46 protein-coding genes and 3 pseudogenes are annotated in these 49,632 nt (G+C 70.2%); 22 read left to right on the plus strand and 27 right to left on the minus strand.

The annotated features are described in order from the left end of the window. Window positions 1–147: 147 nt before the first annotated feature. Complete coding sequence (locus ABZ016_RS25050) at window positions 148–426, minus strand: hypothetical protein (RefSeq protein ID WP_356918915.1); 279 nt, start codon at window positions 424–426, stop codon at window positions 148–150. Window positions 427–544: 118 nt separating this feature from the next. Here ABZ016_RS25050 and ABZ016_RS25055 point away from each other — a divergent pair, with 118 nt between their 5' ends. Further along, complete coding sequence (locus ABZ016_RS25055) at window positions 545–1,156, plus strand: MarR family transcriptional regulator (protein ID WP_356918916.1); 612 nt, start codon at window positions 545–547, stop codon at window positions 1,154–1,156. A gap of 81 nt (window positions 1,157–1,237) precedes the next feature. On the opposite strand, the gene ABZ016_RS25060 is transcribed toward ABZ016_RS25055, so the two are convergent. Continuing rightward, entirely contained in the window at window positions 1,238–1,393 is a 156-nt protein-coding gene (locus tag ABZ016_RS25060; RefSeq protein WP_356918965.1) for a hypothetical protein, read from the minus strand. 97 nt (window positions 1,394–1,490) lie between these two features. Further along, window positions 1,491–1,895 carry an STAS domain-containing protein gene (locus ABZ016_RS25065; protein WP_356918917.1) on the minus strand — a complete coding sequence of 135 codons (405 nt, stop codon included), beginning with the start codon at window positions 1,893–1,895 and terminating at the stop codon, window positions 1,491–1,493. 107 nt (window positions 1,896–2,002) lie between these two features. On the opposite strand from ABZ016_RS25065, the pseudogene ABZ016_RS25070 reads away from it, so the two are divergent. Then, window positions 2,003–2,308, plus strand: a pseudogene (locus ABZ016_RS25070) (helix-turn-helix domain-containing protein); the annotation flags it as partial. A gap of 444 nt (window positions 2,309–2,752) precedes the next feature. After that, entirely contained in the window at window positions 2,753–3,229 is a 477-nt protein-coding gene (locus ABZ016_RS25075) for a hypothetical protein (protein ID WP_356918918.1), read from the plus strand. 97 nt (window positions 3,230–3,326) lie between these two features. Here the strand turns inward: ABZ016_RS25075 and ABZ016_RS25080 are convergent, their stop codons facing one another. Next, the gene (locus tag ABZ016_RS25080) at window positions 3,327–6,521 is read right to left on the minus strand and encodes an alpha-L-rhamnosidase (protein ID WP_356918920.1); all 3,195 of its coding nucleotides are present in this window, start codon (window positions 6,519–6,521) and stop codon (window positions 3,327–3,329) included. Window positions 6,522–6,775: 254 nt separating this feature from the next. On the opposite strand from ABZ016_RS25080, the gene ABZ016_RS25085 reads away from it, so the two are divergent. The 6 genes from ABZ016_RS25085 to ABZ016_RS25110 are packed head-to-tail and all read left to right on the plus strand — an operon-like array spanning window position 6,776 to window position 15,706. Beyond that, window positions 6,776–9,322 (plus strand): Pls/PosA family non-ribosomal peptide synthetase, encoded by a 2,547-nt coding sequence (locus ABZ016_RS25085; protein WP_356918921.1) that lies wholly within the window; start codon window positions 6,776–6,778, stop codon window positions 9,320–9,322. Further along, complete coding sequence (locus ABZ016_RS25090) at window positions 9,322–11,805, plus strand: amino acid adenylation domain-containing protein (RefSeq protein ID WP_356918923.1); 2,484 nt, start codon at window positions 9,322–9,324, stop codon at window positions 11,803–11,805. The genes ABZ016_RS25085 and ABZ016_RS25090 overlap by 1 nt, the downstream gene beginning before the upstream one ends. 30 nt (window positions 11,806–11,835) lie before the next feature. Then, window positions 11,836–12,852 carry a TauD/TfdA family dioxygenase gene (locus ABZ016_RS25095; RefSeq protein ID WP_356918924.1) on the plus strand — a complete coding sequence of 339 codons (1,017 nt, stop codon included), beginning with the start codon at window positions 11,836–11,838 and terminating at the stop codon, window positions 12,850–12,852. After that, window positions 12,849–13,916, plus strand: coding sequence for a 2,3-diaminopropionate biosynthesis protein SbnB (gene sbnB / locus ABZ016_RS25100; RefSeq protein WP_356918925.1), 1,068 nt, complete (start codon window positions 12,849–12,851; stop codon window positions 13,914–13,916). Before ABZ016_RS25095 ends, sbnB begins: the two co-directional genes overlap by 4 nt. A 44-nt stretch (window positions 13,917–13,960) precedes the next feature. After that, window positions 13,961–14,968, plus strand: coding sequence for a 2,3-diaminopropionate biosynthesis protein SbnA (gene sbnA / locus ABZ016_RS25105; protein WP_356918926.1), 1,008 nt, complete (start codon window positions 13,961–13,963; stop codon window positions 14,966–14,968). Between the two features lie 30 nt (window positions 14,969–14,998). Beyond that, window positions 14,999–15,706 (plus strand): 4'-phosphopantetheinyl transferase superfamily protein, encoded by a 708-nt coding sequence (locus ABZ016_RS25110; RefSeq protein WP_356918927.1) that lies wholly within the window; start codon window positions 14,999–15,001, stop codon window positions 15,704–15,706. A gap of 146 nt (window positions 15,707–15,852) precedes the next feature. Here the strand turns inward: ABZ016_RS25110 and ABZ016_RS25115 are convergent, their stop codons facing one another. The 6 genes from ABZ016_RS25115 to ABZ016_RS25140 form a co-directional block, all read right to left on the minus strand. Then, window positions 15,853–16,596, minus strand: coding sequence for an anti-sigma factor (locus tag ABZ016_RS25115; protein WP_356918928.1), 744 nt, complete (start codon window positions 16,594–16,596; stop codon window positions 15,853–15,855). Continuing rightward, window positions 16,593–17,204, minus strand: coding sequence for an ECF RNA polymerase sigma factor SigK (gene sigK / locus ABZ016_RS25120; protein ID WP_356918929.1), 612 nt, complete (start codon window positions 17,202–17,204; stop codon window positions 16,593–16,595). The genes ABZ016_RS25115 and sigK overlap by 4 nt, the downstream gene beginning before the upstream one ends. Before the next feature lie 227 nt (window positions 17,205–17,431). After that, the gene (locus ABZ016_RS25125; RefSeq protein WP_356918963.1) at window positions 17,432–18,826 is read right to left on the minus strand and encodes a serine/threonine-protein kinase; all 1,395 of its coding nucleotides are present in this window, start codon (window positions 18,824–18,826) and stop codon (window positions 17,432–17,434) included. 157 nt (window positions 18,827–18,983) lie between these two features. Then, window positions 18,984–19,202 carry a hypothetical protein gene (locus ABZ016_RS25130; RefSeq protein WP_356918930.1) on the minus strand — a complete coding sequence of 73 codons (219 nt, stop codon included), beginning with the start codon at window positions 19,200–19,202 and terminating at the stop codon, window positions 18,984–18,986. Between the two features lie 426 nt (window positions 19,203–19,628). Then, window positions 19,629–21,035 carry an MFS transporter gene (locus tag ABZ016_RS25135; RefSeq protein WP_356918931.1) on the minus strand — a complete coding sequence of 469 codons (1,407 nt, stop codon included), beginning with the start codon at window positions 21,033–21,035 and terminating at the stop codon, window positions 19,629–19,631. Window positions 21,036–21,347: 312 nt separating this feature from the next. Continuing rightward, on the minus strand, window positions 21,348–21,437 hold the full coding sequence (locus tag ABZ016_RS25140) for a putative leader peptide (RefSeq protein ID WP_356918932.1): 90 nt from the start codon (window positions 21,435–21,437) through the stop codon (window positions 21,348–21,350). A gap of 372 nt (window positions 21,438–21,809) precedes the next feature. Between ABZ016_RS25140 and ABZ016_RS25145 the strand changes: the two genes are divergently transcribed. From ABZ016_RS25145 to ABZ016_RS25165, 5 genes are all read left to right on the plus strand, one after another. Further along, window positions 21,810–22,673: an ABC transporter permease gene (locus ABZ016_RS25145; RefSeq protein ID WP_356918933.1), complete on the plus strand. Its 864-nt coding sequence runs from the start codon at window positions 21,810–21,812 to the stop codon at window positions 22,671–22,673. Window positions 22,674–22,728: 55 nt separating this feature from the next. After that, window positions 22,729–23,781: an ABC transporter substrate-binding protein gene (locus ABZ016_RS25150; protein ID WP_356918934.1), complete on the plus strand. Its 1,053-nt coding sequence runs from the start codon at window positions 22,729–22,731 to the stop codon at window positions 23,779–23,781. Continuing rightward, window positions 23,768–24,586 carry an ABC transporter ATP-binding protein gene (locus ABZ016_RS25155; protein ID WP_356918935.1) on the plus strand — a complete coding sequence of 273 codons (819 nt, stop codon included), beginning with the start codon at window positions 23,768–23,770 and terminating at the stop codon, window positions 24,584–24,586. The genes ABZ016_RS25150 and ABZ016_RS25155 overlap by 14 nt, the downstream gene beginning before the upstream one ends. A gap of 26 nt (window positions 24,587–24,612) precedes the next feature. Further along, a complete protein-coding gene (locus tag ABZ016_RS25160; protein WP_356918936.1) occupies window positions 24,613–25,491 on the plus strand; it encodes a TauD/TfdA family dioxygenase in 879 nt (292 codons plus the stop codon). 128 nt (window positions 25,492–25,619) lie between these two features. Next, window positions 25,620–27,686, plus strand: coding sequence for a DUF4157 domain-containing protein (locus ABZ016_RS25165; RefSeq protein ID WP_356918937.1), 2,067 nt, complete (start codon window positions 25,620–25,622; stop codon window positions 27,684–27,686). 23 nt (window positions 27,687–27,709) lie between these two features. Here the strand turns inward: ABZ016_RS25165 and ABZ016_RS25170 are convergent, their stop codons facing one another. Further along, window positions 27,710–28,549, minus strand: coding sequence for an endonuclease/exonuclease/phosphatase family protein (locus ABZ016_RS25170; RefSeq protein WP_356918938.1), 840 nt, complete (start codon window positions 28,547–28,549; stop codon window positions 27,710–27,712). A 291-nt stretch (window positions 28,550–28,840) separates the two neighbouring features. Here ABZ016_RS25170 and ABZ016_RS25175 point away from each other — a divergent pair, with 291 nt between their 5' ends. After that, window positions 28,841–29,662, plus strand: coding sequence for a lipase family protein (locus ABZ016_RS25175; RefSeq protein WP_356918939.1), 822 nt, complete (start codon window positions 28,841–28,843; stop codon window positions 29,660–29,662). A 59-nt stretch (window positions 29,663–29,721) separates the two neighbouring features. On the opposite strand, the gene ABZ016_RS25180 is transcribed toward ABZ016_RS25175, so the two are convergent. Continuing rightward, complete coding sequence (locus ABZ016_RS25180; RefSeq protein WP_356918964.1) at window positions 29,722–30,834, minus strand: ABC transporter substrate-binding protein; 1,113 nt, start codon at window positions 30,832–30,834, stop codon at window positions 29,722–29,724. Window positions 30,835–31,092: 258 nt separating this feature from the next. On the opposite strand from ABZ016_RS25180, the gene ABZ016_RS25185 reads away from it, so the two are divergent. After that, a complete protein-coding gene (locus ABZ016_RS25185) occupies window positions 31,093–31,446 on the plus strand; it encodes a hypothetical protein (protein WP_356918940.1) in 354 nt (117 codons plus the stop codon). A gap of 127 nt (window positions 31,447–31,573) precedes the next feature. Here ABZ016_RS25185 and ABZ016_RS25190 read toward each other — a convergent pair whose 3' ends face one another. Then, window positions 31,574–32,065, minus strand: coding sequence for a hemerythrin domain-containing protein (locus ABZ016_RS25190; protein WP_356918941.1), 492 nt, complete (start codon window positions 32,063–32,065; stop codon window positions 31,574–31,576). A 93-nt stretch (window positions 32,066–32,158) separates the two neighbouring features. Continuing rightward, window positions 32,159–33,004, minus strand: coding sequence for an RNA polymerase sigma factor SigF (locus ABZ016_RS25195; protein ID WP_356918942.1), 846 nt, complete (start codon window positions 33,002–33,004; stop codon window positions 32,159–32,161). A gap of 210 nt (window positions 33,005–33,214) precedes the next feature. On the opposite strand from ABZ016_RS25195, the gene ABZ016_RS25200 reads away from it, so the two are divergent. Next, window positions 33,215–33,934 carry a restriction endonuclease gene (locus ABZ016_RS25200; RefSeq protein ID WP_356918943.1) on the plus strand — a complete coding sequence of 240 codons (720 nt, stop codon included), beginning with the start codon at window positions 33,215–33,217 and terminating at the stop codon, window positions 33,932–33,934. Window positions 33,935–33,978: 44 nt separating this feature from the next. Here ABZ016_RS25200 and ABZ016_RS25205 read toward each other — a convergent pair whose 3' ends face one another. From ABZ016_RS25205 to ABZ016_RS25240, 8 genes are all read right to left on the minus strand, one after another. Continuing rightward, window positions 33,979–34,428: a DUF3592 domain-containing protein gene (locus ABZ016_RS25205; RefSeq protein ID WP_356918944.1), complete on the minus strand. Its 450-nt coding sequence runs from the start codon at window positions 34,426–34,428 to the stop codon at window positions 33,979–33,981. A gap of 81 nt (window positions 34,429–34,509) precedes the next feature. After that, on the minus strand, window positions 34,510–36,516 hold the full coding sequence (locus tag ABZ016_RS25210; protein WP_356918945.1) for a glycosyltransferase family 2 protein: 2,007 nt from the start codon (window positions 36,514–36,516) through the stop codon (window positions 34,510–34,512). Between the two features lie 165 nt (window positions 36,517–36,681). Then, on the minus strand, window positions 36,682–37,296 hold the full coding sequence (locus ABZ016_RS25215; protein WP_356918946.1) for a dihydrofolate reductase family protein: 615 nt from the start codon (window positions 37,294–37,296) through the stop codon (window positions 36,682–36,684). Between the two features lie 444 nt (window positions 37,297–37,740). Further along, window positions 37,741–38,823, minus strand: coding sequence for an LLM class flavin-dependent oxidoreductase (locus tag ABZ016_RS25220; protein WP_356918947.1), 1,083 nt, complete (start codon window positions 38,821–38,823; stop codon window positions 37,741–37,743). Next, a complete protein-coding gene (locus ABZ016_RS25225; protein WP_356918948.1) occupies window positions 38,820–40,196 on the minus strand; it encodes an NtaA/DmoA family FMN-dependent monooxygenase in 1,377 nt (458 codons plus the stop codon). Before ABZ016_RS25225 ends, ABZ016_RS25220 begins: the two co-directional genes overlap by 4 nt. A 22-nt stretch (window positions 40,197–40,218) precedes the next feature. Continuing rightward, window positions 40,219–41,421: an LLM class flavin-dependent oxidoreductase gene (locus ABZ016_RS25230; protein ID WP_356918949.1), complete on the minus strand. Its 1,203-nt coding sequence runs from the start codon at window positions 41,419–41,421 to the stop codon at window positions 40,219–40,221. Between the two features lie 77 nt (window positions 41,422–41,498). Beyond that, window positions 41,499–41,648 carry a putative leader peptide gene (locus tag ABZ016_RS25235; protein ID WP_356918950.1) on the minus strand — a complete coding sequence of 50 codons (150 nt, stop codon included), beginning with the start codon at window positions 41,646–41,648 and terminating at the stop codon, window positions 41,499–41,501. Beyond that, on the minus strand, window positions 41,645–42,391 hold the full coding sequence (locus tag ABZ016_RS25240; RefSeq protein ID WP_356918951.1) for a GNAT family N-acetyltransferase: 747 nt from the start codon (window positions 42,389–42,391) through the stop codon (window positions 41,645–41,647). The genes ABZ016_RS25235 and ABZ016_RS25240 overlap by 4 nt, the downstream gene beginning before the upstream one ends. A gap of 240 nt (window positions 42,392–42,631) precedes the next feature. Between ABZ016_RS25240 and ABZ016_RS25245 the strand changes: the two genes are divergently transcribed. Next, window positions 42,632–43,057 (plus strand): DUF6003 family protein, encoded by a 426-nt coding sequence (locus tag ABZ016_RS25245; protein ID WP_356918952.1) that lies wholly within the window; start codon window positions 42,632–42,634, stop codon window positions 43,055–43,057. Window positions 43,058–43,092: 35 nt separating this feature from the next. Here ABZ016_RS25245 and ABZ016_RS25250 read toward each other — a convergent pair whose 3' ends face one another. Beyond that, window positions 43,093–44,058 carry a YihY/virulence factor BrkB family protein gene (locus tag ABZ016_RS25250; RefSeq protein WP_356918953.1) on the minus strand — a complete coding sequence of 322 codons (966 nt, stop codon included), beginning with the start codon at window positions 44,056–44,058 and terminating at the stop codon, window positions 43,093–43,095. A gap of 177 nt (window positions 44,059–44,235) precedes the next feature. Between ABZ016_RS25250 and ABZ016_RS25255 the strand changes: the two genes are divergently transcribed. Then, window positions 44,236–45,336: an AI-2E family transporter gene (locus ABZ016_RS25255; protein WP_356918954.1), complete on the plus strand. Its 1,101-nt coding sequence runs from the start codon at window positions 44,236–44,238 to the stop codon at window positions 45,334–45,336. A 90-nt stretch (window positions 45,337–45,426) separates the two neighbouring features. On the opposite strand, the gene ABZ016_RS25260 is transcribed toward ABZ016_RS25255, so the two are convergent. Beyond that, window positions 45,427–46,098: a DUF4097 family beta strand repeat-containing protein gene (locus ABZ016_RS25260; RefSeq protein ID WP_356918955.1), complete on the minus strand. Its 672-nt coding sequence runs from the start codon at window positions 46,096–46,098 to the stop codon at window positions 45,427–45,429. A gap of 232 nt (window positions 46,099–46,330) precedes the next feature. On the opposite strand from ABZ016_RS25260, the gene ABZ016_RS25265 reads away from it, so the two are divergent. Beyond that, complete coding sequence (locus tag ABZ016_RS25265) at window positions 46,331–47,050, plus strand: helix-turn-helix domain-containing protein (RefSeq protein WP_356918956.1); 720 nt, start codon at window positions 46,331–46,333, stop codon at window positions 47,048–47,050. A gap of 16 nt (window positions 47,051–47,066) precedes the next feature. Then, window positions 47,067–47,768 (plus strand): GNAT family N-acetyltransferase, encoded by a 702-nt coding sequence (locus ABZ016_RS25270; RefSeq protein ID WP_356918957.1) that lies wholly within the window; start codon window positions 47,067–47,069, stop codon window positions 47,766–47,768. 20 nt (window positions 47,769–47,788) lie between these two features. On the opposite strand, the gene ABZ016_RS25275 is transcribed toward ABZ016_RS25270, so the two are convergent. From ABZ016_RS25275 to ABZ016_RS25285, 3 genes and pseudogenes are all read right to left on the minus strand, one after another. Continuing rightward, window positions 47,789–47,998 carry a hypothetical protein gene (locus ABZ016_RS25275; protein WP_356918958.1) on the minus strand — a complete coding sequence of 70 codons (210 nt, stop codon included), beginning with the start codon at window positions 47,996–47,998 and terminating at the stop codon, window positions 47,789–47,791. Window positions 47,999–48,256: 258 nt separating this feature from the next. Then, window positions 48,257–48,982, minus strand: coding sequence for a dienelactone hydrolase family protein (locus tag ABZ016_RS25280; protein WP_356918959.1), 726 nt, complete (start codon window positions 48,980–48,982; stop codon window positions 48,257–48,259). A gap of 224 nt (window positions 48,983–49,206) precedes the next feature. Continuing rightward, a pseudogene (locus tag ABZ016_RS25285) lies at window positions 49,207–49,380 on the minus strand (aminoglycoside phosphotransferase family protein); the annotation flags it as partial. Window position 49,381: 1 nt separating this feature from the next. Between ABZ016_RS25285 and ABZ016_RS25290 the strand changes: the two are divergent. After that, window positions 49,382–49,632: pseudogene (locus tag ABZ016_RS25290) on the plus strand (transcriptional regulator); the annotation flags it as partial.

A 49,632-nucleotide genomic window follows, 5' to 3' on the forward strand; every position in this document is an offset into this window, starting at 1 on the left:
GCGGGCGCCGCACGCGGCAGCGAGGGGCGGGCGACGCTGCCCGCGAAGGGGGACGGAGTGGGCGGATCAGTGCCAGGGATGAATGCGGCCGTCGCTCTCGCGCGCGGGTGGATGCGCGTCGTCACGCATCCGCACAGAGCCGCGGCGTCAGTCGGACCAGGGACGGGCGGATCGCACCCGGCCGGGCCGCAGGATCCGGATGCGGTGTCCGAGGCACACCCGGCACTTGTTCTCGGTCAGCGGTGAAGGGACCTTGGAGCCCTTCCGGTAGTAGTCCGCGTGCGGGCGGCCCTGACGGTCGAGGGAGTGGCGGATCTCGTAGGAGCCCTCCCAGGCATGTCCACAGCGCAGGCACACGAACGAATAAGCTTCGTATATCGGTTCGGTCTTCAATGTCATCACGCCCTTGTCGCCGGAAACCGGCATGCCCGCGCGGTTCCGGCTTCGTCGCATTCACCCTAACATTGCACTGTGCAATGGTTGCAGGGGTGAAGGCGACGTACCGGATCGCAAGATCATCGGATGGAGAGGTGGACCGCACACCATGACGCGGCAGGATCCCGATCGGCCCCAGCCCCCCGGTGAACCGCCCTCCCGCGCGGATCTCGACCGGGAGGCGGAGGAGGTCACCCTCGCCGTCATGACGGCGTCCAGGCTGCTCGTCGCCGTGTCCGCCCGCGCCCTCGCGTCCACCGACGGCACTCTGACCTTGCCCCAGTTGCGCGCTTTGGTGGTGCTTGACACCTGCGGGCCCGTCAAGCTCGCCGCCATGGCCGCGACCCTGGGTGTCAATCCCTCCACCGCACTGCGGATGGTCGAACGCCTGGAGTCCGCCGGCCTCATCGACCGCAGGACCAACCCCGCCAACCGGCGCGAGGTGATCCTGAGCCTCACGCCCGCCGGAAGGGACCTGGTGGAGCGCGTCCTCGCACACCGGCGCACCGAGATCCGCGCTCTCGTGCAGCGGCTGCCCGCCGAAGCGCGTGCCGGGCTCGTGCCCGCCCTGAAGGCGCTCACCGAGGCGGCACACGAGATGGCAGTGGACCCGTTCGACGAGACGCGTCGCGTCGGCGGCCTCTTCGACGACCCGCTCAGCCCGGCCCCACCGGACGCCCCGCAGGGAGGGCGTCGTCGGCCGGCGGACAGAGCCTCCTGAACCTGGCGCGTGAAGTGCGCGCCCCCTGCGTGGACGGCCCGCCGCCCTCCCATCTCGGGCTCGAGGACCTGCTTGGGGCCCTCATGCCGTGGTCAGGGGCTGTGCGTGGGCGATGAGCAGGGCGACGTCGTCATGGTCAGCGGGCTTCCGGAGGCGCCACAGGAGCCGGTCGCAGGTCTCCTCCGCTGAGCGGAAGGGCTGCGAGAGCAGGTGCAGGAGATCGTCCAGGCGTTGCACGGACGCTCGCGGCCTCTTGCCGACGGCTACCCGTACCGCGAGCAGTACGTGCGCTCATCGGCGACATCGTCGCGGCCGTTCGCACCGCATGGCGGCGTCAGGAGACGGCAGCCTCGTCGACCGTGTCCCGAATCTCCAGGAGGTTGTCGACTCCGGTGATCTCGCAGAGCCGCTGAAGCTGTGGTGACGGTGCGACCACGCGCAGGGTCCCCGTTTGGTGGGTCAGGATCAGCAGGTTCAGCAGCGTCGAGTCGGCGAACGTGACGCCGGAGGCGTCCAGAATCACCTTCGGGTGCTTCTTCGCCGCGGTACCCAGTGCCTCGGCCAACGGCGTGATCGACTGCATGTCGTAGGAGCCGTGGGCCGCGACGACCCAGGACCCGCGCCATGCGTACTGATGCGGCGCAGGCACCGCCGAAACACGTTCAGCGGCCTGTTCCGGCACCAGCTTCCCGGCCGTGTCGCTCGTGAGCGTCGGCATGACGACCTCGTCCGAGGGCACCCTTGCACTCCTTCTGTGGCTCTCCCGCGAGGGAGCATGTCATTCGTTACCGGAAAAGTATGTCATGTATCTGCGTTCCTGCAACGCCGCCCCTTAAAATGCCTGCCATGGTTGGAGTGCCCGAATCTCACACCGGATGGACGTTCATCACCAGCCACGCGCGCGTACTGGCGGCCATCGCCGACAACCCGAACGTCCGAGTCCGTGACATCGCTGCCCGCTGCCGGCTCACGGAGCGCGCCGTCGCGCGGATCATCTCCGACCTCGAGCAGGACGGTTACCTCTCGCACACCCGGGACGGGCGCACGAACACCTACCGCATCGAACCGGACAAGGTGCTGCGTCACCCGGCCGAAGCCGGCCTGCCCGTGGCCTCCCTGCTGTCGCTGCTCGTCCAGGACGAGACCGAACGCGACAAGAAGGACGAGACGCCGAACGTGGCACCTCCCCCCCTCGGCCCACTTCTGACCCGCGTCGGCAGTGCGTTGCCGCGCCGGCCGGCAGCGCCGGCGGTCAGGCCGCTGAACAGGACAAACAGGAGCCTGGGCGGTCCACTAGCCGCTGCGCGGGACATTTTCAATGCACGACACGCCAGCGGCAGTGTGAAAGGGCGTCAGCCCGGTCCCCCGGGCGGCTTAATTGTGTGATCAAGTGACTTTCACTGAAGCATTTCTGATGGGTCGTCATGAGCGCGACGCACGGCTTTCGAACACCCGGTCGGCCCACTTCTGTCGCCCCTTCAGGAATTCCTGAGGTGGCGACAGAAATGGACATGAGTATGTTCGATCTTGGTCGGCGAATCAGCTGACATCCCTGAGAGATGGAGAAGTGGAATGCCTGAGAAAAGGAAAAGCGGAATGCGCGGGCGTACCGTTGTCGCGATCGCTCTGTCCGTGGGCATCGCAGTCCTGGCTGCAACCGGTGTGAACTACGCCTCGGCTTCCAGCTCCGTCCCGGAGTCCGCCCCGTCGGTGCAGAACGCCGACGCCTCCGCTCCCCTCGGAGGCGACGGCGGCGGCCAGACGAACTTCGACCACCGCAGGAACAACAATGACGATGGGCGGGTCTTCGTCAACGAGCGAACGTATTCGGCGGACCCGGGTGTGTGCACCGCTGTGATCAGCAGTCCCGCCACCAGCTTCAACGTACGGAACGAGAGCGACAAGACCATCGAATTCTTCACCGGGATCACCTGCGACAATGGCGCCGCCATCGCGACGATCGGGCCCCGGAACTCCAGCAGCGTCATCCCCGGCACGACGGTGTTCGACGGCGCCGTGGTGCCGTTCGCGCTGGTCGGCAGCTTCCGAGCAGTCGACAACAAGCACCACTGACCCCCTGCGGGGACCAAGGGCAGCGACCAGCCTGCCCATGTGGCACGTGGACCCCGGCCCGCCGCAAAACGGGCCGGGCCCGACCCCTCCGGGACGGTCAGTTGACGAACCGGTGGTGGCCCGGCGGCGCGAGGAACACCGCGCAGCCGTCCTCGGTTCGCTGCAACTGAGCGGCCCCGTGCGTGACTTCGTCGGCGTCACGGCGAAGGGGGATCCACACCTCGGCGGTCGTGTTGGCGGGAACGCCGAGGGAGAGACTGAACTTCTCGCCGTCCAGCGTCCAGCGCGTCGAGATCGGCCCGCGCACCGAGTTCAGGCGCCCCTGGGCCCGTTTGAGGCTACCGCCTGGCCGTGGGCGGACGAGGACCTTACGGTAGCCGGGCTCGCCCGGTGCGATGCCCGCGATGCTGGCGTACATCCACTCCCCCACACATCCGTAGGCGTAGTGGTTGAACGAGTTCATGCCCGCGTCCTGGAACGAGCCGTCGGGGCGGATGGAGTCCCAGCGTTCCCACATCGTCGTGGAGCCGCGGTCGATCGGGTAGCCCCAGCTGGGGAAGGAGCGTTGTTCGAGGAGCCGGTACGCGACGTCGACATGGCCGGTGTCGGTGAGGACCGGAAGCAGCCGGGGCGTGCCGAGGAATCCCGTCGACAGGTGCCAGTCCTTGCCGCGGATCAGGGAAACCAGCCGCTCGGCGGCCGGCTCTCGGTCCGTTTCGGCCAGCAGGTCCATGGACAGGGCGAGGACGTATGCGGTCTGCGTATCGCCCTTCACCCTCGCGGTCTTGTCCACGTAGGCGGCGCGGAAGGCGTCGCGTACGGCATGGAACAGCTCGGTGTACGGCTTGCTGTCCTTGCCCAGGGCCTGTGCCGTGCGTGCCACGAGGTCGGCCGCGTGGGCGAAGTAGGCGGTGGCGATGACGTCCTTGGGGGTCTCGTCCTGCACATTCAGCCAGTCGCCGTAGCCGGTGGCGGGACGCAGGTAGCCGGAGCTGTGGGCGCGCAGATGGTCGAGCCATCTCAGCATCGACGGCCACGACTCCTCGAGCACCCGCGTGTCTCCGTAGGCCTGGTAGAGGGCCCACGGCACGGTGACCCCGGCGTCTCCCCAGCCGGCCGTTCCTGACCCGGTGATCCGCGGGTTGGGCGCCACGTCCGGGAACGCCCCGTCGTCGGTCTGGGCCTCGCGCAGGTCCTGCAGCCACTTCGACAGGAAGCGCGCCGATTCCATGACGTACGTGGCGGTCGGTGCGAAGACGTTGATGTCGCCGGTCCAGCCGAGCCGTTCGTCCCGCGCGGGCGTGTCGGTCGGCACGGACAGGAAGTTGCCGCGCTGGCCCCAGGTGATGTTGCTGTGCAGCTGGTTGAGCATGGGCGCATCGGTGTCGAACTCCATGGTGAACGGGGCCGCCGTGTGCACGACGAGTCCCTTCACCGCGCTGCGGGGAGGTGCGCTGTCGCACCCGGTCACCTCGACGTAGCGGAACCCGTGGAAGGTGAAGCGGGGTTCGCAGGTTTCCGGGCCTGTGCCCTTGCAGACGTAGGTGTCGGTGGCGCGGGCCGTGCGCAGATTGGCCGTGTAGATCGTCCCGTCAGGGTTGAGCACCTCGGCGTGGCGGAGGCGGATGGTGGTCCCCGCCTCGCCGGACACGGTGAGCCGGACGGTGCCGACCATGTTCTGGCCGAAGTCGTACACGTACACGCCCGGTTTCGGCTCGGTCACCTCGCGGGCGGGCAAAATTCGTTCGACCCGGCAGGGCTCGTCGATCTGGGCGACCGGTTCGGCCGTGACGTCGTCGACGGCCTCGGCCGGTGCCCAGTGACCGTCGTCGAAGCCGGAGCGGGTCCAGCCCTCGGTCTCCAGGCGGGCGTCGTAGTCCTCGCCGGCCAGCAGGTCTGCTCTGGTGATGGGTCCGGTCGCGGCGCGCCAGCCGGTGCCGGAGGTCACGCGCTGCGTCGAGCCGTCCTGGTAGGTCACCTCCAACTGGGCCAGGAGGGCCGGGCGTTCGCCGTAGTGGTGCGGTCCCGCCCAGGCGATGTTGCCCGAGTACCAGCCCGCGGCCAGGGTGACACCGAGTGCGTTGGCGCCGGTCGAGAGCAGTTCGGTCACGTCGTACGTCTGGTACTGCACCCGCTTGGCGTAGTCCGTCCAGCCGGGTGCGAGCCGGTCCTCCCCGACGCGGCGACCGTTGATCCGGGGCTCGTACAGGCCGAGAGCCGTCGCGTAGAGGCGGGCTCGGGCGATCTTTCCGCGCTTGAGACGGAAGGTGTGGCGCAGTTGCGCCGCGGGGGCGTGGTCGGGGGTCACTTCGCCCCAGGGGCCGGCGCCCCATTCGGCCGCCTTCTTGGCGGCCGGCCAGGACGAGTGGTCGAAGGCGAGGGAGGTCCACTCTCCGGTCGGCTCCGTGTCCGTGGCCCTCCATCCGTCTCCTGTGGACACCAGGCGCCGTGATCCGTCGGTCAGGGTCAGTTCGAGCACGGCCAGCAGTCCTGCGGGCCCTTCCTCGGCGTTGGTCGCTTCGACGGCGAGAACGCCCGGACCCGTGCCGATGGACTCCGTGACGTCGATCAGGGCGGGGCGGCGCCACGCTTCGGAGTCGGAAGCCGCCTCGACGGAGGCGACCTGAGTGCCGTTCACGTGGGCCGTGTAGCCGTCGTCGGCGGTGAGGACCAGACGGGCACGGGTCACTCCGGCCGGAATGTCGACGAGGCCCCGGAACCAGCGCGTCGCCGCGGGCACGCTCTGCGTGGGGTCGCCCTCGGGGAACCAGATCCAGGACGCCCCGGTCAGGGCGGGTGCGTCGAGAAGCTCGCCGGGAGCGGTGATCCAGCGGGCCGACCAGTCCTCGAGGCCGGTCTCCCACCAGGACGGCTCGCTCCACGGGGAGGCCGTGCCCGAGGCGTCCCATACGCGGACCTGCCAGTGGTAGCGGGTGCGCGGCTCCAGAGCGGGTCCTGCATACGGCACGAGGGCCGACTCGGCGGAGGCGACCCGGCCGCTGTCCCAGACGTCGGGGTCCGCCAGTCGCGCCGCGGTCGTGGCCACTCGCACCTGGTAGGCACTCTGGGTTCTCGCGCCGGACAGGGGCCAGCTCAGCCGTGGTCGCGGCACGTCGATGCCGAGCGGATGTCTGGCGTACTCGACGGTGGGCGCGGTGACCCGCAGCCGCACCGTCCCGCCCGGCGCCTTCCCCGTCCCGCCCGCCGCGGCGGCACGGGCGCCCGCGGTGGTCAGGGCTGTGGCGACGGCGGCGACACCGGCCGTTCCCAGTACTTCTCTCCTGCTGATCACGTTCGTCTCCGTTTCTGCGGAGGTGAATCGTTTTAGGTGGAGGGGAACTTAGGGAGACCGCACCCTGACGTCAAGGGATGTGACACCGCGAGGGTGCTTGAATCCTTTCACCTCACGCGCGAGACGCCGCCACCTGGTGAGACATTCCGCTCAGGATCTGAGAAGAACGGCCGGACAGTCATACGTCGGCGGCCTGGCTACGAACCCCTTAGCGAGGCAGAGCATGCCAGCATTCGGCAGCGGAGGGGGTCCCCATGACGGGACAGCAGCTCCAGGAGGCGGGCAAGGGTCTGGTGGAGGAGGTCCGGCCCCGTGAAGCGCCGGCGGATCCCACCGACGTGTCCGGTGTCGCCGAGCGGCTGGCCGGGCTACTGGCTGAGGTCGCACACCTGGACGAGGTACCTCTCGACAGCCATTTCTTCGACGACCTCGGCGCCGACTCCCTGGTGATGGCGCACTTCTGCGCGCGGGTGAGGAAACGGCCGGACCTGCCGCCGGTGTCGATGCGCGACGTCTACCGGTATCCGACCGCCGGCCGGCTGGCGGCCGGACTGCTCGACGGCGCCCCGCGTCCATCCCGAATCGAAAAATCCGAAAGGCCTGCCCCGTCGGCGCACCCCATGGGGCGGGCACCGGCGCCGGAGCCGCCGACGGGCCGCCCCCGCCGTGTGCTCTGCGGCTCACTCCAGCTCCTGGCCTTCCTCGGCTATGCCTTTCTCCTCGGCGCCGTCGCCGCCCAGGGCTACGAATGGATCTCCGCACAGGCGAATCTGCTCGACGCCTACCTGCGCAGCGTCGTCTTCGGCGCCGTGCTGTTCGCCGTGCTGTGCGCCCTGCCCGTGGTCGCCAAATGGCTGCTCATCGGCCGGTTCACGCCACGGCGGTTCCGCGTCTGGAGCCTCACCTACTTCCGGTTCTGGCTGGTCAAGACACTGATCCGGTCGAGCCCGGTAGTTCTGTTCGTCGGATCGCCGCTCTACCCCCTCTTTCTCCGGGCCCTGGGCGCGCGCATCGGCAGAGGGGTGACGATCCTGGCGCGCGGTGTCCCCGTCTGCACCGACCTGCTGACGATCGGGGACGGCGCGCTCATCCGCAAGGACGCCCTGATCAGCTGCTACCGCGCGGCCGACGGTGTGATCGAGACAGGGCAGGTCACCGTGGGCCGCGACGCGGTCGTCAGCGAGGTGACGGTGCTGGACATCGGGACCCGGCTCGGCGATGGATCCCGGCTCGGGCACGCGTCCTCCCTGCACAGCGGCCAGGCGGTCCCCGACGGCGCGCACTGGCACGGCTCTCCGGCCCAGCCGGCGGACGCCGATTTCCCAGCGGTGGAGCCCGCCCGGTGCGGCACCGCACGACGAGCGGTCCACGGCGCCCTGCTCATGCTCACGATTCTCCTGGTGTACGTGCCGTTGGCCGTGGGCTGCCTGGACGTGCTGCTCTCCCGGATGCTGAAGGGATCCGCCGCGCTCGAGGGCGGTGGGGTGACGGTGCTCTACGTCGACCTGCTGGTGGTCACGGTCGTCGTCTTCTTCGGCGGCGTCATCGCCGCTCTCGCGATCCTGGCCACCGTCCCACGGCTGCTGGGCAGGTTCGTCCGGCCCGAACGTACCTACCCGCTCTTCGGCTTCCACCACACCGTGCACCGGACGATCGTCCTGATGACGAACAGGAAGTCCCTGACCCGTCTGTTCGGCGACAGCGCGTGCATCGTGCACTACCTGCGCTGGATCGGATACCGGCTCTCCCCCGTGGCGCAGACCGGCTCGAACTTCGGCACCCAGGTCAAGCACGAGAGCCCCTATCTGAGCAGGGTCGGCACCGGGACCATGGTCGCGGACGGGCTGTCCCTGATGAACGCCGAGTACTCCAGCACCTCCTTCCGGCTGTCGCCGACCGCGATCGGGGCGCACAACTTCCTCGGGAACCGGATCGCCTACCCGGCCGGCGGCAGGACCGGCGACAACTGCCTCCTCGCCACCAAGGTGGCGGTCCCTGTCAGCGGGCCGCTCCGGCACGACGTGGGGCTTCTCGGCTCTCCCTGCTTCGAGATCCCACGGTCGGTGGCACGGGACAGCACCTTCGACGAGCTGAAGGGCGGCGGCGGTCTGCGCCGCGGGCTCGCGGCCAAGAACCGGCACAACGCCGTCACCATGACGTGCCACCTGCTGACGGGCTGGCTGTACTTCTTCTGCGTCGTCCTGCTCTTCTCGCTCGCCGCGAGCCGGTATCCGGCCCACGGCACCGTGTCCCTCGCGCTCGCCAACGTCGTCGTCCTGCCGTTCACCTTGCTGTACTACGTCCTCGTCGAGCGGGCCGTCACGGCGGTGCACCCCCCGGAGCCGCTGTTCTGCTCGATCTACGACCGCCGGTTCTGGCGGCGCGAGCGGTACTGGAAGGTCCCGTCCGAGACATATCTGCACGTCCTGGACGGCACGCCGTTCAAGAGCCTCGTGTGGCGCCTGCTGGGGGTCCGGATCGGGGCGCGGGTCTTCGACGACGGATGCGCCCTGACGGAGCGCCGCATGGCCGCCATCGGGGACGACTGCACCCTCAACGCGGGCAGCGTCCTGCAGTGCCATTCCCAGGAGGACGGCACGTTCAAGTCGGACCGCAGCCGGCTCGGTGCCGGCTGCACTCTCGGCGTCGGGGCGTTCGTGCACTACGGCGTGACGGTCGGTGAGGGCGCCGTGCTGGCGGCGGACTCCTTCCTGATGAAGGGCGAGACGGTCCCCGAGCACACCCGCTGGGCGGGGAATCCGGCCCGCCCGGCACTCGACGAAAGCGGAGGTGCGCAGTGATGGCACCGACAGCGACGGGCGCCCGCGTCCCCGGACAGGACAGCCGGGCCGAGGGCCGGATCGACCGGGCCGAGGGCGGCTTCACGGTCCTGCCCCGCTGGGCGGCGGAGCCGGTGCCGGGCACCGGAGAGCAGGTCAGGAGCGTCCCCGGCGACGTGACGGCGGTTCTGCGTGTGCGGGCCCGTGAACTCGGCGTGCCGCTCAGCGCGATCCTTCTCGCGGCCCACGCGAAGGTGCTGGCCCTGCTCTCCGGCGATCCCGACGTGCGCAGCGGCTACCTGGCCCCGAACCGGACCGGGCCGCTGCCCTTCGCGTTGACGGTCGGCCCCGGCGACTGGCGCCGGCTGGTGCTGGACGCCCGGCGGGCCGAGGAGGCGGTGCTGTCGCACGGGACCGGCTCACCGTCCCCGACCGGGCCGGAAGCGGTGTTCGCACCCGTGGGGAACGAGGTCGACGTCCCGGCTGACGGCGGCGTGCTGCTCGGGGTCTCGGCGAGCGAGGTGAGCGGCAGGCTCGTGCTGCGCCTGCGCCACCGGACGGACCTGCTGGACGCGGACTGCGCCGCCCGCATCGGGGGTTACCACCTGGCGGCGCTGGAGGCGATCGCCACCAACCCCGACGCCCCTCATGACCGGCGCAGCCTGCTGTCCGAGGACGAACTCCGGTTCCAGCTCGACGGGATGGCGGGGCCGCGCCGCGAACTCCCGGACCGCCGTTTCCACGAACTGTTCGAGGAGCGAGTGCGACGGCATCCGGACGCCGTCGCCGTGGTCCACCGGAACCGGCGCTGGACGTACGCGGAGCTCAACACGCGGGCCAACCGGCTGGCGCGCGCCCTGCTGGCCGAGGGGCTCGGCCGCGAGGAGACGGTCGCCGTCGTGACCGAGCGCGACCTCCACTGGGCGGCCGGCGTGCTCGGCGTCCTCAAGGCCGGCGGCGTCTACCTGCCCGTCGACCCGGGGCATCCGCCAGGCCGCATCGCCACGATGCTCAGCCGCGCCGGCTGCTCGTACGTCCTCACCGAACCGGACAGCACCACACGGCTGGACCGGGCGCTCGAAGCGCTCCCGGGAACCCGGCGACTGCTCGTCCCGGACATCGCCGGCCGCGCCACCGACGGAACGGACCTCGGTCTGGACATACCGGCGGACCGGCTCGCGTACGTGTTCTTCACCTCGGGCTCCACCGGCGAGCCGAAGGGCGCGCTGTGCGAGCACGCCGGTCTGCTCAACCACCTCTACGCCAAGATCGACGACCTGGTCATCGGCGAGGGCACCGTGGTGGCGCAGACCGCCTCGCAGTGCTTCGACATCTCGCTGTGGCAGTTGCTGGCGGGGCTGCTGACGGGCGGGCGGACCCTGCTGGTCGAGCAGGAGGCCGTCCTGGACGCGGAGCGGTTCCTGGACAGGATCACCGAGGGCCGCGTCAACGTCCTCCAGGTGGTGCCGTCCTATCTCGACGTCATCCTGTCCGCGCTGGAGCGCGCCCCACGCGACCTGCCCGATCTGCGGTGCGTGTCCGTCACCGGCGAGGCGCTGCGCGGGGAGCTGGTCCAGCGGTGGTTCGCCACCGGTCCCGCCGTGCGGCTGGTCAACGCCTACGGGTTGACCGAGACGTCCGACGACACCAACCACGAGGTGATGGACCGGGCGCCCGCCACCGACCGGATCCCGCTCGGCCGGCCCATCGCCAACGTGTGCCAGTACGTCGTCGACGAGAACCTGCGCCCGGTTCCGCTCGGCGCCCCCGGCGCCATCGTCTTCTCCGGGGTGTGCGTCGGGCGCGGCTACGTCAACGACGCCGAACGCACCCGGCTCGCCTATCCGGCCGATCCCCACCGGCCCGGCAGGAGGCTGTTCCGTGGCGGCGACTTCGGCCGCTGGCGCCCCGACGGGAAGCTGGAGTTCCTCGGCCGCAAGGACGCGCAGGTGAAGATCCGCGGGTTCCGGGTCGAGATCGGCGAGGTCGAGAAGGCGCTGCTGCGGGTGCCCGGCGTCACCGACTGCGCGGTCGTGGTGACCGGCGCGGAGGCGTACGGCCGTCAGCTGGCCGCCTTCTGCACGGGCGAGGGCGCGGCGACCGCCGATCACCTGCGGGAGCGGCTCGCGGACCTGCTTCCCGCGTACATGGTTCCGGCGTTCTTCCACCGGCTGGACAGCCTGCCGCTCACCGCCAACGGCAAGACCGACCGCAAGGCGCTCACGGCCCTCGCCGAAGACCTCGGACCGGCCCGGGACTCCCGAGGCACCCCGCGGACACCGGCCGAACGGCGGCTCGCGGCGGAGTGGGCGACAGAACTCGGCATACCGCCCGGACGGATCCGCCGGGACGACAACTTCTTCGACCTAGGCGGCACCTCACTGACGGCGGTACGGCTCGCGGTCGCGCTGGACCGGGTGATCTCACCGCGTGACCTCGTCGGCCGCCCCGTACTGGCCGACCTGGCCCGCCTGATCGACGCCCGCAGCGGCGGAGGACCGTGACCATCACGAGGAGTACGAGAGGTAATCGACATGTTGTCGGCACTCTTCAGCAAGAACAGGGCCACCGCGGCGCCGGCCCCGGACGGGCTTCCGGTGCTCGACGCCAAGGGCACCTCGGACACCCTGGACGCGGCGGCCTGGGCGGCCGACCGACGGGACGGCTTGCGCGAACTCGTCGCCGAGCACGGGGCGCTCACCGTCCGCGGCCTCGGCCTGCGCACTCCGGCCGACGTCGAGTCGGTCCTCGGCCGGGTGGCCGAGCACCCCATGGCCGAACGCGAGGCGTTCGCTGCCCGCGACCGCCACGCGGAGGGCGTCTACTCGTCGTCGGCCTGGCCGCCCAACCAGCCCATGTGCATGCACCACGAACTCAGCTACGCCGTCCGGTGCCCCGGTCTGCTGATGTTCGCGTGCCTGGAGCCACCCGTCGAAGGCGGCGCCACCGCGGTGGCCGACGCGACCGCCGTGCTGCACGCGCTGCCCGCCGATCTCGTCGACCGTTTCGTCCGGGAGGGCTGGCTGCTCACCCGGGCCTACAACGACGGGATCGGCGCGAGCCTCGTTCAGTCCTTCGGTACCGCCGACCACGCAGGGGTCGAGGCCTACTGCCGTGCCCACGCGATCGACTGGTCCTGGCAGCCGGACGGTTCGCTGCGGACGCGCCAGCACCGGCACGCCGTCGTGCGGCACCCGGTCTCCGGCCGGTTCTGCTGGTTCAACCAGATCGCGTTCCTGAACGAGTGGACGATGGCGCCCGAGGTCAGGGAGTTCCTGGTCGAGGAGTACGGACCGGACGGACTGCCCTTCAACACTCGTTACGGCAACGGCGATCCGATGTCCCCGGACGTCGTCGAGCAGATCAACAAGACGTACGAGGCCCACACCGTACGCCGGTCCTGGCAGCGCGGGGACCTGATGCTCGTGGACAACGTCCGTTCCGCGCACAGCCGGGAGGCGTACCGGGGGCCGCGGAACGTCGTGGTGGCGATGGCCGACCCCGTACGTCCCGGCTTGCCCGGACCGCAGGTGGGGAGGGAAACGGCATGACCACCGTGCACACGCTCCCGCGGACCGCCCGGTCGGAGAGCCCGGCGGTGCCGCCCTTCGCGGTCATCCCCGGAAGCCAGGTCAAGCAGGTGCTCCAAGGCCGCGAGAAGGCCGTCGTGGAGGTCGTCGAGGCGACGTACCGTCTGCACGGCGCCGGCCGTACGGTCAACCCACCGTCCTTGTTCCTGCACTTCCCCGACCGGCCGAGGTCGCGGATCATCGCGCTGCCCGCCTCGCTCGGCGGCGAGGGCGGGGTCGACGGCCTGAAGTGGATCTCCAGCGTCCCCGCCAACGTGGCCTCGGGCATCCCCCGGGCTTCGGCCGTACTCATCCTCAACGACCCCATCACGGGCTACCCGTTCGCCTGCATGGAAAGCTCGATCATCAGCGCCGCCAGAACCGCGGCGTCCGCCGCTTCGGCGGCCGACCGGCTCAGCAGGGGACGGCCGCGCCCGGCCCGTCTGGGATTCGTCGGGGCGGGTCTGATCGCCCGCTACATCCACTCGTATCTGGAGGGCACCGGCTGGTCCTTCGACGCCATCGGTGTGCATGACCTGTCCGCCGACAGCGCGGCCGGCTTCCGCACCTACCTGGAGCAGTCCGGAGCCGTCGGACGCGTCACGGTGCACCGCAGCGCCGAGGACCTGATCCGCCTCAGCGACCTGATCGTCTTCGCCACGGTCGCCGACCGCCCGCACATCAGCGAGCCGTCATGGTTCCGGCACAACCCGGTGGTCCTGCACGTGTCGCTGCGCGACCTCTCGCCGCAGGTCCTGCTCGACGCCACCAACGTCGTCGACGACGTCGACCACTGTCTCAGGGCCGGGACCTCGCCGCACCTCACCGAACGCCTCACCGGCAGCCGCGACTTCCTGCTCGGCACCCTGGAGGACGTGATGGACGGCCGCGTCACGGTCCCCGCGGACCGTCCGGTGGTCTTCTCGCCGTTCGGCCTGGGCGTGCTCGACCTCGCGGTCGGCAGCTACGTGTACGACGAGGTGAGCCGATCCGGCGAACTGCACGTCATCGACCACTTCTTTCACGAACTGAGCCGGCACGGCTGAGGGCGGAGCCCGTCCCGCCTCCGGCTCTGTACGAGGAGAACATCGTGCCTGTCATATCCGTCCCCCACGCCTTCAACGAGGAGGACCTGTACGTCGACCTCGGGCCGATGACGGGACACCGGCTCTTCCTCAAGTGCGAGGGCTTCAACTTCGCCGGTTCGATCAAGCTGAAGGCCGCGACCGAGATGGTGGAGGCCGCCGAGCGGAGCGGGACCCTCAGGCGGGACTCGATCCTGGTCGAGTCCTCCTCCGGCAATCTCGGTGTGGCCCTGAGCATGATCGCGGCAAGCAAGGGCTACCGCTTCGTCTGCGTGACGGACTCCCGGTGCAACCTGGCCACCCGGCTGATGATGGAGGCCCTGGGCAGTCAGGTCCACGTCGTCTCCGACGAGCACGCCACCGGCGGGCTCCTCGGCGCACGGCTGGCGCACGTGCGCGGGCTGTGCGCGTCGGACGACCGCTATGTGTGGCTGAGTCAGTACACCAACCCCGACAACTGGAGGGCTCACTACTTCAGGACCGCCCCGGCCATCGCCCGCTGGTTCCCGCACCTGGACGTGCTGTTCATCGGCGTCGGCACGACCGGCACGCTGATGGGCTGCGCCCGCTGGTTCCGCTCCTGGCACCGGCCGGTGCGGATCGTCGCCGTCGACAGCGTCGGCTCCGCCATCTTCGGCGACCCGCCCGGTCGGCGAATGATCCCCGGGCTGGGCATGAGCGTCCGGCCTCCCCTGCTGGACGAGAGTTACGTCGACGAGGCGGTCCGTGTCGAGGAGGCCGATGCCATCCGTACCTGCCGGAGCCTGGCGAGGCAGGGCTTCCTGTTCGGCGGCTCGACCGGCACAGTCGTCAGCGGGGCGACGAGTTGGCTCGCCCGGCACGGGACACCGGGCATCACGCCCGTCGCGATCGCCCCGGACCTCGGTGAGCGCTATCTCGACACGATCTACCAGAGCAACTGGGTACAGGCCCTCTACGGCGGCGACGCGCTCGCCCCGTCGCAGGGTGAGGGGAGGGCGGATCCGCGTGCTGTGCCGGCGTCCTCCGACTGAGGGGGGGGCCGGGCCGTGTACCTCCTTCCGGTGAGAAACGCCCTGCGTCCCGAGCGGCTCACCCCCGGCGCCTGGGCCCGGCACCCTGAGCCACCTCGCCCCCGTCGGCCGCGGCTGTGGCTGGCGCGTGTGGAGGAGCTCAGCGGCGCCGTGGCCCCGCTCGCCGACGCGCTGCTGGACAGCGGGGAACGGGCACGGGCCGCGGCACTTCGCCGGGCGGCGGACCGGGACGGCTACCGGGTCGCCCATGTGTGCCTGCGTCTGCTCCTCGGTGCCTACCTAGGCGTCGCGCCGTCGGACGTGCCGCTGGTACGGCGGCCCTGCCCCGTGTGCCGGGCACCGCACGGCCGTCCCGACGTGCCCGGCGTGCCCCTGTGCTTCTCCGTCTCGCGCACCGCCGGGCTCTGCCTTCTCGCCTTCGCGGACACGGCGGTCGGCACGGACATCGAGCGGCTGCCCGGCCCCGACCTCGTCGCCGCCCTCACGCCGACGCTGCATCCCCGGGAGGCCGCCGAGCTGGCCGCGTGTCCGCCGGACCTGCGCCCCGCCGCCTTCGCCCGCGTGTGGACACGTAAGGAGGCCTATCTGAAAGGGCTCGGCACCGGACTCGGACGCGACCTCCGCTCCGACCACCTCGGCGCCACCCCGCACGGGCCTCGCCGGATGCCGGGCTGGGTGGTCGACGACGTGGCGGTGGGGATCGGGTGTGCGGCTGCCGTCGCGGTGGCCGAGAGGTGACGCGGAGGCAGCCGCACGGGAGCTCGGTGCGGTGCGGTGTGGGCGGGCCGGTGCGGCGACCACGTGCGATGCGGCGCCGTGAGCACGCCGATGCTGTGTGCGGGCCGCTGCGGTGAGCGGCCGTCTCGTCACGCGGACGGGTGTCCTTACGCGGGGACGGAGATGATGCCGATGGGTTCGGTGGTGGGGTACCGGGAGCCGCCGGCCGGTTCCACCGTGACACAGACGGCGGTGGCCCCCTTCATGCGCCCGTCCAGGACGCGCGCCTGACGCCCGCCCGCAGCGGACACCAGCCCGGCCGGCCAGTACCGCCCCGATTCGTCGTACCAGAGTTCGTAGACCTGGTCGTCGGTGAGCGGCGGCAGCCCGGAGGCGATGAACGCGGCCCGGCCCTCTGCCCGGGAGGCGACCACGCTGGCGGTCCCGCCCCCCGCGAGTTTCTCGGTGCTGATCGTGGCGTCGGAGGCGGCCAGGACACCGGCGACGTCCCGGTACCCGGCGCGGATCTCGGCTGACTGTTCACGCGCGGTGTCGGCCTCCGAGCTCTGCCACCAGGCGACACCTCCGAGGGCCACGACCCCCGCCACGGACGCGGCCAGCGCCAGCCTGAGACCACCTCGGAGGCGGCGCTGACGCCGGGACTCGACCACACCGGATCGGTCCTGACGCGCGGTGCGGATCTGGTCCATCACCCGGCGGCGCAGGTCCGCGGAGGGCGCGTTCGTCTCGGCCGCTCCCAGCGCCACGGCCGCCTCGGACAGCTGCTCGACCTCCCGACGGCACTGGGCACAACCGGCCAGGTGGTTCTCGAAGGCAGCTCTCTCACCGGCCGGCAGGGCGTGCAGCACGTACGCCCCGACATCGAGGTGGGAGTCGTCGGCGAGGTTCACGAGCCGGCCTCCAAACAGTCGTGCAGGCGCTGAAGTCCCTGACGCATGCGCGACTTGATGGTGCCCACCGGCGTCGAGAGAGCATCCGCGACCTCCGCGTACGTCAGTCCCTCGTAGTACGCCAGCACCAGGGGCAGCCTCAGCTCGCGGGCCAGCCGGGCCAGACAGCGGAAGACCACACGCTGCTCCTCCCGCACCTCGACCTCTTCGGCCACGGTGTCGAAGGACCGTTCCTGCTCCCGGACCGCAGCGCGCAGCTCACGGGCGCGGTCCGCGGAGACGGACCGTACCCGGTCCACCGCGCGGCGGTGCGCGAGGGTGAGCACCCAGGTTCGCGCGGCTCCGCGCGCCGGATGGAACCGGTCGGCGGTCCGCCACACCTCCACCATCACGTCCTGGGTCACCTCCTCCGCCTGGGCCTTGTCCCGCACCACGCGGCGGACCAGACCCATCACCGGGTCCGCCAGGGCGTCGTACACACCGGCAAAGGCTTGTTCGTCACCGTCGGCAGCACGGATGAGGAGCTGGTCCAGCCTGGGGTCGTCCGTGGAGCCGCTTCGCCGACCTCGCGCGTCACCTTCCCTCTGGGCTCCGTTTCCCCTGTCCATCGCGCCTCCTCGGCTCAGCTCGACACTGGCCCTCTTCGGCGGGAAGCGCATCCGGTCCGAAGCCGTGCGTCTGACAGATTCACCTGCCTGCCGCATCAGGCGGCCGCCGGAACAGCCGGGTGAGGCAATCTTTTCCCTATACCCGTGATTCGGAGCTGCGGCCGCGACGGATCGAGATCAACGAGGGCAGATTTCTCCGCTGTCGGCTCGACGCTGCTTTCTGCTGCTTATTTGGCATGTGCCGGCTTCTTGTCTTTCTGGTTCCCGAGGGCGTGGCCTGATGGTCGGCCGTGGGCCTTTGCTCGGCCTTTCCCGACTGCCGTGGCCGCGGCCTGCTCAGACTTGCGGGGAGTGGCGGCGAGGTGGGTGGCGGGCTTTGAGCTGCCGGAGGGCGGAGGAACGTTGCGCGTGGGAGCGGAATCGCTCAGCGGCTGAGCGGAGACGGAGGGGCCGCGCGGAGGCGGGGTCGCCGATGCGGAGGGCGTGTCGTCGTGGTGAGCCGGGGTGTCACGGGGTATGGACGGGGCGGCCGGATCAGGGGCGGCCGGGGCCGCTTCGCCTGGGGCGTCGTGGTGTGAGAAGCCGTCGGTGACAGCGAGGCCGGCGGCGACAAGGGCGGCCAGTGCAGCAGCCGCGCCACTCGTCCGGAGGCGGCCGCGGGCGGAGGCGGAGCGAGACACCCCCATGGAGAGACCGGGTGACGAGTTCCGGTGTGTGCTGTCGGACTGCTCCGCGGTTGTGGGAGGTATGACGCCGAGCGTGGGCCGGGTAGCGGATGCAGCACGGTCCGCGGTGCTCGTTCCGGCGAGACCGGTCAGGGCTCGGGCGCAGTCGCAGGCCGTCGGACGAGCCTGTTCTTCCAGGCTGGTCATGTCCCGCAGGAGGGTGGCGAAGCCTTCGGGCAGGAAGTCCGGGAGGGCGGGCCGGCGGTGCAGGCGGGCTATGGCGGCCTCCAAGGGGCCGCCATCGTATTCGAGTCGGCCGGTGAGGCATTCGAGGAGGACCAGGCCAAGGGCATAGATGTCGGCGGGCCGGCCTACAGGACGGCCCAGCACCTGTTCGGGGGAGAGATAGGCCGCCGTGCCGGTCAGGGTGCCCGTAGCGGTGCGGGTGGTGGTCGCATCCAGGAGCCGGGAGATGCCGAAGTCCGTCAGATGGGGGTGGGCAGAGGAGTCCAGGATGATGTTGGACGGTTTGACATCCCGATGGACGACCCCCGCCTCATGGGCGTGCGCGAGAGCATCGGCCAATGACGCGCCGAGCGCTGCCGCGGCCTCGCACGACAGGGGACCCTCGGCGATGCGAGATTTCAGGGTGTTCCCGTCGATCAGCTGCATGACCAGGAAGGCATCACCGTCATGGTGTCCGGCGTCAAAGGCGGTCACCAGTCCTGGATGCTGCAATCGGGCCAGTATCACGGCCTCGCTCTGGAAAACCTCCTCCGTGTCGAAGCCGGTACCGGTGCGGAAGACCTTCACAGCGACCGGCCGCCGCAGCCGCAGGTCGAAACCGCGGTACACGTCAGCCGCGCCACCCGAACCGATCAGCGCATCCAGACGGTAGCGGCCCGCCAGAATCCGGGCACAGCCTCGCAAAGCCCGGGCGCCCCGCATCTCGCGCATTCCCACTCGATCTCTCCACTCCGCACACTCGTACCGCTGCCACGCCCGTGGTCGACGGGCCGCCGAACGAGGTACCCACCCATCCGGCGCCTGCACAACGGGGTGAGACTTCACGGGCGGCGATCCGGTCGTGGTCCGTTGCGGAGCCGACCCGACGTCACTCGGCCGCTTCCCCCCGGCGGCGTGCCCGGGCCCGTTCACCTGCCCTTCGCGCCTTGTCGGTGAGGCGACTTCGCCCCCACGACACCAGGAGAGCCAGCGGAGTGACGAGCAGACTGATCAACAGTGCCGGAACCCAGTCCATGCCTTCGCCTCGGTAGCGCATGATCAACACGACGCAGGCATAGGCCAGTACAACGATCAGTGCGTTCTTCAAAGGTCTGGGCAGTGTCATGAGCCCTCAAGTGCCCTCCTTCCGTGGCGAAATGACGGAACCCCTTATCTCACTTCTCCCGGTGGGACCGGCGGCACCGCCGACGACAGAGCCGGCCGATGCGGGCCAGGTCCAGGGCGCTGCCTCTCGGCGGCCGGATCGGCGTCGGCGACCGTCCGGTGAACGTCATCGGCACAGCCGCCGATCGGCACGCCTCGGCACAGAACGCACCGTTCGGCCCGATGCTCTCAGCCCGGTCACCGGCCTCCTCCCGCTGGACATCAACAACCTTTCCCCTAGAGGTGCGGCCACGCGCCCCGGGGTGTCACAGCGACCCCTGGGGCACGTGGTGTGACCGGCCGGTCGTCGTGTCGTCGCCGCGGTGGCCCGGCTCGACGGTGTTGGGGATGTACCAGAGGAATTCGGGGCTCATTTCTCTCCGATCACGTCGCGGGCCGCGAGTACGTCGGCCTCCGTCGGGGGCGTCTTTCCGGTCGCCACATGCAGGTCCCCGTCCCGCAACCGGGCGGTCGCCCACACGCTGACCAGTCCGGTCAGTGCCAGGTAGCCGCAGGCCCACCAAGGGCTGCCCGCACCGACAGCCAGCAGAGCGGTCATGATCAGCGGGGTGACGCCGGACGCGAAGATGCCGGACACCTGGTAGACGAAGGACATGCCGGTGTACCGGACCGGGGTGGCGAAGAGCGCGGCGAACAGGGTGCCCTGGGCGCCGTAGAACCAGGTGTGCACGATCCCCAGCGTCACGACCAGCACTGTCGCGAAGGCCCAGGTCCCGCCGGTGCCGAAGATCCAGAACGCCGGAAAGACCGAGGCGGAGAACGCGGCCATGCCGGTGATGTAGACCCGGCGGGCCCCGCGCTGGTCGACCACCGCCCCGGAGACGGGTATCAGCACGGCCATCACCAGTGCCGCGGCGGTGACCGCGAGCAGCACCGGCGTACGGTCCAGTGCCAGCGTTCCGGTCGCGTATGTGATGGCGAAGACGGCCCAGGTGTTGAACGCGGCCCCCTCACCCCATCGGGCGAGCATCCCGAGCAGGACGTGCCGGCGTGCCTTCGGCACCCGCACCAGTTCCACCAGCGGCGCGGAGCGCGGCAGTTCCTGGAGGCGGCGTACGGCGCGGAAGGCCGGCGTCTCGTCGATCCTCAGCCGTACGGTCAGACCGACCACCACGAGCACCAGGCTGACGAGGAAGGCGATCCGCCACCCGTAGGCGAGGAACGCCTCGTCGCTGAGCGCGTCGCTCAGCAGCGCGAACACCCCTGTCCCCAGGGCCAGTCCGAGGGCCAGTCCGATCTGCGGGTAACTGCCGAACCGGCCCTTGCGGCCGGCGGGCCCGTACTCCACGGCCAGCAACACCGCCCCGGCCCATTCCCCGCCCAGCGCCACGCCCTGCGCGACCCGCAGGACCAGCAGCAGCGCGGGAGCGAGGAGGCCGACCTGTTGATAGGTGGGCAGCAGACCGATCAGGGCGGTGGAGACTCCCATCAGACCCATGGTGAAGGCCAGGGTGTGCTTGCGGCCGATCCGGTCTCCGATGTGCCCGAAGAGCAAGCCACCGACAGGGCGGGCGACGAAGCCCACGGCGAACGTCGCGAAGGACAGCATCGTGCCGACGGTGCCGTCGGACGTGGGGAAGAACAGCTTGTCGAAGACGAGCCCGGCGGCCGTGCTGTAGAGGAAGAAGTCGTACCACTCCACGGTGGTGCCGAGCAGGCTGGCGAGCACGACGGTCCTCAGCCGGTTCGGAGCGGAGGGGTCTTGTTCTTGCCGGTGGGCTCGGGACGTCTGCGCCGGTACGGGTGCGGTGCTCATCGCGGACCACCGCCGGTGCGGGCCGTCCGGCCGAGGACGCAGGCGGGGGCCGGACGGTCACCGGTCGTGGGCAGGGGGTGGTGCAGGGCATGGGTGGACATGTTGCTCCGGGTGGGGTGCGGAGGACGGCGCGCGGGCATGCCGACGCGGAGGGTCCGGTCGGTGGACACGTCGAGGCACGCAAAGGGCGCGTGGAAGGGAAGTGGCCGCCGGACTTGACCGGTGCGCGTGCTGCCGTGGGGGTGCGGACGCGCGGGAAGTCTGGCGCCCCGGTGGCCCTACGCCGTCAGGGGGCTCATGGGCTCTTGCTCGTCAGCCGCGACAGGTGGCGCTGGACTGACGGCACAGATCGACGTGCGGTCGTCCCACGAGGACGTCGGCGGCTGCGGTCATGCCAGGCATTGTGCGTGAGCCGCCGGGCCGATCTCAAGTACGACCCGACTCACGACGCGTTCCGGAAACACGTGTTCCAGGAAGTGGACGCCTGTTGGTACAGGGCTGCGGCTGCTGTAGAAATATGCCTCATGAATTCCGAGTCCTTGGTGCGACGCCTGGTCATCGACCTGTGCCGGCGCCCGGGCTCGTGTTGTCGCTGACCCCGCCTTTCTGACGCGCCCTGCCGTGCGGTGACGCCACCCGCACCCGGGCGAGTTCCCGCGCTCTCTCGCGGAGCGCGTTCCCCCCATCGTTCGGCATGACTCCCGCTCGGGGCCGGCCGCGCCTGTCCCACGGGCGGCAACGGCTCATGTCCCGGCGCCTCCTGGAGGACGCCCCATGTCCACAACACCCACTCTGCTCAAGCCCGTTGACCCGGCCGGACCACCCGAACCCCGCACGCCTGCGCGGGACGTGTGGACGCGCCTGCGCCCTGCCGTGCTGCCGTTCGGCTCGCTCCTGCTCTTCCTCGTCCTGTGGCAGCTGCTCGCGGTGAGCGGGACATGGAGCGAGACACTGGTTCCGCCGCCGTCCAAGGTGTGGCAGGCGTTCATCGAGGTCTCCACCACGCACGGCGGTGTACGGGGCTACAACGGCACCACGCTCGTCGAGCACCTGGGCATCAGCCTGCGGCGCATCGCGATCGGGGCCGGTCTCGGCATCGCCGCAGGGGTGGTCTTCGGACTTCTCATGGGCACCGTCACCTGGGTGCGCTCGCTGTTCGAGCCCTGGATCACGTTCCTGCGGACCCTGCCACCGCTGGCGTACTTCTCGCTGCTCGTCATCTGGCTGGGTATCAACGAGGAGCCGAAGGTCACGCTGCTGGCCGTGGCCGCCTTCCCGCCGGTGGCGGTGTCCACCACGACGGCCGTGGCGGCCGTGCCGAAAAGCCTGATCGAGGCCGCCCGTGCGCTCGGCGCGTCCCGCTGGGACGTCGTCAGGGACGTGGTCGTCCCGTCCGCCCTGCCGGAAACGCTCACCGGAGTCCGGCTGGCCGTGGGGGTGGCCTACTCCTCCCTGGTCGCCGCCGAGTTGGTCAACGGTCTGCCCGGGGTCGGCGGCATGGTCAAGGACGCCGCCAACTACAACAACACCCCCGTGGTGCTCGTCGGCATCATCTCCATCGGCGTCTCCGGCCTGATCATCGACGGCCTGCTGCTGCGGCTCGAACGCGCCGTCGTCCCGTGGCGCGGTCGCGCGTAGCCCCCCCTCTCCCCGCCTTTGCCCCTCTGCCCCTCTGCACAGAAACGGCTCCGCCATGTCCCGTGCCTCCCGAGGCCCGTCCCGCCGTCTCCTCATCTCCGGCGCCCTGGCCGCCGTGTCCGCGGCCGTCACCGGCTGCTCCTCCGGCAGTGCGGCGTCGGCGTCCGGCGGCTCCAAGCAGCTCCGCATCGGCTACTTCGCCTTCCCCAGCGGCGACTTGCTCGTGAAGAACAGAAAGCTGCTGGAGAAGGCGCTGCCGGACTACCGGATCACCTGGATCAAGTTCGACTCCGGCGCCGGCGTCAACCAGGCCTTCATCGGCAAGTCCCTCGACATCGCCGCGCTGGGCTCCAGCCCGTTCGCCCGTGGGGTGTCCGGCAGTTCGCCCATCCCCTACAAGGTCGCGTGGATCCTCGACGTCGCGGGCGAGAACGAGGCACTGGTCGCCCGCAAGGCAACCGGCATCACCGATGTCGCCGGGCTCAAGGGCAAGAAGATAGCCACTCCGTTCGCCTCCACCTCGCACTACAGCCTGCTCTCGGCGCTGAAGGAGGCCGGCCTCGGGCCGTCGGACGTCGAGCTCATCGACCTGCAGCCGCAGCCCCTCCTCGCCGCCTGGCAGCGGGGTGACATCGACGCCGCCTACGTCTGGCTGCCGACCCTGGACGAACTGCGCGGGTCCGGCACTCAGCTCACCAGCAGCAAGGAGATCGGGGCGGCGGGCAAGCCGACCCTCGACCTGGCTGTCGTGTCGGACGACCTGATCGCCAGGGACCCCGAGGCGATCGATGCCTGGCGCAAGGCGGAGGCCGAGGCACTGCGCCTGATCAAGGCCGACCCGGACGGCGCCGTCAAGGCTGTCGCGGCCGAGCTCGGCATCAGCGCGGCGGATGCCAGGGCGCAGCTCGTGCAGGGGGTCTTCCTCACCCCGGAGCAGGTGGTGTCTGCCGACTGGCTGGGCAAGGACGGCAGCCCGGGCAAGTTGCTCACCTATGTCACCGACACCGGCCGGTTCCTCGCCGACCAGAAGCAGATCGCGGCCGCGCCGTCCGAGGACCTCGTCCGCAAGTCGTTCTATCTCAAGGGGCTGCCCGATGTCCTCAAGTGAGACCACCGAGGCCACGGCGGGAGCGGACACCACGCGTGCCGGATCCGTCCGCCTCGATCATGTCACCCACCGGTACGGCCGGGGCGGCGAGACCTTCACCGCCGTGGGGCCGGTCGATCTGACCGTTCCGGCAGGGGAGTTCCTGGTCCTCGTGGGCGCCTCCGGCTGCGGCAAGAGCACGCTGCTGCGGCTGATCGCCGGGTTCGAGCGGCCCACGCTCGGCTCGGTGCGGGTGTCCGGCGCCGAGCCGCGGCCGGGCGAGGCGGCCGGCGTGGTGTTCCAGACGCCGCGGCTGTTCCCGTGGCGGACCGTGCGGGGCAACATCGACCTGGCGCTGCGGTACGCGGGTGCCGACCGCGCCCATTGGCCGCAGCGGCGCGCGGAGTTGCTGGCCCGGGTCGGTCTGGAGGGCACCGAGAAGCGGCGCACCTGGGAGATCTCCGGCGGCCAGCAGCAGCGGGTCGCCATCGCCCGGGCGCTCGCCGCCGAGAACCCGCTCCTCCTGCTCGACGAGCCGTTCGCGGCGCTGGACGCGCTGACCCGGGAGCGGCTCCAGGAGGACGTCCGCCGGATGACCGACCGGACCGGGCGGACGGCGGTGTTCGTGACGCACTCGGCGGACGAGGCGGTGTTCCTCGGCTCCCGCATCGTGGTGCTGACCAAGAGCCCAGGAACCGTGGCTCTGGACCTGCCGATCACCCTGCCGCGCGGCGACGTCGACGCCGAGGAGCTCCGCAACTCGCCCGAGTTCGCCGAGCTGCGCGCACAGGTGGCCCACGCGGTCAAAGCCGCGGCGGCGGACTGAACCCCCGTACAGGAGAGGACACACACGTGAGCATTCTCAGCGAGCGGCCCGCGGTGACGCGGTTGCCCCTCACCGAACTCGGCCCCCGCTTCGGCGCCGAGATCAGCGGCGTCGACCTCGGGCGGCTCGACGACGACCAGGTCCTGGCCGTGCGCGAAGCGCTCGTGGCGTACAAGGTGCTGTTCGTGCGCGGCCAGCACGGTCTCGACGACGCCGCGCAGATCGAGTTCGGCAGACGCCTCGGCGAGGTCACCGTCGGGCACCCGGTCCACGATTCGGGAGACGTCGCCCCCGAGGTGTACTCGCTGGACAGCCAGGACAACGGGTTCGCCGACGTGTGGCATACGGACGTGACCTTCGTACAGCGGCCGCCGGCGATCTCCGTCCTGCGGGCCGTGGTGCTGCCGCCCAACGGCGGCGACACCAACTGGGCCGACAGCCAACTCGCCTACGAGTCGCTGTCGCCGGGCCTGCGGGCCTACGTCGACACGCTGACCGCCGTGCACGACGGCAGCCGCGAGTTCGGCTACTACCTGGCCCAGCACCGGCAGGGCCGGGGCAACCTGTGGGACGGCGAGGTGGTCACCGAACTGAAGCCGGTCGAGCACCCGGTGGTGCGGGTGCATCCCGAGAGCGGCCGCAAGGGCCTGTTCGTGAACCCGGGCTTCACCTCGCGCATCGTGGGTGTCTCGGAACACGAGAGCCGGGGCGTCCTCGACATCTTGTACGCCCACCTCACCAAGCCCGAGCACGTCGTACGGCATCGCTGGCAGCCGGGTGACGTCGCGCTGTGGGACAACCGCAGCACGGCCCACTACGCCAACCGCGACTACGGTGACCGGCATCGCGTCATGCACCGCATCACGTTGCGCGGAGACACTCCGGTCGGCCCCGCCGCTTCCTGACCTTGCCGGGCGCCGCGCATCGCGTCGCCCGGCAGGACTGCCCCCGGTTCTGCCCCTGCGGACCTCCCCGCCCGGGATGCCGGTCGGGTAAGAGGGAAGGGCCCTTGTCGAACGAAGGGGAACCGCGTATGCGTGCCCAGGCAGAAGATCGCTCGAACGCTGACCGCGTCGGCGGACGCCCCGCGTCCCGGCCGACCGCCGCCCCGCCTCCGCTCATCGCGCTCCAGCGGGCCGCGGGGAACGCCGCGGTGGCCCGCGCCGTCCAGCGGGCACGGGACGAGCAGCATGCCGAAGGGCAGCAGAGCGGGCCCGAGGGGCGTGGCGCCGACGGGGCCGTGCCGGTGCAGCGGTCGCCCTCGGTGCGCGACGCCATCGACTCCCCCGGCCGCCCGCTGGAGCCCCGCATACTTCAGCGGGCCGAGCAGGCCTACGGCATGCCCTTCGGCCATGTGCGCGTACACGACGGCCCTGTCGCCCAGCGCTCGGCCGAGGACCTCGATGCCCTGGCCTACGCCTCCGGCTCCCACATCGTGCTCGGCGAGAAGCGCGTCAGTGACGAGGTGATGTACGAAGAGGTCGACCACGTGCGCCAGCAGGCCCTGGCGACGGTGTCGGGCACCGTCAACGGCCGAGGCGAGAAGGTCTCGCACCAGAACGATCCGTTCGAGAAGAGCGCCGGTTCCAACGGCCGGAAGGTGGCCCGGGGAGCCGCCCCCGACCTGTCGCTGCCCGGGGCCGCCGCACCCGGCGGGGTGGTGCAGCGCCACGTGGACGGGGACGTCCCCGTCCAGCGCGCGGACCGGCCCGGCCCCGCGACGGCGACGACCGAACCCCCGACCGCGGCCACGCCTCCGGCCATGGTCCGTCTGGCGCGGCTGATCGTCGGCGGCGACCAGGAGATCAGGAACAAGGACGTCCGGGCAGTCATCCACAAGCGGGTGCGCAGTGGCCCGTGGTTCACCGGCGAGGAGCTCCAGGCGATCAGGGCAGTGGAGTCCGAGGACCCCAAGTGGCTGAAGACCGTGGGCCTCTGCACCCACGCCGAAGCCGAGGCCTACATCAAGGCCGGCGATTTCCACAGCTGGCTCCAGCAGCCGGAGGGAAAGCGCCTGCTCGTGGTCACCCTGAGGTGGCAGCAGAACGTCGAGGATCGCGGCCAGGGCAAGCCACCGGCCAAGCCCACCCGGTCCGACTACCAGCTCGGCCTGCACATGGCCATGCACGCCGCCGAAACCCCGCAGTCCGAGAAGGGCGAGTTCAAGGAGGAGCGGAACGAGCAGATCTTCCAGACCTACATCAAGACCCTGCTCCCTCCCGGTATCAGCGATGACGTGCCGGACGCCGCCAAGCACAGGCAGCGCGTCGAGCGCGGCACCGAGCTGCTGACCAAGATCTTCCTGATCCTGAAGGAAGGACTGAAGGTCTTCAACCCGGAGGCGGGCATGCACGAGGACTTCAAGGACGACGTCGCCCACGCCCTCGCCTACGGCGGTCGCGTCAACATCCGTATCCCGCACCTGGCCGACGGCCAGCACGGCTACGAACTGCCCCAGTGGCTCCATATCACCAAGGGAGACCGGAAGTTCTGGGAGCCCAAGTCCACGCCGGAGAAGCCGGTGTACCGACGCGGGTTCGGCACGCACCACATGGACATCGACGAGAACAAGAAGGACGGGCCGCGGGGCGACTTCGTGGAGAAGGGCGAGATCGGGGCCACTGTGCAGAACTGGCTCGATCCCCACAGCCACCTCTACGGCCTGCCCGTGGCCGTCGGCGGCATGGGCAACAACGATTACCACGGCGACACCATCCTCCCGAACGAGTCGTACGGACATGTGTTCATGGGCTACAAGCCGCCGACCCGCAAGCGCGACGGGGCGCTGCAGGTCGGTATCGAGACCGCCGGGCCGGGTGGCAGGACCCCCGACGGTTACAAGCACGGCCTGACCAGCAGCGAGAAGAACAACAACCCCGTGAGCCACTTCGGCGGTCACAAGGACGACAAGCCCGGTGGCAAGGCCCCTCTCGCTTCGAGCCAGCGCCACGTCGACCTGGAGGAGTTCGGCGACTGGGTACAGAAGCTGAAAGACCTGGAGCAGGCCTGGAAGGCCGAGTTCGCCCAGGCGAAGACCCATGAGGAACGGGCTGCCCTGTACAGGGACCTCATCGGCAAGCGCAACGGCGTCGGCGCCTGACCCCGCCGGTGGAACGGACCGGCTCAGGCCGGGGCCAGGTCCGTGTGCAGCAGATGGTGGTCCGAGTAGGGGCCCGGATGCACTCGGTGCCGGAGCGGGACGATGCCACGCAGGAAGACGTAGTCGAACTTGCTCTGCCAGTCGGTGGTCGGCTGGCAGGTGCCGGTGGGCGAGGGGTGGCACTGGGGGTCTGCGTCCGCGGCCAGTGCCCATAGCCCCCTAAGCTCCGGGGCGTCCGGCACGGCGTTGAAGTCGCCGAGCACGATCGCGCGGTCGTGCCGGGCGACCTCCGCGGCGAGTACGCGGCTCTGGTCCGCGCGGACCGCCTCTTGGCGTCGTTGGGCGAGGTGTGTGTTGAAGACGCGGACGGGCCGGCCGCCCACGGTGGTGGTGACGGCCATGTACCCACGGTCCTCGGATCCGCCGTCGGGGTATTCCACCTCGACGGGGTCGGTCATGGGTGCCGCCGTGAGGATCGCCTGGCCGAAGCCTCCCGGGTTCCACGGGACTCCTCCGCAGCGGCCCCAGTTCCTGAGGACCGACCCGTACTCGACGTGGTACACCAGCCCGTGCAGGTTCCGCAGATAGTCCCGGATCCTCTCCACGTCACGGACGCACGCTTCCTGCAGGCCGATGACCTGGGGAGCGTACGCCGCGATCTCCGCTGCCCGATCGACGTTGCTCACCTCGCAGGGGTTGCAGATGTTCCACGTCATGACCCGGTTCGGTACGACATCCCGGGCGGCTTCGACCGGCGGTGACCCGGCGAAGAGGGAACCGCTCGGGGCACTGGGGCCGATGAGCACCACGCAGAGCACGGCCATGGCACCCGCGAGCAATCGCGTCCCCCTAGCGAGCACCATCGCCTCCCCGACATGGACGCACTCGGCATCTGACGTCTCCCTGCACGAGGTTATGGGACGGAGTCGCGAGCGACACACGTGATGTGCCGGATCTCATCGCCTTCGGGCGAAGCCGGCCGAGTCGGGGGGCGGCGGTCGTTGCTTGCGCCCGATGGATGAATTCGGTACGTGGATCGGTCTTCGAGGCGTGTCCGGTCTTTGGCCGTCGAGGGCCGGAGATAGGACGGGACGTGAGGCTGCCCTCACCTCGTGTCTTTCCACCGCCCCGCCCTCACCGTCGAAGGGGACTCCGTGACCGCTCCCGTCGTTCTCGACCACCGCGCCTCCGGGTACAGCCTGCGGCACGCCTACTGCCTCGCCCAGGCGTGTGCCCTGGCCTACAAGGACCAGGCCACCATCGAGCAGCAGGCCACGCAATGGGGCTTCGACCGGGTGCGTCACCACGAGACGCGGTTCACCCCGCCTTTCCCGCTCCAGGACACACAGGCGTACACGCTGGCCAGCGACCACATGATCATCACCGCGTTCCGGGGCACGGAACCGAATCAGATCAAGGACTGGCTGACCGACGGCACGACTCCGCCGCGGCGCGGTCCCGACGGTACGGGACGCGTCCACCACGGCTTCGCCGAGGCCCTGGACTCGATCTACCCGGACGTCATGGCCACCCTGGAGGAATGGCGGACCAACGGTCAGAGCGTGTGGTTCACCGGGCACAGCCTCGGCGGCGCGCTGGCGATGCTCGCCGGGGCGCGGATGTACCTGGAGGAGCCGCGGCTGGCGGCGGACGGTGTCTACACCTTCGGCCAGCCCCGCACCTGCGACCCGGCGCTGGCCGCCGCGTACGACAAGGGCTACAAGAACCGCATGTACCGCTTCGTCAACAACAACGACGTGGTGCCGCAGCTCCCCCCGGAGCCCGTCTACACGCACGTGAACGCCCTGCGGTACATCGACCCCCACGGCCGGATCCGCGAGTCCATGCCGCTGCTCGGCGGACTGGCCGACCGGGCGAGCGGACTGACCGCGGACCTCTTCGCGCCCGCCGGCGACGGTGTACGGGACCACTTCATCGACAACTACCTGAAGGTCCTGGAGAAGAACCTGGACTGACAGGTCGCCGTGGAGGAGCGGGTGGGCCGGCTCGCCGGCAGAGGGGCCTGGTGTTTTTCTCAGCCGGTGTGAAGGATCCGCCAGCGGTCGGGTTCCGCCGGGTCTCGGTCGACGACCTGGATCGGCGCCCGAGCCCATTGCCAGACGCTGATGCCGGGCGTGCGGGAGAACCGGATCTGTCCGCGGGTGCCCTCGACTGCGACGCGCGGCCAGGATTCGGCGGCGTGCGCCCGGTCCGCGCCGTGCGAACGCAGCAGGTCGGCGAGGACGGCGACCGTGTCGTAGCCCTCGAAGGCGACGAAGGAGGGCGCTTCGCCCAGCCGCCCGCGGAGGTCCTTCTCGACTCGCGCACCGAGAGGGCTGAGGCGCTCGGGCCGGTAGCGCAGGAACGGGACGCCGGCGCCGTCGCCGCCCAACTGCGTCGCCCATGAAGCGAGCTCCGGTTGTCCGGCGGGAGCACCGATCAGGACCTCGGCGAGGCGCTGGTCGCGGCGGACGGACCGGACGATCGGCACTGCCGGCTCGGGGTGGCCGACCAGAAGAAGCAGGACTGTGGCGCGCTTGTCGACGAGTTCGTCCCACACCGCGGTGGGGGTGAGCGCGCTCATGTCGAGTTCGATGACGGTGCCGCCGTGTGGAGCCAGGTGGTTCCGCAGAATACGGGTCCCGGTCGCCCAGTAGACACTCGCCTGGGCCGCTACGGCTATGCGGCTGTGCCCCGCGCCGAGGAGGTGGTCCGCGTAGACCCGCCAGCCGCGGGACTGGGGCGGGGAGAGGCGCGCGACCCAGTCCGTCGGCTCTTCGGTGAGCGCGTCGAGAACCGCTGACGAGCAGAGGAACGGCAGGCCGAGGGCGTCGGCCCTTTCGGCTGCGGCGCGCGCGACGACGCTGTGGTACTCCCCCGCCAGGGCCGCCACGTCCAGGCCGGCCAATTCGTCCACGGCAGCCGCGGCCCGCTGTGGGTCGGCCGCGGTGTCCCGGACCACCAGCTCGATCGGTCTCCCGACGATCCCGCCGGCGTCATTGGCCTCGCGAACGGCCAGCTCAAGGCCGGCGAGCAGGTGTCGGCCCGCCTCGACCCAGCCCGGGCTGGTCAGCGGAACGAGTGCGCCGATCCGGACGGATGCTCCGTCAGCCCGCTTTCCGCGAGGGGGTGGTGGTGGCGTGGTCATGGTGGACATTGCATCCACCTCCATCGCCCGCAGGCAACCGAATATTCGTTCTACAGCACCTCCCACGCACCCGAAATGTACCTCGGAGGTGGAATTTTAGGTAAGTGAGCCAATAGGGCGTCATATCACGGCACCCCCGAAAGCGGGTGTAACGCAGCGGCGAACCCCGGGCGCTGTAGTGATTAGAAATGGCCATCCTCGGCCGAATTCAGTCGTCGAGGGCCGGCCGGCGAATCAGCACAGCAGATGGGATCTCTCGTGAGCAACACCGGCCCTGCTTCCGGATACCAGTCGTACGACCCACCCCCGGCGCCCGACCACTCCGCGCGCAACCAAGCCACAGCACGGAGAACGGCCCTGACCATCTGCACGATCGCCGACATCGCGGCCGGCCTGCTGGGCCTGTGGATCGTGCTGTATCTGCTCGACGCCAACCAGTCGAATCCCTTCGTCGAGTTCGTGCAGGGAATGGCGGACTGGCTCTCCGGGTGGGCGCAGGACATTTTCACGATGGACACAGAAGGCCTACGTGTCGTCCTCAATTATGGTCTTCCGGCGGTCATCTATTTGCTGATCGGTCACGGCATCGCCGCGCGGATCAACCGGGCCTGACGACACGAGAACTGCACGGAAAAACCGCCTCGCATCCATTCCACGGGCCGGGTCCGTCGCCCTGCGGGACAGCAGTCCGGCAGGGCGACGCAGCGTGCGCCGATCCTCACTCGAAGAGCAAGTCGTGTCAGGCGCCGACGATACGGCGCACGTTGTCCACGGAGCCGCAGCCCGCCTTCAGCTGACGCTCCCGCTCTTCCATGAACGCCTCACCGAGTTCCTCCCGGCGGTCCATGGCGACGTTCTCGCGTGCCCCGTTGAGGATGGTGCGCTCCTCCTCGTCGGCGTGGTGGGTGACGGCCTCCACGAGTTCTTCCAGCTTCGTGTCCCACTCGTCGGAGCCGACCTCGTCGACCTCCAGGAGCTCCAGAAGCGCCTTGTTGCCCTCCTCGTGCTCCTCCTCGCCGTGCTCGACCTCGTCGTCGTCGATCTTCTTGTAGCGCTTGAGGGCGGGGTACACCTTCGCCTCTTCCGCGAGCGCGTGTGCGATCAGCAGATCGGCGAACTCCTGGAGAGCGGCTGCCCGATCGGCTTCGACGCTGCGCATCAGACGGAAGAGATCCTCCATCCTTCTGTGATCTCGGAGGATGAGTTCGACGACGTCACGTGTCTCGGCCATGGGCATCACTTCCGTACGAGGGAACCTTGCCGGATCCGAATACCCCGGCCCGCGAGGTTCAGTGATCCCGGTTCCGCCGTTCGGGGCGCCCTCTCAGTGATCGGCGAGCATGCCTTCCCGCAGCCGCGCGAGGGTGCGCGACAGCAGCCGGGAGACCTGCATCTGCGAGACGCCCAGCCGTTCACCGATCTGGGCCTGGGTGAGTTCCTCCACGAACCGCATGCGGATGATGTGCCGGTCCCGCTGGTCGAGGTCGGCTATCAGCGGGGCGAGGGCGTGGAAGTCCTCCACCAGCTCCAGAGCCTGGTCCTCGGCGCCGATGAAGTCCTGCAGCGCCGCTTCGCCCTCCTCGCTGCCGCTGATGGTGGCGTCCAGGGAGGAGGAGTTGTAGCCGTTCGCGGCGATGCGAGCCTCGCGCACCTCCTGCTCGGGAAGGCTCATCAGCTCCGCCAGCTCCTTCACCGTCGGCGTACGACCGAGACGGCTGCGCAGTTCCTCGGTGGCGCGCGCGAGCTGGACGCGGGCTTCCTGGAGCCGGCGGGGCACATGCACGGCCCAGGTGGTGTCGCGGAAGAAGCGCTTGATCTCACCCACGATGTAAGGGACGGCGAACGAGGTGAACTCGGCCTCGCGGGACAGGTCGAACCGGTCTATCGCCTTGATCAGGCCGATCATGCCGACCTGGACGATGTCCTCCATCTCCTCGGGTCCTCGGCTGCGGAACCGGCCGGCCGCGAAGCGGACCAGGGACATGTTCATCTCGATCAGCGTGTTCCGCGCGTACTGGTACTCCGGCGTGCCTTCCTCCAGCACCGCGAGCCGGTCGAAGAACTGCTTGGACAGTTCGCGGGCGTCCTTCGGCGCGACGTGTGAGGGATCGGCGACCTCCGGCAACGCGTGCGTCAGTGTCTCCGCTGCCGTTCCGTTCATGAGTGCCATGGCAAACCCCTCCCGCCGTCGAAGCCGATCGCCGCTGCCAGCATGATGCAGCAGGCGCCGCACGCGCGGATACCCCCTGATTCCGCTTCCATGCCTGCGCTTCGGACCAGGTCCGAGGCACGTCTTCGCGGAGCACCCGACGATGAAGATCCTGATCTTGGGCACCCGGTGGAGTGATCTTGCTGTCGGTCCCATGAGGAGGGGCATGTCGTGACCACACCTACGCTCCGTACGCCGCCCGCTCACCGTCGGCACCGGTTCGACCTCCGTGCGACCACCCTGTTCTTCGTCTTTCTGGGTGTGGTCGTGTGCGTCGTCGGATTCGCGGTGCGCATGCTGGCGGGCTCTGTCGAGCGTCGTCCCGCCTGGGTGTTCGTCCTGGCCGTCGTGGGCGTCGCGAGCCTCCTGGGCCTGCGGCGCCGGGTGCACGTGATGAGGGCGGCACGCCGGGCCGCGGCAGCGCTCGACGAGGCGGCGAGGGACGCGGCCGAAGAACTGGAGACCCTCACGATCCCGCGTCAGCGCGCGTGTGCCGACGTCGCCGGCGATTACGAGGCACTGACGCCGGAGGAGTTCGAGGAGGCGATCGCCGCCCTCTGCGAACGCGACGGCTGCTCCGCGGTCGACCTCGTGGGAGGGGCGGGGGACCTGGGCGCCGATGTCCTGGCCGTGGCTCCCGACGGGCGCCGGGTCGTCATCCAGTGCAAGCACTACGGCGACTCCCACCGGGTCGGCTCGCAGGACCTTCAGCGCTTCGGCGGCACGTGCTTCACCGTCCACGAGGCCGATGTGGCCGTGCTGGTCACCACGAGCCACTTCACCGCACCGGCGGTGGAGTACGCCGAGCAGTGCGGGATCGTGTGTGTGGACCGGGAAACCCTCCAGGCCTGGACCGACGGCACCGGTCCACAGCCGTGGCGGCAGCAGTGAGCGGCGCGTAAGCGCGAAAAGGGGGTCCGCCGACCCGGGCCCCTCTAGGAACGCCTGCGCGTCACCAGTGCGATGACCGTCCCGATGCCCGAGAACAACAACCCGATCCCACCGAAGATCAGCGGCAGCAGCCACAGTGAGGCGAATCCGTTGAGCCGGGCGTCCTCGGGAGTATCCGCGCGGTAGAGCACCTCGACCCGCTCTCCCACCTCGTACGAGGGCGGGTTGGTGCCCGCGGAGTCCTCGAACTTCCTGGGCGCCCCGTCCTTCGACGTGAACTCGATCACCGGGTGAGCCACGGGCTCGTCGTTCACCCGGCGCTTGCGGGACGAGCTGGTGTGGTCCGTCCGCCACTCCAGGGCCACCACCCGGCCCTGGGCACGCTCCGCCCCTGTCAGGTACGAGACGGACACTCCCGCGAGGATCAGGCCGACGACCACGAACAGCGCCCCGAACGCGATCAGCCCGAAGACGATCCACCGACGGGCGCCCACCCCACGCACCTGTACCTGCACCAGGTCCCTTTCAGTTGTCCGAAGCCAGGGGGACGTTACCCCAGATCGGTGACGCGCTGCTCAGGTGCGACCGGCCGCTCCGGGCCGGCGGCCGAGCCGGCGGCGGAGGGCCACCGTGAGTCTCACCGGTGCCACGCGCAGGACCAAGGCGCCCTTCGAGCCGCGTGGAAGCGGTTTGGCGTAGTAGGGGCGGCCGAGTCGGGAGAGGCGGAACCAGTGGGTGCCGGTCAGCCCCTTCGTGGGAGGGACGAGGATCCGGCGCTTCGGGTCGTCGGTGCGCAGGGTCAGCGTCCAGTGTCCCGGGGGAAGTTTTCCGACCGGCAGGCGGGCGGTGAAGCCGGTGTGGCCGCCGTGCTGTGCGTAGCGCAGAGGGACTTCACGCGCGGAGCCGGAGTCGTCCTCGGCGCGCAGGGTGGTGGGCGCGGGGTGGCGTGGGGGCTCCTCGGTCAGGCGTCCGGTGACGATGAGCGTGGCCGGTACGGAGGTGTCCCAGGCGATGCCGGTCACGTGGCACGGAGGCTCGTCCTCGGTCCGCCGGACGTCCAGGGAGAAGTTCCCGTGAGGGGTGAAGAAGGGGCGGGCGGTGGTGGGCTCGTGCCCGGAGCGGGAGGTGGTGACGACCTCTCGCTTCGGCGGGGTCGTTCGCTCGCCGTTCGGGTCGTTCAAAGTCTGCCGGAGCCTGACGGTCCGGCTGACTCCCCTGACGCGCACGTCCAGGTGGAGGTCCCATACGCCGGGGCCGAGGGGAGCGCCCGAGTCGACGGTGCCGAGGTCGATCTCGACGGTGAAGCCGCCTTCGTCGGCGGCCACGGGCACGGGGATGTCGGGGTGTTCGAACCCGCGCGGGCGCAGAAGCAGTCGGGTCGCGGCCTCGAGGGCGCCGACGGACTCGATGTGGGCGTGGCCGGTGAGGCGGAGGACGGAGCCGTCGCCCGTCCATGCCGCCTCGGCCAGCTCATGGCGGACCGGAAGCCGGTCGGTGACGTCGAAGCAGATGTCCGGGACCGCCTTCACGGGGTCCCGGAAGAAGGGGTGGCACCAGTAGACGCGGCCCTTGTCGACGAGGTTGCCGCGTGCCGCGTCCTCCTTGGCGTTGCGGACCACGGCCATGAGGTCCTCGTAGCGGTCCGCGCGCAGGAGGTGGACGATCAGCCGGTCCGGCGGGGCGAGCTGCTGGAAGACTCCGTCGGTCGCGTAGCTCTGCGCCCAGTGCCGGAACTGCGGGTAGAAGACCTCGCGTGCTCGCTGTTCGCTCTCCTTGGGCAGCAGGGCACGCAGAGGGCCGCACAGTTCCCACTCCACGTGGCGGCGCATGATCCGGTCCCGTCGCGGGCCGGGTTCCAGGTAGCGGGCGACCGTCTCGAAGCACAACCGGGTGCCGTCCATACGGTGGACGAGGTCGGCGGCGGTGAGGGTGAGGTTGTTGCCGTTCTGGCGGTTGCGTGAGTAGTAGCAGTCGTAGTCGGCGACCACGGAGATGCCGTCGGCGTTGAGGAAGGCCGCGGCGGTGAACGGCTTGTCCTCGCAGTTGCGGTACGGCGGGAACCGCAGCTCCAGCCGCTCGATCAGCGAGCGTCGAAACAGCTTCCAGCAGCCCAGGGTGCGGTAGGCGTGGGAGGAGAAGATGTCCGTCCGGGGCTGGTTGTGGGAGAAGACGGCCGTCGGTACGGCTCGGCCGCCCACGGACACCATCTTGCCGAGGACCACGTCGGTGTGGTTCTCGTCCGCCATGGCGACCATGCGGCGCAGGGCGTCCGGGCCCAGGTAGTCGTCGGAGTCGAGGAAGAAGACGTACTCGCCGCCGGCCATGTCCAAACCGGTGTTGCGTGGGCCGCCGGCTCCCCCGCTGTTGGGCTGGTGGACGACACGCAGGCTGGGACAGCCCTGTGCGAGGCGGTCCAGTTCCTGCGCGGTGCCGTCGGTCGAGCCGTCGTCGACCGCGATGATCTCGATCTTGTCCAGGCCGAGTGTCTGATCCATGACGGAGGTGACGCACTTCGTCAGTTCCGGCATGGAGTTGTACGCGGGGATGATCACGCTGACACGGGGCGGACTCGTACGGGACATGATGACTCCCGGGCCGTGGGACGGGGCGGGGCGCAGGGAGGCAGGCAGGTTCCTGACGCGCTCGTCTCCAAGGAGCTTCGGCGTGGTCCTGCCCGGCCGCCCCGTGTGAGGCGTCCTCATAGGCTGTTGGAGTGCGTGAACCGCCCGTTCGGGGGTGCTTCGGCCCTAGATGACGTCGTAGGTGAGGTGCGTCGCGGTCGAGGTCGAGGTCACGGTCCGCTGCACCAGCGTGCGCGGCGCTCCTCCGGTGAACAGCGGCGTTCCGGCGCCCAGCACGACGGGTGCGAGGTGCAGCGTCAGTACGTCGACCAGCCCGGCGGCGAGTGCCGAGCCGATCGTGGCCCCGCCGCCCATGAGGACGACGTCGAGGTCCTTGCCGCTGTCCGAGGACGCCGCCTCGGCGCGCTGTCGGGCCACGGTGACGGCGTCGGACAGACCGGTGGTGACGAACGTCCAGTCGAGGTCGGTGAGCCGTACCGACTCCGGCGGCGTGCTCGTCACGACGACGAACGCGGGTGTGCCGACCTCGCCGGCGCCGTAGCCGGTCGTGTCGTCCCAGCCGTCCGGACCGTCGACGATCTCGAAGAGCCGGCGCCCGAGGACGACGGCCCCCGAGCGGGCGGTGGCCTCGCGCAGGATCCGACGGTCCTCGGGGTCTGCGGAGAACGCCCAGGTGTGCAGGGCCTCGCCTCCGGTGCCCAGGCCGTTGTCCGGGCCGGGGTCGGGCCCGGTGACGAAGCCGTCGAGGGAGACCGAGATGTCAGCGATGATTCGAGTCATACCAGGGCAGACCCGATCCGCGGCCCGAATTCATCGCTCATCCGGTGCGCGATTACCGCTCCACGGCGCCTGGGCCTGCGCCCTCCCTGTGTGCGACGCCGGCGGCGTCGGCGAGGAGGCAGGGCCGAGCGCGCGGAAGACCTCACGGGCGATCTGGTGCGTCGCGGCCCGCGTGTGGTTTCCTGGCTCCATGACCGTGCTCGTGACCTGCCGCCATGTCGACCACGGGCGTGTCAACACCACGTGTTGTTCGGCCGCGAGCTGACGCCCCGCTCCGGCTTCTGACCCCGCGTTCTCCCCACCCCGGCACGCTGACCACTGCCCGCGGCCCCGAGACTCCTCGCGAGCGGTGACCTCTGACGGAGCCGTTTGGTCGTCTGCTCCGATCCCATCGAGCACCGGCGGCGGGCGACGTCGCGCACCGGGCCATCTCGGCACTCGGTGTCAGGTACGGGCGGGCTCGTCGGTGACGGGCGGTGAGGGGTCCCAGGTGAAGGGCGGGTCCGGGATCTCCCTACGTAGTACGGGGGCGACCTCGGCCTGGAAGAGCTGGAGGGACGCGCTGTGCTGGGCGTCCGTCAGGCCGTTCGCGTCCGCGTGCAGATGGAGCACGGTGTGCCCGAACCGTTCGTGGTAGCGGTGCACCTTCTCGATGACCTGCTGTGGGCTGCCGATCAGGGCGGAGCTGCGCTCGACGAAGTCCTCCAGCGTCTCGAAGACCACGGGCAGGCCGAACTGCTTCTGGAAGGCCAGTTGCGCCTCGAAGACCGGTCGGTACACCTTGCGGGCCTCCTGGGACGTGGGGGTCACGAGGAGGCCGGCTGTGCCGGCGCCGACCGCTATGGCGGCCGGGTCGTGGCCGTAGTGCTCCCAGCGCTCCCGGTAGTGTCGGATCAGCTCGGCGTACGGCTCGATGGGGTGGGTGACGTTCGCCGAGAACAGCGGGTCACCGTAGCGAGCGGCCAGGTCCACGGACTCCTTGCTGGTGGCGCTGCCGTGCCAGACCCGGATGGGCTGCTGGTAGGGCCGCGGCCACACCTCGGCGTCCGTCAGCTCGGGCCGGAAGCGGGTCTTGGCGGTGACCCTGTCCTGCCGCCAGATCTGCCGGAACACCTCATAGCTCTCCGCGTTGCGTTCCCACTGGTTCTCGGGCGTGACGTGGAACAGATCGCGCTGGGCGGCGCCGTTGCCCTTTCCGATGATCAGCTCCAGGCGGCCGCCGGAGAGGTGGTCGAGGGTGGCGTAGTCCTCGTAGGCGCGCACCGGATCCAGGAGACTGAGCGTGGTGACGGCGGTGAAGAGGCGGATGCGCCGGGTCAGTGCCGCTATATGGCTGAGCACGACGGTCGGCGAGGAGGAGATGAACGGCCGCTCGTGCCGCTCTCCCACGCCGAAGCCGTCGAAGCCGAGTTCCTCGGCGAGCAGAGCGTTGTCGAGGACCTCGCGGAAGCGATCGTGAGTCGATTTCCGCACACCGGTGACCGGGTCGGGCCGATGCACGATCAGGGTGATCGCGAGGAACTTCACGACGCCACCCGCTGCTCACCCTGTACGTCGTCGGGATGGGCGAGGCCGAGCTGGTGGCGGAGGGTCGGTCCCTCGTACTCGTGGCGGAAGACGCCCCGTTCCTGGAGCAGCGGGACGACCTTGTCGGCGAACGCGTCGAGGCCGCCCGGCGTGATGTGCGGGACGAGGATGAAGCCGTCACTGGCGTCGGCCTGCACCAATTCGTTGATGGTGCGGGCGATCGTCTCCGCCGAACCGATGAAGTTCTGCCGGTTGCCGGTCTCGATGACCAGGTCGCGGATCGACCAGTTGTTGGCCGCGGCGAGCTCACGCCACTCGCGGGCGGTGGTCAGCGGGTCGCGGTACATGCGGACCTGGGCGCGGCCCTTGGAGATGTGGTTGTCGCTGATGTCGGGGTCGATGTCGGGGAGCGGTCCGTCCGGGTCGTAGGAAGACAGATCCCGGTTCCAGACGAACTCCAGGTGCTTGATGGCGGTGGCGCCGCTGACCTGCTGGCGGCGCACCACCTTGGCCAGTTCTTCCGCCTCGGCGTCGGTGTCGGCGAGCGTGAAGGTGGCGGCGGGCAGGATCAGCAGTTGGTCATGGCGGCGACCGTACTGGGCGAGACGGTTCTTGACGTCCGTGTAGAAGGCCTGGCCCGCCTCCAGAGTGGCGTGCCGGCTGAAGATCGCGTCGGCCTCGGAGGCGGCGAACTCTCGGCCCTCCTCGGAGTCGCCCGCCTGGAAGACGACCGGGCGGCCCTGCGGGGAGCGCGGTACGTTGAAACGGCCGTGGATGTCGAAGTGCTGTCCGGTGTGGACGAAGGCGCCCGCCTTGGCGTCCCGCAGGAAGGTGCCGGTCTCCTGGTCGGCGAGGATCTCGTCGCCGTGCCAGGAGTCGAAGAGTTCGTTCGCCGTGGCCAGGAACTCCTTGGCGCGGGAGTAGCGCTCCTCCTGCGGCAGGAAGCCGCCGCGGCGGAAGTTCTCGCCGGTGAAGGCGTCCCAGGAGGTGACGACGTTCCAGGCGGAGCGGCCACCGGAGAGGTGGTCCAGGCTGGCGAACTGGCGGGCGACCTCGTAGGGCTCGTTGAAGGTGGAGTTGATGGTGCCGGTCAGGCCGAGATGCTCGGTGACGGCGGCGAGCGCGGCGAGGACGGTGAAGGTGTCCGGCCGGCCGACGACATCAAGGTCGTAGATCTTCCCGCCCTGTTCACGGAGCCTGAGCCCTTCGGCGAGGAACAGGAAGTCGAACTTGGCGCGTTCGGCGGTCCGCGCGAAGTGCGCGAAGGAGCTGAATTCGACATGGCTGCCGGCCTGTGGGTCGCTCCACACGGTGGTGTTGTTGACGCCGGGGAAGTGGGCTGCCAGGTGGATCTGCTTCAGCGGCTGGCTCATGGTGGTCGTCTCTCCGTCCGGCTCAGGTTGCGACATAGCGGTTGGCGGGGCGGGCCAGGCCCAGCAGCCCGCGCAGGGTGTCGGCCTCGTAGGTACGGCGGAAGGCGTCGCGGCGCTGGAGTTCGGGCACCAGGCCTTGTGTGATCGCCGGAAGGTCGTGGCCGAGGACGGCGGGACGCAGCCGGAAGCCCGTCAGGCCCGCGGTCTGCAACTCCTGGAGGTGATCGGCGAGTTGTGAGGGCGTACCGGTGAAGACCGGGGCGTCGCTCGTGTACGTCTGTCCCGCGAGGGCGTCGAGGCGCTCGCGGCGGGCCGTGGCTTTCGCCGGGTCGTCGTCCAGGAAGACCACGAGGTCGCCGAAGAGGTGCAGGGGTTCGCCCACGCGATCGGACGCCGTCCGCTCGCCGCGGATCTCCGCGACGATGGCACGGGCCTGGTCGGTGTCGTGCGGGGTGACGTAGCCGACGTCGGCTGCGCGGGCCACGAGCCGATAGGGAACGGTGTCGTGGGCCAGGGCACTGACGATCGGCTGGCCCTGAGGCGGCCGGGGCGTGATGGACGGACCCTTGACACTGAAGTGCCCGCCCTCGAAGTCGATGTAGTGCAGCTTGTCCCGGTCGATGAAGCGGCCGGTGGCGGCGTCCCGGATCTCCGCGTCGTCCTCCCAGCTGTCCCAGAGGCGGCGCACCACCTCGATGTAGTCGGCGGCCTCGTCGAAGAGGTCGGTCACCACCTGCCCTGCGGCGGGGCTGTCGTAGGCCTGGATGCGTGGGATGGTGCGGCGGCCGAAGTGCGCGGCCTCGTTCGGCCGGGCGGTGATCTGCACGCGCAGGCCGGCGCGGCCGGTACTGACATAGTCGAGGGTGGCGATCGCCTTGGAGATGTGGAACGGCTCCGTGTGGGTGGAGACCACCGTCGGCACCAGGCCTATGTGCCGGGTCAACGGTGCCACGCGGGAGGCGATGAGTACGGCGTCGAGGCGGCCGCGCACCTGGTCGGTGCGCTCGTCCGGGTCCAGCCAGTGGGAGGACTGCGGGCCGAGGCCGTCCTCGATGGTCACGAAGTCGAGCAGACCGCGCTCGGCCTCGGTGACCAGGTCGGCCCAGTACCGGGCGGTGAACAGGTGCCGCGGGCGGGCCACCGGCTCGCGCCAGGAGGCGGGATGCCAGCCCGTGCCCTCCAGGGCGACGGCAAGATGCAGGGAGGAAGAGGGGGGTGAGGACACGAGTCAGCGCCTTCCTGGAAGTCCGCAACGAGAACGCCGGCTCCTCCGGCCAGAGGGCGGCGGGGTGAGGGAACAGGTCAGCAGCAACAGAGCGCGCCGGCCACGCGCTGGAGGTCGATGTGGGGCCGGGAGTGGAGGTGGACGGCGTGGAACATGCGCGTCACGTCCGCCACCGCCGTGCGTCGGGTCGCACGCATCGGGGCCTCGCACATCTCGTCGTCCGTCACAACGCCTGCGTCTCGTGCGGTGTTCGCGGGCTGCGGACGAGCAGGATGGGTGAACGGCGGCGCAGGGTGAAGCCGATCGACTCGTACAGCCGGATCGCCTGGGTGTTGCCCGCGGCGGCGTGCAGGAACGGGATGTCGCCGCGGGCGCGGATGCCCGCTGCGACGGCACGCACGAGACGCGTGCCCAGACCGCGGCCGCGATGCTCCGGATCGGTGCAGACGGCACTGATCTCCGTCCAGCCAGGCGGCCGGATCCGCTCGCCGGCCATGGCGATCAGCCGGCCCCGGCGCCGGATGCCGAGATAAGTGCCCAGTTCGACGGTGCGTTTCAGAAAGGGGCCCGGTCTGGTGCGGGCGACCAGATCGAGGATCTCGGGGACGTCTTCGGGTCCGAGTCGTACCGCTTCCGGGGCGGGCTCGGCCTGTAGGGCGGTGCCGACGAGCTGGACTCCCAGTCCGCCGCCGACGACGTCCCATCCGGAAGGGACTTCGTCGACCGGCTTGATCCGTACGACGGTTCCGGGACCGACGAGCGTGCGCAGGTCGGCCCAGGCGACCGGGTCGGCCGGATCGGAGAGGGCGGCGAAGTCGTAGATGTAGTCCGGGTAGCGGGCGGCGCGGCCGTGCCGTTCGGCGAAGCGGGCGTGCGGACCGGCCAGTGCGGCCCAGACCGCGTTGTCCAGAGGGTGCGTGCTCGGGGTGGCCAGGGCTTCGCCACCACGAACGTCGATCGGTTGTGCCACGGAGGCGGAATCCTTAGAGGTCTGCATGGTGCCGCACCGGCCAGGACCTGGGAGACGGCAGCGCTTCGGGAGTCACTCCACCATGTGTAGCAGGCAGTTACGCGATAGATCATTGCAGGTGCATGAATTCGGGCCCACTATGGTGCCCGTTTCAGGGTGACCCTGCCGGGTGACACCGCGGTAATCCGGGCGCGGCGGGGTAAAGGGAGGTCGACCACCCCCCTGGAGAAGGAGCCGATGATGACCGACGACGCCTACCTGTTCCTGCTCGAGGACGCGTCCGTGCCGCTCGGCGTTGTTCCCGCCGCCGTCGGTGACCTGGCGTGCATGGAGACACCCGCGGTACGGGCGTGGCTGGACGCTCAGGGCAGTGCGCCGGACTCTCCGTGTCTGCGGTTGCTGCCTCCGGAGGAGACAGCGGCTGTCCCGGAAGGAGCGGAGCGGCTGCCTGTCCCGTTGAGCGATGAGGAGTTGATCCGGGTCCGTCACCTGATGGTGCCGGAGTCGCTCGCCGGCATCGAGGAGGAGCTGCTCACCTACCGTGACATCTCGGACGGCCGGGACGGCCTGATCGCACGCGCGCTGGCCGCCGGGGTGCCGCCGCACCGCATCGTCGAACTGACCGGGGAGGACCCCGCGACGGTGACGGCCGCGGCGGGAGGCTGAGCACGCGACAGCGTGTCCCAGCCGTCCGCGCGGCCTCACCGGCCGGGCCCGGGGTCCGGCCGGGCGGCCTGCTCGATGCCGGCGCGGGCCGCCTCCAGCTGGGCGGCGAAGGCGATGCCGAGGAAGAGCGCGACCGCGGTGAGGTTGGCCCACAGCAGCAGGGCGACGAAAGCGGTGAGCGGCCCGTACACGGCGCCGAAGGCGCCGCTCCGCTCGACGTACAGCGCGAGCAGCCAGGTGGCCGACACCCACAGCAGCAGGTGCACGGCCGAACCGAAAGCCAGCCAGGTGTAGCCGGGCTGGACGCGGCGGGGCGACCAGCGGAAGATCACGGCCGAGGCCACCCAGGCCAGCACCAGCCCCACCGGTACGTCGAGTACGCCCCACCACTGTGGGCCGCCGCTCTCCCAGCCGGCCGTTTCCGCCACCGCCTCGCCCACGGCCTCGCCTGCGACGAGGACGACGAACCCCGACACCAGCGGCAGACCGGCGGCGAGCGCGAGAAGGATCGCCCGCGCGTACTTGCGCGGGAAGGGACGGTCGCGCTCGATGCCGTAGATGCGGTTGGCGCCACGCTCGATCTGGCCCATGGCCGAGGCGAGGTTCAGCAACGCGAAACCCAGGCCCAGCCACAAGGCGAGCGTGCTCCACACGTCTCCGTGGGCGGTGCGCCGCGTCCCCTCGAAGGCGTCCTCGACGATGTCGGCGCTCGCGCCGGGCACGATCCGCCCGAGCGTGAGCTCGATGACCCGGCCCACACCTTCCGTGTGCACCGACGTGGCCAGCCCGACGAGCGCCACCGTGCACGGAACCAGCCCGAGCACCACCTGGAAGGCGAGAGCGCGTGCGTTGGTGAAACCGTCCGCGTAGCGGAACCGTACGAAGGAGTCGGTCAGCAGCCGCAGCCCCCCGTAGCGGCGCAGGGCGGTGAACGCCTCGTCTCCGGAGAGCTCCTCCCCGATCATGTCCCGGGTCTGTGGCACGTGGACGGCGGTACCCATGGCTGGACGCTCCTTGTCGCGGGAGTGCGCTCTGAACCGTGCTGACTTGATCCGGTTACCCCGTAGACCTCCTGTCCCCCCCTCCCCCCACGACATCGATCCCGGGGAATACCGGCCTTCGGGGGAATCTCGGAGCGGCTCGGCGGTCCGCGGCCCGGAGGGTGGTACGGGCATGAGATGGCCACGCCCCCCGAACCGCCCGCCTCGCCGCTCGGACACCCGAGCGGCGAGGCGTCGCGCGTGCCCGGATGGCTGCGGACCTCAGCCGCCTACGCCTGGCGGATCATCGCCGTCGGCATCGTCGTCCGCTTCGCCTTCTCCGTGCTCGGGCAGTTCCACCGGATCGCGGTCGCCGTCTTCTTCGGTCTCGTCATCGCCGCCGTGCTCCGCCCCGTGGCCGATGCCCTCGCCCGTTTCATGCCACGACCGCTCGCGGTCGCCGTCGCGCTCGTCGGCGGCATCGTCCTCGTCCTGGGCGCACTGGCCCTGGTGGGTGAGGCCGTGGCGGATCAGCGCAGCGGGTTGCAGCGAGAGTTCGTGGCGGGCATCGACCGGATCGAGCGTCAGCTCGAGAAGCCTCCCTTCAGGCTTCCCGCGGACGCCTTCGACGATCTGCAGAGCCGGATCGGCAAACTGCTCTCCAGCCATCGCTCCACTCTCATCAGTACGGCGCTCAGCGGCGCGAGCCGGCTGCTCGAGGTGCTGACCGTGCTCGCTCTGGCCCTGTTCTGCGCGGTGTTCTTCACCCACTCCGGCCAGAGGCAGTGGCAGTGGCTGTGCGAGCAGCTGCCCGAGGGGCCGCGGCACCGGGTCGCCGTCGCGGGGCAGGCCGCGTGGCAGACCTTCACGGGTTACACGCACGGCATCCTGCTCGTGGCGGCGACCAACGCCGTCCTCGTGGGGGTCGCACTGTTCGTCCTCGGGGTGCCGCTCGCCGTACCGCTGGCCCTCCTGGAGTTCGTCGCCGCCTTCATCCCTCTGATCGGCTCGCCGATCGCCCTCGTGATCGCGGCCGTCGTCGCCCTCGCGTCGAAGGGGCCGCTCGTCGCCCTGGTGGTCGTGGCGCTCATCGTGGTCATCGGCCAGATCGAAGGTCACCTCCTCCACCCCCTCGTGATGAGCTGGGCCGTCCGCCTGCACCCGGTGGTCGTGGCGCTCGCGGTGGTCGGCGGGGCCGTCGCGGCCGGGGTGATCGGCGCGGTGGTGGCCGTGCCCCTGGTCGCCGTCGTGTGGTCCGTCTACCAGGCATTGCGCCTCCCGGCGGGCGCCCCACCATGAGCGGGGCGGCGAACGCCGACGGGGTGCCGGTGCGCGCCGCCCGTGGGTGGGGCACATTGCGGGAGGTGGCCCGCGTTGTCATGCGGGTTACTACAGGCCGCGGGCGGTGATGTCGCCGTACTCGGTGGTCGCGTGGATGGCCAGGGCGGCGTCGGCGCCGTCGGCGTTCTTGAGCGTGTTGTCGATGCGGCCGTAGGAAGTGCCGGCGTCCAGGGAGGCGGAGACTCCGGGTGCGGCGCCGACCGAGATGTCGCCGTGCTGCGTGCGCAGCGTGAGCGTGCCGCGCACGGCCGCGGTGACCTGGAGGTCGCCCTTTTGGGTGCTGAGCTCGCCGGGACCGTTCAGACGGCCGACCGTGATGTCGCCGGCCTGGAGGGTGAGGCGGGCGCTGTCGGTCTCGTCGAGCTTGACCGTGGCCCGCGCGCCCTCGAAGGCGACGTCGCCGAGGCGCCCCACGCCGCGGAGTTCGGCGTCGGCCGCCTTCGCCTCGATGCGGGAGCCGGTGGGCAGCTGCACGGTGACCTCGACGGATCCGGGGTGGCCGAGGATCCGGTCCTTCGCCGCCGGGGCCTCGATCCGCAGAACGCCGTCGTCACAGGCGACCTCGATCTGTTCGGCCGCCTTCAGGTCGCGGCTCTTGCCGGCGTCCGCGGGCAGGATCTCGACCGTGGTGTCGGTCCGGTCGGCGGCGATGAACCGGATGCGTCCGGCGGGGATGTCGAGGACGGCGGAGACCTGGGTGGGGGTGTCGAACTTCTGCATCGTGCGCTCCTTCGATCCGTTGTCTCTGGTGTTTCTGACGAGAGAAACGCTACGTTGCATTCAAATATCCGGCAACAGATTCTTTGCATCCCGTCACCATTTATGCAGCTCAGACCACTGAAATCATTGCAATGAGCTTGAATCTAACGCAACGCCCCTGAATCAAGCCGTTGCAATGGTTTGAGAATGAACGCTATGGTGCAGACACCACGGACCACGAAGGAGACCCGCGATGCCGGGAGGCAGACTCACCCAGCAGGAGCGCCAGCAGATCGCTTTGGGACTGGCCGACGGCCTCGCCTACGCGGAGATCGCCAGGCGCCTCGACCGCCCGACCTCGACGATCACGCGCGAGGTGATGCGCAACGGCGGTCCCGCCACCTACCGCGCCGACCTCGCCCACCGCGCCACCGAACGCCGCACCCATCGACGCAGACAGACCGCTCCCCGGGGACCGGAGGCGCCCCCGCAGGCCCATGGACGCGATGCCGAGGCGGTCCGCGAGTACGAGGAGGCGTTCACCACCCTCCTCATGCAACAGGGCCTGCCCAAGATGATGTCCCGGGTGCTGACCTGCCTTTACACCAACGACGCCGGCAGCCTCACCGCGTCCGGACTCGCCCGGCACCTCCAGGTCAGCCCGGCGTCCATCTCCAAGGCGGTCACGCTCCTCGAAAGCCAGGGCCTCATCCGCCGGGAGCGCGACGAAGGCCGCCGCGAGCGCTACGTCGTCGACAGCGACGTCTTCTACCAGGGCATGATCGCCAGCGCCCGGGCCCATGCCCAGCTCGCCGAGACCGCACGGCGGGGCGTCGGCCTCCTCGGCCCCGACACCCCGGCCGCCGTCCGCCTCGAGAACATCGCCCGCTTCGTCGACTTCGTCGGCGAGAGCATCACCCGCGCCGCGGAACAGGCCCGCGACGTCCTCCACACAAAAGCCGAGCCGTCCTGAGAGAGGTATCCGCACCATGGAACAGCGCGTCGCCCCGCTCGACGACCCGGTGGGCGCGTCACTCGGTGGGCACCACGCTCACCTCACCCGCCGAGCCGGACGGGCGGCGACCTACCTGCCCGGCGTCGCGACTTTCTGCGCGGTGGCCGCCGGCCCCGATCCGGAGGCCTGGGCCGACCTGGCAAGTCTCCTCGGCCCGGGCGAGTTCGCCGACATGTTCAGCTGCCCCGCGCCCCCTCCCCCCGGCTGGGAACCGGTCTTCACCCTCGAAGGCCGCCAGATGATCTGGCCCGGCGACAGCCGCCCCGGCCACCCGCACGCCCGGACCACCGCCGGTGTCGTCGAACTGGGCGCCGCCGACGTGCCGGAGATGCTCGACCTCGTCGCACGCACCCGACCGGGACCGTTCCTGCCACGCACCCACGAACTCGGCACATACCTCGGCATACGCCACAACGGCAGACTCGTGGCCATGGCCGGCGAACGACTCCGCCCTCCGGGATGGACCGAGATCAGCGCCGTCTGCACCGCACCCGAAGCACGCGGCCAAGGCCACGCCGCACACCTCATCACAGCAGTCGCGACACGCGTCCTGGCCCGGAACGAACGTCCCTTCCTGCACGTGGCCGAAGCCAACACCGGCGGGATCGCCCTCTACGAACGGCTCGGCTTCACCACCCGCAAACACGTCACCTTCCGCGGATACCGCGTCCCCTGACAGCCGACGGCGCAGCGTGGTCAGCCCGGCCCGTCGTGGGGTGAGCCAACCGTGACGGCGGTGGTGCGGCCGTCCGGGGTGATGCGCAGGACCGCGATCGCCTTGTCCGGCCTCGGGACTGGTGGGCTCTCGTATTCAGCTGTCGCGAGTTCGCCGAGGAGTCCAACCGGCTCGTGACAATGCGTGATCGCGAGCGGCGTACGGTTCCAGGGCCGGTTGCTCTCCTTCATCGACCACGCCCAGGGACCTTCGACTCGACGAGGTCGAAGCTCGGCACGCCAGGTGGTCATCCTGCTGGACCCCGAGTGAGGTCGCGCAGCAGCTGGCCGGGATCAGCACGCCTTGGTAGTGGCCGCGGGCTGGGCGCTGGACCCCTGTGAACAAACCCCCATCTGGGCAGCGGCGTCCGGCACGCACGCTCGCGGGTTGCCGAGAAGCCCCGGTCGACCGGCTTGGTCCCCGGTCCGGGATCGTGGTTGCCGACCAGATCACTCCGTTATGGGCAGGCACTCGGCGAGCAGGTCGACGACCTCCCGCCAAGCTCGCTGCGCGTGCTGCGGGTGGTAGCCGACGCCGGGGAGCACGATGTGGTCGACCGGTGGGTGATGGAAGGCGTGCAAGGCGCCGCCGTAGACCACGAGGCGCCAGTCGACGCCCGCAGCCTGCATTTCGGCGGTGAATGCGTCCCGTTGCGCGGGCGGCATGATCGGGTCTTCCGACCCGACCCCGGCCCACACCGGGCAGTGAATGCGCGCCGCCTCGCCTGGTCGGCCCGTGGTCAGTCCGTTGACTGTCGCGATCGCGCGCAGGTTGACGCCGTCGCGCCCGAGTTCCAGCGCGATTGCGCCTCCGGTGCCGTAGCCGACGGCGGCGATCCGGTCGGGGTCGGCCCGCGGCTCGGCGCGGAGCACGTTGAGCGCCGCGTGGCCGATGCCTCGCATCCGGTCGGGGTCGGCGAGCAGCGGCATGCAACGGGCCAGCATCTCCTCAGGGGCGCCCAAATAGCGTCCTCCGTGGAGGTCGAAGGCCAGGGCCACGTATCCCAGTTCGGCGAGCGCATCGGCCCGGCGGCGCTCGACGTCGCTGAGCCCCACCCCCTCGGGCCCGACCAGGACCGCGGGCCGGCGGTCGACACCGGCCGGGAGCGCGAGGTGCCCGATCGTCGTCAGGCCGTCGGCCGCGTATTCGATCGTGCGCGTTGTAACCGTCGTCATGAGCCTGGACTGTAGTGATCGTCGAGCCGGGTCGGGCCGGTGTTCTGCCGCTGGCAGAAGACAGGCCTCTGGCGTATTCCGGAACCACCCCGTCAGCGGTGCAGCTCAGAGCCTGGGAACAAACGGCCGTCCGCCCGAAGGGCGGGCGCACCGGACGCCGCTGCTCGCAGCCGGGGTTGGCTCCATATCCCGCCTGTCTCTCTGATGAGGCGGCTGGTGGTCTTGCCAGGGATGAAAGTCAGCTGCTCACGGCCATCCGCGGTGAGACCGACAGGGGCTGGCGCCGAATCGAAGCCGTGCTCCTTCAGCGCAAGGAGATAGGCATGCAGGGCGCGCGTTGCGCGGTGCCGGTCGCTCCACCAACTCCCCCGGCGGAAGACCGCCCCCGCGTTCCCCATCCCGCCGACCCGCGCGAGTGAGCCGGACGACTCGGGCAGACGGCACCGGGAACACCGGCCCGGGTCGCTGGGCGAACACCCGATGGACTGTGCGCCCTGCGAGGCCCCGGACGGGCATCCGCTGCTGGCCGGCCTGCCCCGCTTCCACCAGCGGGGACCGGGGGAGATGCTGCTGGAGGAGGCCTACGACTGGACGCGGGAGCTGACCGACGACGAGTGCATGCACCGCCACCTGGTCGGTATCGACGTCAA

It is taken from the genome of Streptomyces sp. NPDC006372 (assembly GCF_040612515.1).
GTDB lineage: Bacteria > Actinomycetota > Actinomycetes > Streptomycetales > Streptomycetaceae > Streptomyces.

Coding starts and splice junctions, on each gene's coding strand:
- ABZ016_RS25050 (WP_356918915.1), bottom strand. CDS start 426: ATGCCGGTTTCCGGCGACAAGGGCGTGATGACATTGAAGACCGAACCG.
- ABZ016_RS25055 (WP_356918916.1), top strand. CDS start 545: ATGACGCGGCAGGATCCCGATCGGCCCCAGCCCCCCGGTGAACCGCCC.
- ABZ016_RS25075 (WP_356918918.1), top strand. CDS start 2,753: ATGCGCGGGCGTACCGTTGTCGCGATCGCTCTGTCCGTGGGCATCGCA.
- ABZ016_RS25085 (WP_356918921.1), top strand. CDS start 6,776: ATGACGGGACAGCAGCTCCAGGAGGCGGGCAAGGGTCTGGTGGAGGAG.
- ABZ016_RS25090 (WP_356918923.1), top strand. CDS start 9,322: ATGGCACCGACAGCGACGGGCGCCCGCGTCCCCGGACAGGACAGCCGG.
- ABZ016_RS25095 (WP_356918924.1), top strand. CDS start 11,836: ATGTTGTCGGCACTCTTCAGCAAGAACAGGGCCACCGCGGCGCCGGCC.
- sbnB (WP_356918925.1), top strand. CDS start 12,849: ATGACCACCGTGCACACGCTCCCGCGGACCGCCCGGTCGGAGAGCCCG.
- sigK (WP_356918929.1), bottom strand. CDS start 17,204: ATGGACAGGGGAAACGGAGCCCAGAGGGAAGGTGACGCGCGAGGTCGG.
- ABZ016_RS25125 (WP_356918963.1), bottom strand. CDS start 18,826: ATGCGCGAGATGCGGGGCGCCCGGGCTTTGCGAGGCTGTGCCCGGATT.
- ABZ016_RS25135 (WP_356918931.1), bottom strand. CDS start 21,035: ATGAGCACCGCACCCGTACCGGCGCAGACGTCCCGAGCCCACCGGCAA.
- ABZ016_RS25140 (WP_356918932.1), bottom strand. CDS start 21,437: ATGCCTGGCATGACCGCAGCCGCCGACGTCCTCGTGGGACGACCGCAC.
- ABZ016_RS25145 (WP_356918933.1), top strand. CDS start 21,810: ATGTCCACAACACCCACTCTGCTCAAGCCCGTTGACCCGGCCGGACCA.
- ABZ016_RS25150 (WP_356918934.1), top strand. CDS start 22,729: ATGTCCCGTGCCTCCCGAGGCCCGTCCCGCCGTCTCCTCATCTCCGGC.
- ABZ016_RS25155 (WP_356918935.1), top strand. CDS start 23,768: ATGTCCTCAAGTGAGACCACCGAGGCCACGGCGGGAGCGGACACCACG.
- ABZ016_RS25165 (WP_356918937.1), top strand. CDS start 25,620: ATGCGTGCCCAGGCAGAAGATCGCTCGAACGCTGACCGCGTCGGCGGA.
- ABZ016_RS25170 (WP_356918938.1), bottom strand. CDS start 28,549: ATGGTGCTCGCTAGGGGGACGCGATTGCTCGCGGGTGCCATGGCCGTG.
- ABZ016_RS25180 (WP_356918964.1), bottom strand. CDS start 30,834: ATGACCACGCCACCACCACCCCCTCGCGGAAAGCGGGCTGACGGAGCA.
- ABZ016_RS25190 (WP_356918941.1), bottom strand. CDS start 32,065: ATGGCCGAGACACGTGACGTCGTCGAACTCATCCTCCGAGATCACAGA.
- ABZ016_RS25195 (WP_356918942.1), bottom strand. CDS start 33,004: ATGGCACTCATGAACGGAACGGCAGCGGAGACACTGACGCACGCGTTG.
- ABZ016_RS25210 (WP_356918945.1), bottom strand. CDS start 36,516: ATGTCCCGTACGAGTCCGCCCCGTGTCAGCGTGATCATCCCCGCGTAC.
- ABZ016_RS25215 (WP_356918946.1), bottom strand. CDS start 37,296: ATGACTCGAATCATCGCTGACATCTCGGTCTCCCTCGACGGCTTCGTC.
- ABZ016_RS25225 (WP_356918948.1), bottom strand. CDS start 40,196: ATGAGCCAGCCGCTGAAGCAGATCCACCTGGCAGCCCACTTCCCCGGC.
- ABZ016_RS25245 (WP_356918952.1), top strand. CDS start 42,632: ATGACCGACGACGCCTACCTGTTCCTGCTCGAGGACGCGTCCGTGCCG.
- ABZ016_RS25250 (WP_356918953.1), bottom strand. CDS start 44,058: ATGGGTACCGCCGTCCACGTGCCACAGACCCGGGACATGATCGGGGAG.
- ABZ016_RS25255 (WP_356918954.1), top strand. CDS start 44,236: ATGGCCACGCCCCCCGAACCGCCCGCCTCGCCGCTCGGACACCCGAGC.
- ABZ016_RS25260 (WP_356918955.1), bottom strand. CDS start 46,098: ATGCAGAAGTTCGACACCCCCACCCAGGTCTCCGCCGTCCTCGACATC.
- ABZ016_RS25265 (WP_356918956.1), top strand. CDS start 46,331: ATGCCGGGAGGCAGACTCACCCAGCAGGAGCGCCAGCAGATCGCTTTG.
- ABZ016_RS25270 (WP_356918957.1), top strand. CDS start 47,067: ATGGAACAGCGCGTCGCCCCGCTCGACGACCCGGTGGGCGCGTCACTC.
- ABZ016_RS25275 (WP_356918958.1), bottom strand. CDS start 47,998: ATGAAGGAGAGCAACCGGCCCTGGAACCGTACGCCGCTCGCGATCACG.
- ABZ016_RS25280 (WP_356918959.1), bottom strand. CDS start 48,982: ATGACGACGGTTACAACGCGCACGATCGAATACGCGGCCGACGGCCTG.